This window comes from Dysosmobacter sp. HCP28S3_G4 (genome assembly GCF_052065175.1).
In the GTDB taxonomy this organism is placed as follows: Bacteria; Bacillota; Clostridia; order Oscillospirales; family Oscillospiraceae; genus Oscillibacter.
The window spans coordinates 1-55055 of sequence record NZ_JBQHUP010000006.1; the positions used below are offsets into that span (position 1 = coordinate 1).

56 protein-coding genes and 1 riboswitch are annotated in these 55055 nt (G+C 64.1%); of the genes, 36 read left to right on the plus strand and 20 right to left on the minus strand.

All coding sequences use genetic code 11. The features are described from left to right. Positions 1-135 precede the first annotated feature (135 nt). Positions 136-261: a hypothetical protein gene (locus tag ACTNBU_RS02620; RefSeq protein WP_441030434.1), complete on the minus strand. Its 126-nt coding sequence runs from the start codon at positions 259-261 to the stop codon at positions 136-138. Positions 262-394: 133 nt separating this feature from the next. Here ACTNBU_RS02620 and ACTNBU_RS02625 point away from each other — a divergent pair, with 133 nt between their 5' ends. Next, positions 395-2065, plus strand: a complete 1671-nt coding sequence (locus ACTNBU_RS02625) for a recombinase family protein (RefSeq protein WP_441030436.1) — start codon at positions 395-397, stop codon at positions 2063-2065. Positions 2066-2181: 116 nt separating this feature from the next. On the opposite strand, the gene thiM is transcribed toward ACTNBU_RS02625, so the two are convergent. Together thiM and thiW are read right to left on the minus strand one after the other, a co-directional pair. Beyond that, positions 2182-2994, minus strand: coding sequence for a hydroxyethylthiazole kinase (gene thiM, locus ACTNBU_RS02630; protein ID WP_441030437.1), 813 nt, complete (start codon positions 2992-2994; stop codon positions 2182-2184). 33 nt (positions 2995-3027) lie between these two features. Beyond that, the gene (thiW, locus tag ACTNBU_RS02635) at positions 3028-3528 is read right to left on the minus strand and encodes an energy coupling factor transporter S component ThiW (protein ID WP_441030439.1); all 501 of its coding nucleotides are present in this window, start codon (positions 3526-3528) and stop codon (positions 3028-3030) included. Between the two features lie 307 nt (positions 3529-3835). Then, a riboswitch (TPP riboswitch) is annotated at positions 3836-3941 on the minus strand. Positions 3942-4243: 302 nt separating this feature from the next. On the opposite strand from thiW, the gene thiE reads away from it, so the two are divergent. From thiE to cytX, 3 genes are all read left to right on the plus strand, one after another. Beyond that, positions 4244-4885: a thiamine phosphate synthase gene (thiE, locus tag ACTNBU_RS02640; RefSeq protein ID WP_441030441.1), complete on the plus strand. Its 642-nt coding sequence runs from the start codon at positions 4244-4246 to the stop codon at positions 4883-4885. Positions 4886-5013: 128 nt separating this feature from the next. After that, positions 5014-5820, plus strand: a complete 807-nt coding sequence (thiD, locus tag ACTNBU_RS02645) for a bifunctional hydroxymethylpyrimidine kinase/phosphomethylpyrimidine kinase (RefSeq protein WP_441030443.1) — start codon at positions 5014-5016, stop codon at positions 5818-5820. Further along, positions 5820-6995, plus strand: coding sequence for a putative hydroxymethylpyrimidine transporter CytX (cytX, locus tag ACTNBU_RS02650; protein ID WP_441030445.1), 1176 nt, complete (start codon positions 5820-5822; stop codon positions 6993-6995). Before thiD ends, cytX begins: the two co-directional genes overlap by 1 nt. A gap of 334 nt (positions 6996-7329) precedes the next feature. On the opposite strand, the gene ACTNBU_RS02655 is transcribed toward cytX, so the two are convergent. The 4 genes from ACTNBU_RS02655 to ACTNBU_RS02670 all read right to left on the minus strand — a co-directional run bounded on the left by ACTNBU_RS02655 (position 7330) and on the right by ACTNBU_RS02670 (position 11137). After that, positions 7330-8247 carry a GerMN domain-containing protein gene (locus ACTNBU_RS02655; protein ID WP_441030447.1) on the minus strand — a complete coding sequence of 306 codons (918 nt, stop codon included), beginning with the start codon at positions 8245-8247 and terminating at the stop codon, positions 7330-7332. Then, positions 8244-9626, minus strand: coding sequence for a sensor histidine kinase (locus tag ACTNBU_RS02660; RefSeq protein ID WP_441030449.1), 1383 nt, complete (start codon positions 9624-9626; stop codon positions 8244-8246). The genes ACTNBU_RS02655 and ACTNBU_RS02660 overlap by 4 nt, the downstream gene beginning before the upstream one ends. Before the next feature lie 31 nt (positions 9627-9657). Next, complete coding sequence (locus ACTNBU_RS02665; protein ID WP_441030451.1) at positions 9658-10338, minus strand: response regulator transcription factor; 681 nt, start codon at positions 10336-10338, stop codon at positions 9658-9660. Between the two features lie 82 nt (positions 10339-10420). Further along, positions 10421-11137, minus strand: a complete 717-nt coding sequence (locus tag ACTNBU_RS02670; protein WP_441030453.1) for a ComEA family DNA-binding protein — start codon at positions 11135-11137, stop codon at positions 10421-10423. Positions 11138-11219: 82 nt separating this feature from the next. Between ACTNBU_RS02670 and ACTNBU_RS02675 the strand changes: the two genes are divergently transcribed. Beyond that, entirely contained in the window at positions 11220-12599 is a 1380-nt protein-coding gene (locus ACTNBU_RS02675; protein WP_441030455.1) for a D-alanyl-D-alanine carboxypeptidase family protein, read from the plus strand. A 314-nt stretch (positions 12600-12913) separates the two neighbouring features. On the opposite strand, the gene ACTNBU_RS02680 is transcribed toward ACTNBU_RS02675, so the two are convergent. From ACTNBU_RS02680 to ACTNBU_RS02690, 3 genes are all read right to left on the minus strand, one after another. After that, positions 12914-13477: a hypothetical protein gene (locus tag ACTNBU_RS02680; RefSeq protein WP_441030457.1), complete on the minus strand. Its 564-nt coding sequence runs from the start codon at positions 13475-13477 to the stop codon at positions 12914-12916. An 11-nt stretch (positions 13478-13488) separates the two neighbouring features. Further along, positions 13489-13929: a cell wall hydrolase gene (locus ACTNBU_RS02685; RefSeq protein WP_441030458.1), complete on the minus strand. Its 441-nt coding sequence runs from the start codon at positions 13927-13929 to the stop codon at positions 13489-13491. A 279-nt stretch (positions 13930-14208) separates the two neighbouring features. Further along, positions 14209-14466 carry a TIGR03905 family TSCPD domain-containing protein gene (locus ACTNBU_RS02690; protein WP_441030460.1) on the minus strand — a complete coding sequence of 86 codons (258 nt, stop codon included), beginning with the start codon at positions 14464-14466 and terminating at the stop codon, positions 14209-14211. Between the two features lie 166 nt (positions 14467-14632). Between ACTNBU_RS02690 and ACTNBU_RS02695 the strand changes: the two genes are divergently transcribed. Further along, the gene (locus ACTNBU_RS02695; RefSeq protein WP_441030462.1) at positions 14633-14956 is read left to right on the plus strand and encodes a PadR family transcriptional regulator; all 324 of its coding nucleotides are present in this window, start codon (positions 14633-14635) and stop codon (positions 14954-14956) included. Continuing rightward, positions 14953-16350 (plus strand): DUF2812 domain-containing protein, encoded by a 1398-nt coding sequence (locus tag ACTNBU_RS02700; protein WP_441030464.1) that lies wholly within the window; start codon positions 14953-14955, stop codon positions 16348-16350. The genes ACTNBU_RS02695 and ACTNBU_RS02700 overlap by 4 nt, the downstream gene beginning before the upstream one ends. Before the next feature lie 60 nt (positions 16351-16410). Here ACTNBU_RS02700 and spo0A read toward each other — a convergent pair whose 3' ends face one another. Continuing rightward, entirely contained in the window at positions 16411-17172 is a 762-nt protein-coding gene (gene spo0A, locus ACTNBU_RS02705; RefSeq protein WP_441030466.1) for a sporulation transcription factor Spo0A, read from the minus strand. Between the two features lie 260 nt (positions 17173-17432). On the opposite strand from spo0A, the gene ACTNBU_RS02710 reads away from it, so the two are divergent. Beyond that, positions 17433-18002: an NUDIX hydrolase gene (locus ACTNBU_RS02710; protein WP_441030468.1), complete on the plus strand. Its 570-nt coding sequence runs from the start codon at positions 17433-17435 to the stop codon at positions 18000-18002. Between the two features lie 446 nt (positions 18003-18448). Here the strand turns inward: ACTNBU_RS02710 and ACTNBU_RS02715 are convergent, their stop codons facing one another. Further along, a complete protein-coding gene (locus ACTNBU_RS02715; protein ID WP_441030470.1) occupies positions 18449-19372 on the minus strand; it encodes a SufB/SufD family protein in 924 nt (307 codons plus the stop codon). Next, complete coding sequence (locus ACTNBU_RS02720; RefSeq protein WP_441030472.1) at positions 19369-20109, minus strand: ABC transporter ATP-binding protein; 741 nt, start codon at positions 20107-20109, stop codon at positions 19369-19371. The genes ACTNBU_RS02715 and ACTNBU_RS02720 overlap by 4 nt, the downstream gene beginning before the upstream one ends. A gap of 231 nt (positions 20110-20340) precedes the next feature. Here ACTNBU_RS02720 and ACTNBU_RS02725 point away from each other — a divergent pair, with 231 nt between their 5' ends. Further along, positions 20341-21012 carry a ferritin-like domain-containing protein gene (locus ACTNBU_RS02725; RefSeq protein WP_441030474.1) on the plus strand — a complete coding sequence of 224 codons (672 nt, stop codon included), beginning with the start codon at positions 20341-20343 and terminating at the stop codon, positions 21010-21012. Between the two features lie 54 nt (positions 21013-21066). Further along, a complete protein-coding gene (locus ACTNBU_RS02730; RefSeq protein WP_441030475.1) occupies positions 21067-21657 on the plus strand; it encodes a hydrolase in 591 nt (196 codons plus the stop codon). 330 nt (positions 21658-21987) lie between these two features. On the opposite strand, the gene ACTNBU_RS02735 is transcribed toward ACTNBU_RS02730, so the two are convergent. Together ACTNBU_RS02735 and ACTNBU_RS02740 are read right to left on the minus strand one after the other, a co-directional pair. Continuing rightward, positions 21988-23691, minus strand: coding sequence for a DAK2 domain-containing protein (locus ACTNBU_RS02735; protein WP_441030477.1), 1704 nt, complete (start codon positions 23689-23691; stop codon positions 21988-21990). 15 nt (positions 23692-23706) lie between these two features. After that, on the minus strand, positions 23707-24057 hold the full coding sequence (locus tag ACTNBU_RS02740) for an Asp23/Gls24 family envelope stress response protein (RefSeq protein WP_441030479.1): 351 nt from the start codon (positions 24055-24057) through the stop codon (positions 23707-23709). On the opposite strand from ACTNBU_RS02740, the gene ACTNBU_RS02745 reads away from it, so the two are divergent. The 4 genes from ACTNBU_RS02745 to ACTNBU_RS02760 all read left to right on the plus strand — a co-directional run bounded on the left by ACTNBU_RS02745 (position 24044) and on the right by ACTNBU_RS02760 (position 25957). After that, positions 24044-24286: a hypothetical protein gene (locus ACTNBU_RS02745; RefSeq protein WP_441030481.1), complete on the plus strand. Its 243-nt coding sequence runs from the start codon at positions 24044-24046 to the stop codon at positions 24284-24286. The two genes, ACTNBU_RS02740 and ACTNBU_RS02745, sit on opposite strands and share 14 nt — an antisense overlap. Positions 24287-24355: 69 nt before the next feature. Next, a complete protein-coding gene (rsmD, locus tag ACTNBU_RS02750; protein WP_441030483.1) occupies positions 24356-24928 on the plus strand; it encodes a 16S rRNA (guanine(966)-N(2))-methyltransferase RsmD in 573 nt (190 codons plus the stop codon). After that, entirely contained in the window at positions 24925-25428 is a 504-nt protein-coding gene (coaD, locus tag ACTNBU_RS02755) for a pantetheine-phosphate adenylyltransferase (protein ID WP_441030485.1), read from the plus strand. Before rsmD ends, coaD begins: the two co-directional genes overlap by 4 nt. Then, positions 25415-25957 (plus strand): hypothetical protein, encoded by a 543-nt coding sequence (locus ACTNBU_RS02760; protein ID WP_441030487.1) that lies wholly within the window; start codon positions 25415-25417, stop codon positions 25955-25957. Before coaD ends, ACTNBU_RS02760 begins: the two co-directional genes overlap by 14 nt. A 48-nt stretch (positions 25958-26005) precedes the next feature. Here ACTNBU_RS02760 and ACTNBU_RS02765 read toward each other — a convergent pair whose 3' ends face one another. Then, positions 26006-26314 carry a hypothetical protein gene (locus ACTNBU_RS02765; RefSeq protein ID WP_441030489.1) on the minus strand — a complete coding sequence of 103 codons (309 nt, stop codon included), beginning with the start codon at positions 26312-26314 and terminating at the stop codon, positions 26006-26008. Between ACTNBU_RS02765 and mraZ the strand changes: the two genes are divergently transcribed. From mraZ to ACTNBU_RS02845, 16 genes are all read left to right on the plus strand, one after another. Beyond that, positions 26313-26756 (plus strand): division/cell wall cluster transcriptional repressor MraZ, encoded by a 444-nt coding sequence (mraZ, locus tag ACTNBU_RS02770; protein ID WP_441030491.1) that lies wholly within the window; start codon positions 26313-26315, stop codon positions 26754-26756. The two genes, ACTNBU_RS02765 and mraZ, sit on opposite strands and share 2 nt — an antisense overlap. A gap of 16 nt (positions 26757-26772) precedes the next feature. Further along, positions 26773-27720, plus strand: a complete 948-nt coding sequence (gene rsmH, locus ACTNBU_RS02775) for a 16S rRNA (cytosine(1402)-N(4))-methyltransferase RsmH (RefSeq protein ID WP_441030564.1) — start codon at positions 26773-26775, stop codon at positions 27718-27720. Between the two features lie 93 nt (positions 27721-27813). After that, positions 27814-28371, plus strand: coding sequence for a hypothetical protein (locus ACTNBU_RS02780; RefSeq protein WP_441030493.1), 558 nt, complete (start codon positions 27814-27816; stop codon positions 28369-28371). Between the two features lie 258 nt (positions 28372-28629). Continuing rightward, entirely contained in the window at positions 28630-31119 is a 2490-nt protein-coding gene (locus tag ACTNBU_RS02785; RefSeq protein WP_441030495.1) for a penicillin-binding transpeptidase domain-containing protein, read from the plus strand. Between the two features lie 144 nt (positions 31120-31263). Beyond that, positions 31264-32706: a UDP-N-acetylmuramoyl-L-alanyl-D-glutamate--2,6-diaminopimelate ligase gene (locus ACTNBU_RS02790; protein WP_441030497.1), complete on the plus strand. Its 1443-nt coding sequence runs from the start codon at positions 31264-31266 to the stop codon at positions 32704-32706. A gap of 70 nt (positions 32707-32776) precedes the next feature. Continuing rightward, positions 32777-33784: a phospho-N-acetylmuramoyl-pentapeptide-transferase gene (gene mraY / locus ACTNBU_RS02795; protein WP_441030498.1), complete on the plus strand. Its 1008-nt coding sequence runs from the start codon at positions 32777-32779 to the stop codon at positions 33782-33784. A 273-nt stretch (positions 33785-34057) separates the two neighbouring features. After that, the gene (gene ftsW, locus ACTNBU_RS02800) at positions 34058-35152 is read left to right on the plus strand and encodes a putative lipid II flippase FtsW (protein ID WP_441030565.1); all 1095 of its coding nucleotides are present in this window, start codon (positions 34058-34060) and stop codon (positions 35150-35152) included. A 117-nt stretch (positions 35153-35269) separates the two neighbouring features. Further along, positions 35270-36427, plus strand: a complete 1158-nt coding sequence (gene murG / locus ACTNBU_RS02805; protein WP_441030500.1) for an undecaprenyldiphospho-muramoylpentapeptide beta-N-acetylglucosaminyltransferase — start codon at positions 35270-35272, stop codon at positions 36425-36427. A 62-nt stretch (positions 36428-36489) separates the two neighbouring features. Beyond that, on the plus strand, positions 36490-37746 hold the full coding sequence (gene murA / locus ACTNBU_RS02810; RefSeq protein WP_441030502.1) for a UDP-N-acetylglucosamine 1-carboxyvinyltransferase: 1257 nt from the start codon (positions 36490-36492) through the stop codon (positions 37744-37746). Between the two features lie 52 nt (positions 37747-37798). Next, positions 37799-38545 (plus strand): cell division protein FtsQ/DivIB, encoded by a 747-nt coding sequence (locus ACTNBU_RS02815; protein WP_441030504.1) that lies wholly within the window; start codon positions 37799-37801, stop codon positions 38543-38545. 180 nt (positions 38546-38725) lie between these two features. After that, complete coding sequence (gene ftsZ, locus ACTNBU_RS02820; RefSeq protein WP_441030506.1) at positions 38726-39853, plus strand: cell division protein FtsZ; 1128 nt, start codon at positions 38726-38728, stop codon at positions 39851-39853. A gap of 220 nt (positions 39854-40073) precedes the next feature. Beyond that, on the plus strand, positions 40074-41123 hold the full coding sequence (spoIVB, locus tag ACTNBU_RS02825; RefSeq protein ID WP_441030508.1) for a SpoIVB peptidase: 1050 nt from the start codon (positions 40074-40076) through the stop codon (positions 41121-41123). Between the two features lie 159 nt (positions 41124-41282). Further along, entirely contained in the window at positions 41283-41618 is a 336-nt protein-coding gene (locus ACTNBU_RS02830) for a hypothetical protein (protein WP_441030510.1), read from the plus strand. A gap of 221 nt (positions 41619-41839) precedes the next feature. Beyond that, positions 41840-42559 carry an aspartate/glutamate racemase family protein gene (locus tag ACTNBU_RS02835; protein WP_441030512.1) on the plus strand — a complete coding sequence of 240 codons (720 nt, stop codon included), beginning with the start codon at positions 41840-41842 and terminating at the stop codon, positions 42557-42559. A gap of 225 nt (positions 42560-42784) precedes the next feature. Beyond that, positions 42785-44029 (plus strand): dicarboxylate/amino acid:cation symporter, encoded by a 1245-nt coding sequence (locus ACTNBU_RS02840; protein ID WP_441030514.1) that lies wholly within the window; start codon positions 42785-42787, stop codon positions 44027-44029. A gap of 314 nt (positions 44030-44343) precedes the next feature. Next, positions 44344-45579: a dicarboxylate/amino acid:cation symporter gene (locus ACTNBU_RS02845; RefSeq protein WP_441030516.1), complete on the plus strand. Its 1236-nt coding sequence runs from the start codon at positions 44344-44346 to the stop codon at positions 45577-45579. Between the two features lie 65 nt (positions 45580-45644). Here ACTNBU_RS02845 and ACTNBU_RS02850 read toward each other — a convergent pair whose 3' ends face one another. Further along, positions 45645-46583: an AEC family transporter gene (locus ACTNBU_RS02850; protein ID WP_441030518.1), complete on the minus strand. Its 939-nt coding sequence runs from the start codon at positions 46581-46583 to the stop codon at positions 45645-45647. Positions 46584-46752: 169 nt separating this feature from the next. Between ACTNBU_RS02850 and ACTNBU_RS02855 the strand changes: the two genes are divergently transcribed. The 4 genes from ACTNBU_RS02855 to ACTNBU_RS02870 all read left to right on the plus strand — a co-directional run bounded on the left by ACTNBU_RS02855 (position 46753) and on the right by ACTNBU_RS02870 (position 50588). Then, positions 46753-48171: a spore germination protein gene (locus ACTNBU_RS02855; protein WP_441030520.1), complete on the plus strand. Its 1419-nt coding sequence runs from the start codon at positions 46753-46755 to the stop codon at positions 48169-48171. Positions 48172-48561: 390 nt separating this feature from the next. Further along, a complete protein-coding gene (locus tag ACTNBU_RS02860; RefSeq protein ID WP_441030521.1) occupies positions 48562-48783 on the plus strand; it encodes a helix-turn-helix transcriptional regulator in 222 nt (73 codons plus the stop codon). Beyond that, a complete protein-coding gene (locus ACTNBU_RS02865; protein WP_441030522.1) occupies positions 48770-49549 on the plus strand; it encodes a DUF3169 family protein in 780 nt (259 codons plus the stop codon). Before ACTNBU_RS02860 ends, ACTNBU_RS02865 begins: the two co-directional genes overlap by 14 nt. 124 nt (positions 49550-49673) lie before the next feature. Then, positions 49674-50588 (plus strand): hypothetical protein, encoded by a 915-nt coding sequence (locus ACTNBU_RS02870; RefSeq protein WP_441030524.1) that lies wholly within the window; start codon positions 49674-49676, stop codon positions 50586-50588. A 101-nt stretch (positions 50589-50689) separates the two neighbouring features. Here ACTNBU_RS02870 and ACTNBU_RS02875 read toward each other — a convergent pair whose 3' ends face one another. Together ACTNBU_RS02875 and glpK are read right to left on the minus strand one after the other, a co-directional pair. Beyond that, complete coding sequence (locus tag ACTNBU_RS02875; protein WP_441030526.1) at positions 50690-51073, minus strand: zinc ribbon domain-containing protein; 384 nt, start codon at positions 51071-51073, stop codon at positions 50690-50692. 132 nt (positions 51074-51205) lie between these two features. Next, positions 51206-52711: a glycerol kinase GlpK gene (gene glpK / locus ACTNBU_RS02880; RefSeq protein WP_441030528.1), complete on the minus strand. Its 1506-nt coding sequence runs from the start codon at positions 52709-52711 to the stop codon at positions 51206-51208. A 77-nt stretch (positions 52712-52788) separates the two neighbouring features. Between glpK and ACTNBU_RS02885 the strand changes: the two genes are divergently transcribed. Both ACTNBU_RS02885 and ACTNBU_RS02890 read left to right on the plus strand, forming a co-directional pair. Then, positions 52789-53739: a lysophospholipase gene (locus ACTNBU_RS02885; protein WP_441030530.1), complete on the plus strand. Its 951-nt coding sequence runs from the start codon at positions 52789-52791 to the stop codon at positions 53737-53739. After that, entirely contained in the window at positions 53736-54464 is a 729-nt protein-coding gene (locus tag ACTNBU_RS02890; protein ID WP_441030532.1) for a hypothetical protein, read from the plus strand. The genes ACTNBU_RS02885 and ACTNBU_RS02890 overlap by 4 nt, the downstream gene beginning before the upstream one ends. Positions 54465-54468: 4 nt before the next feature. On the opposite strand, the gene ACTNBU_RS02895 is transcribed toward ACTNBU_RS02890, so the two are convergent. Then, positions 54469-55002 (minus strand): putative ABC transporter permease, encoded by a 534-nt coding sequence (locus tag ACTNBU_RS02895; protein WP_441030534.1) that lies wholly within the window; start codon positions 55000-55002, stop codon positions 54469-54471. Between the last annotated feature and the right edge of the window lie 53 nt (positions 55003-55055).

A 55055-nucleotide genomic window follows, 5' to 3' on the forward strand; every position in this document is an offset into this window, starting at 1 on the left:
CCCCCCCCCCCCCCCCCCCCCCCCCCCCCCCCCCCCCCCCCCCCCCCCCCCCCCCCCCCCCCCCCCCCCCCCCCCCCCCCCCCCCCCCCCCCCCCCCCCCCCCCCCCCCGCCGCACCCCCGCCAAGGGCCCCCATTCACCCCTCACGGGCAATGACCCCCTCCATCCGCAGATACTCCTCCCGGGTGATGATCCCCTTCTCCAGCAGGTACCGGTTGAAGTACCGCAGCCACGCGGTCCGGATGTCGCTCTGTGACGGCATCGTCCTTCCCCCCTTCTCCGGTCAGTATGCCCGGTTTTCCCCTGGGGAATCCCCCCTGCCCTTCCAGCCATTGCTTTTGCCTTTCCGGCAAAAAGGATATACTATGGGGAGAGCAATTCTTCAGGAGGTTTCCATGGACATTCACGCCGCGCGGCAGGAGCTGAAAAAGCGCTCCATCTACGACATCCCCCTGCGGGCCACCTTCTACGCCCGGGTGTCCAGCGAGTCCGACGAGCAGCTGAACTCCCTGGGGAACCAGGTGGACTACTACCGGGACCTGATCCGGAAAAATCCCGCCTGGACCTACGTGGAGGGCTATATCGACGAGGGCCTGTCCGCCGCCACCACCAAAAACCGGGAGAACTTCCACCGCATGGTGGCCGACGGCCGGGCGGGCCGGTTCGACCTGATCCTCACCAAGGAGATCACCCGCTTCGCCCGCAACACCCTGGACTCCATCCGGTACACACGGGAGCTGCTGTCCGCCGGGGTGGGGGTCTTCTTCCAGAACGACGGCATCAACACCCTGGACGAGGACTCGGAGCTGCGGCTGACCATCATGTCCGGCATCGCCCAGGACGAGCTGCGGAAGCTGTCCTCCCGGGTGAAGTTCGGCCACCAGCAGGCCATCAAAAACAGCGTGGTACTGGGCAACAGCCGCATCTTCGGCTACCGGAAGGACGCCGGGCGGCTGGTCATTGACCGGACGGAGGCCCCGCTGGTGCGGGAGCTGTTTGAGCTGTACGCCACCGGGGAGTACTCCCTGAAGCGGCTGGAGACGCTGTTCTGGGAGCAGGGCTGGCGCAATCACAACGGCGGCAGGATCGCCCACACCACCCTGTCTGGCATCCTGTCCAACCCCAAGTACAAGGGCTATTACGTGGGCAACAAGGTGAAGGTGCTGGACCTGTTCACCAAAAAGCAGAAATTCCTCCCGCCGGAGGAGTGGGTCATGTTCCGGGACGACACGGGGCAGATCGTTCCGGCCATCGTCAGCGAGGAGGTGTGGGAGCGGGCCAATGAGGTCCTGCGCCGCCGCAGCGACGACGTAAAGCGCCGCCGGGGGGTGTGCAACCACGACAACCTCCTCACCGGGAAGCTGTACTGCGGCCACTGCGGCGCGCCCTACTACCGCCGGGACTCCGTGGACCGCAGCGGCCATCGGAACAGCCGGTGGATCTGCTCCGGAAAGCTGAAAAACGGCGCCGGGGCCTGTCCCTCCATTCCCCTCTACGAGGCGGAGCTGCGGCCGGTGCTGGCGGACCTGTTCCGGACGGCGGACGCCGGGGCGCTCATGGACGAATATCTGGCCCTGTACCGGTCCCTGGGCCGGGACGAGGGGCTGGAGCGGCAGGCCGCCGCGCTGCGGCGGACGGTGGAGACGGCGGAGCGGAAGCGGCAGAAGCTGCTGACCTACAACGCCCTGGGCCAGCTGTCCGACGGGGATTTTCTGGCCATGTGCGCCCAGTGCGGCCGGGAGCTGGAGGACGCCCGCCGCAGGCTGGAGGACCTCACCGCCCGGATGGCGGACGGTGCCGCCTTCCCAGGCCGTCTGGATGCCATCCGCCGGGCGCTGGAGGACGCCCGCCGGGACGCCGCCCAGGGGCTGCCGGACCGGGACTTCGTGGAGCGGTATATCCGCCGCATCGACGTCTTTCCGGAGGCGGGCCGGGGCGTCCGGCTGGAGATCCGGCTCCGGTCCGGGGAGGCGGCGGAGACGCAGCTCCAGGCCATCCGGGATCACGCCGGCCGTACGGGTCACACGTTCAAGAAGATGATCGAGTCCTACGAGAAGTCTCTGTAAGGCTCCCTCTGGACCAAACACTCCCTGAAAATCCTCCCTTCGCAGAAAAGGCCCCGCCGTTCGAATGGACGGCGGGGTCTCTTGTGTCTTCATTCCATTTGTCCGGATCAGGCGTCTCAGTCAACGGCCCGGATCAGGGGGGCGGCCTCCGCGGCGAAGTCCTCCGGTGTCAGAAGGGACGCGGCGTCCAGCAGAGCCGTCCGGAAGGACGCGGTGCCCATACCGGCGGCGCTTTGCTCCGCCCTGTGGGAGCAGACCTTCCAGAAGGCCGACGCCAGCACGGCGGCAGACAGGGCGTCCGGCTCCACGGCGGCGAAGGCCCCGCAGAGGACGGACAGCATGCACCCCGCCCCCGTGACCTGGGCCATGCGGCCGCTGCCGCCGGTGACGCGGAAGGCGGCGGTGCCGTCGCTGGCGATGTCCTCCGGACCGGACAGCAGGACGGCGGTGCGGTACCGCCGTGCCAGCGCCCGGGCCAGTGCCAGCCGCTCCGACGCATCGGCGGCGGCCAGACTGTCCACGCCGTGTTCCCGGCTCCCCAGCCGCAGCAGTGCCTGGGCCTCCCCCAGATTCACCCGCAGGATGGCGGGCGCGGACGCGGCCAGCAGCTCTCCGGCCCAGCGTAGACGCCAGGCGCTGGCTCCCACGCCCACCGGGTCCAGCACCACGGGGGTCCCCCGCTTCTCCGCCTCGATGCAGCAGATCAGGCAGGACTGGAATTTCTCCGCCGAGGGCGTGCCGGTATTCAGCACCGAGGCGGCGCTGACGGCGGTGATCCCCGCCATCTCCTCCGGGGCCTGGGCCATCATGGGGCTGGCCCCCACGGCCAGGGCCAGATTGGCGCAGTCGTTGGCGGTGACGATGTTGCTGACGCAGTGGATCAGGGGACGGGCGCGGCCGATGGCCGCAAGACGGGCAAAATCAGGCATGTCGCAACCTCACAGACAGAATGGGCAGCGGGATCAGGCCTTCAGGGCCCCGGTCTTCTTCAGCGCCGCCACCAGGATACCGGCCAGGATGGAGCCCACCACCGTGGACACCAGGAAGGGCACGATGTAGACGGTGTAGCCCGCGGGGGTCAGGCCCATGAGGCCCTTGGCCACGGGATAGGCGGCCAGGCCCCCGATGATGCCGGTGCCCACCACCTCGGCAATGAGGGTGACCGGCAGGTTCTTCGTCTTCCAGTAGACAAGGCCGCACAGCAGCGCGCCGCACATGCTGCCGGGGAAGGCCATCAGGCTGCCCACGCACAGCAGGTTCCGGACGAGGCTGGCAACGAAGGCCACGGCCACGCCGTACCACGGGCCCAGCAGCACGGCGCACAGGATGTTCACCATGTGCTGGACGGGGGCGCACTTACTGCCCAGGACGGGGAACACGATGAACATGCTGCCCACCACGGCGACGGCGCAGAACATACCGGCCAGAGCCAGCTTGGTAACAGGTTTCAGATTGCTTTTCATATACTTCAAACTCCTTCAGATCTCGGATTTTGCAGGGAGAAAACGGCAGAATATGGCAGCGCCTTCCCCTTGCGTCGCAAGGCGGCGGACAGACTCGTCCGCCCGGGAATGTCGGTCGAGGCTCACTGGCCTCCTCTCACGCCGGAACACGGCTTCCCATCGCTGCTTTTCCGGCCCGGACACAGGGCGCTCCCCCTCTGTCCGCTCCCGGTCTCCCCGGGACGCCGGTATCTCCGCCGCGTCTCACTTCCTCTCTGAAGAAATCTTCGTACAAACGCAAAAGACAGGAGACCCTGATGCCTCCTGCCCGTAAAACCACATGACTTCCTACGGCGGCATTGCCCGCATCAGGTAAAGGGTCGGAGCCTCCGCTCCCTCTCAGCCCGTTGCTCCGGACTCCCCTGTTTTTACATTTTACAGAAGGATTATACACCCGGCGGCGGATTTGTCAAGGGGGACGCCGGACCTCCCGGATTTTCCGGTTTTTCTGAAAGTTTTGGTTGCATTTTTCCCCGGTGCGGTATATGATATTATCCACAATAAAAAGGGGAGTCCGCGCCGACGGGCTGAGAGGAGACTGTCTGGTCTCGACCCACGACCTGATTTGGATCATGCCAACGTAGGGAAATACGCGCTGCAATGCCGCAAACAGGCCGTATCAGGTGTGTGTGCGGCATTTTCATTTTGAATTTCACTTCCGACAGGAGGACTATCCATGAGAGTACAACCTCAGCAGCTGCGGCTGTACGCCGTCACCGACCGGGCCTGGGCGGCGGACACCGACGCCTTTTTCGCCCAGATTGAAGCCGCCATCGACGGCGGCGCCGCCTTTGTCCAGCTCCGGGAGAAGCATCTGGGGCAGGACGATTTTCTGGTCGAGGCCCGGCGGTTCGTGGCCCTGTGCCGGGAAAAGGGCGCGGTGAGCATCATCAACGACAACGTGGAGATCGCCGCCGAGGTGGGCGCCGACGGCGTCCACGTGGGTCAGGAGGACCTGGCCTGCGGCCGTGCCCGGGCCATCCTGGGGCCGGATAAGATCATCGGCGTCTCCGCCCACAACGTGGACGAGGCGCTGGCGGCCCAGGCCGCCGGGGCGGACTATCTGGGGGTGGGGGCGGCCTTCGTCTCCCACACCAAGGGCGACGCCAAGCCCATCGCGGCAGAGGCCATGGCCGCCATCACCGCCGCCGTGGACATCCCGGTGGTGGCCATCGGCGGCATCACCCGGGAGAACCTGCCCACTCTGGCGGGCCGTGGACTGGACGGCGTGGCGGTGGTATCCGCCCTGTTCGCCCAGAAGGACGTGAAGGCCGCCGCCGCAGAGCTGCGGCAACTGGCGGAGGCTATCGCCCGCTGACCGGCGAAACCCCGCTGTTTGAAAAGCAACGGATCACCGGCCTTTGCCGGAGGACCCGCGGTGCATTGGGGGCACCACCTTGCGCCGCGTTAGAAAACCTTGCTGTGATTTGGAAAGGAGTTTTTGATATGAGAACAGCATTGACCATTGCTGGAAGCGATTCCAGCGGAGGCGCCGGTATCCAGGCGGACATCAAGACCATGACGGCCAACGGCGTATTCGCCATGAGCGCCGTCACGGCGCTGACCGCCCAGAACACCACCGGCGTCACAGACATTCTGGAGTCCACCCCCCTGTTTCTGGAGGAGCAGCTGGACGCCGTTTTCACCGACATCTTCCCCGACGCGGTGAAGATCGGCATGGTCTCCTCGGCGGAGCTCATCGCCGCCATCGCCCGGAAGCTGAAGCAGTACGGCGCGAAGCGCATCGTGGTGGACCCGGTCATGGTGGCCACCTCCGGCGCCAAGCTGCTGCGGGACGACGCCATCGAGACCCTGAAACGGGAGCTGCTGCCCCTGGCCGCCGTCCTGACGCCCAACATTCCCGAGGCGGAGATCCTCTCCGGCAGGACCATCACCGACGCCGCCGGCATGGAGGCCGCCGCCAGGGCCATCAGCGAAACCTACGGCTGCGCCGTCCTGTGCAAGGGCGGACATCAGATCAACGACGCCGACGACCTGCTGTGGCGGGACGGCGCGGGCAAGTGGTTCCGGGGCAAGCGCATCCACAATCCCAACACCCACGGCACCGGCTGCACCCTGTCCAGCGCCATCGCCTCCAATCTGGCCAAGGGCTATGATCTGGACACCGCCGTGGAGCGGGCCAAGGACTACATCTCCGGCGCCCTGGGGGCCATGCTGGACCTGGGACATGGCTCCGGCCCCATGGACCACACCTTCGATCTGAAGAGCCGGTTCATTGAGGAGGGCGTGTGATGAAAAAGACCTCCACCTTCCAAAACGGCCTCATCTGGTTCGGCGCCGGCGTCTCCCTGGCGGAGATTTTGACCGGCACCGCCTTCGCCCCCCTGGGCTTCGGACGTGGCCTGGCGGCCATCCTGCTGGGCCACCTCATCGGCTGCGTCATGCTGTTCCTGGCGGGCTACATCGGCGCCGTGACGGAGCGCAGCGCCATGGAGACCGTGAAAATGTCGTTTGGTCAGAAGGGCGGACTGCTGTTCGCCTTCCTGAACGTCCTCCAGCTGGTGGGCTGGACCGCCATCATGATCTACGACGGCGCCCTGGCCGCCGGGGGCATCTTCAGCTCCGGCAGCTGGATCTGGTGCCTGGTCATCGGCGGGCTGATCATCGTGTGGATCCTGGTGGGCATCACCGATCTGGGCTGGATCAACAAGATCGCCATGACCGCCCTGTTCCTGCTGACGCTGGTGCTGTGCAAGGTCATCTTCTTCGACGGCGCTCCCGTGGGCGGCGACCTGGGCGAGGCCATGAGCTTCGGCGCCGCCGTGGAACTGGCGGTGGCCATGCCCCTGAGCTGGCTGCCCCTCATCAGCGACTACACCCGGGAGGCGGAGCGTCCCTTCGCCGCCACCATGGCCAGCACCGTCACCTACGGTCTGGTGTCCTGCTGGATGTACGTCATCGGCATGGGCGCCGCCATCTACACCGGGGAGTACGACATCGCCGTCATCATGGTGAAGGCGGGACTGGGCATCGCCGCCCTGGTGATCCTGGTGCTGTCCACCGTCACCACCACCTTCCTGGACGCCTGGTCCGCCGGCATCTCCGCCGAGTCCCTGTCCAAAAAGATCAACGGCAAGTGGACGGCGGTGGCCGTCACGGTGATCGGCATCGCCGGGGCGCTGCTGTTCCCCATGGACGACATCACGGGCTTTTTGTACCTCATCGGCTCCGTGTTCGCCCCCATGATCGCCATTCAGATCGCCGACTGCTTCTTCCTGCGGCGGGACCGGTTCGGTGTGGACTTCGACGTCCGGAATCTGGTGATCTGGGTCGTCGGCTTCATCCTCTACCGCCTGCTGATGGGCGTGGACATTGTGGTGGGCTGCACCCTGCCGGACATGGCCGCCACCATTGTGCTGTGCGTCCTGGCGGACAAGCTGTCCGGAAAGAAGACCGCCGCCGAGTGAGCGCGCCGGTTTTTCCGTATCGAGAAAAAAGAGCCGCGGAACTTCCGTTCCGCGGCTCAGGCTGTCGAAAAAGTCCATAGACTTTTCCGACAGCCTTCACAATGCCTCGCTTTTCTGCCCGCGCAGCGGGCCGAAAAGCTGCCGCTGCGCGGCGCAAACGCCTGCTGACACAGGCTTTTTGCAGGCATTCAATCCATCACGAGGGGGCTCCCGCCCCCTCGTACTCCCCCTGCAAAAAAGGACTCTTTTCCTTCAGACAGGGTTTTTCGACAAGCTGAGCCGCGGAACTTCCGTTCCGCGGCTCTCATTTTGTCTGTTTGTTCTTTCCGGCCCGTCAGTTCTCCACCAGATGGCTGACGTCCATGCCGCCGATGGTATCCGCCGGCAGGCTGTCCCGGAGGAAGCGGACGGCCTCCACCGTCTTCAGGGACAGCAGGGACTTGGCCAGAGCCCGCAGGGCGGGCCGCAGGTTCGTGTTCTGGGGCAGGCCGTCCAGCATGGTGGAGGACAGGTTCACGCAGCACACGTCCTCCTCCATCCACACCGCCTGGACGGAGAAGCCCTCCGGCAGCACCTGGTACAGGCCGTCCTTGGCGGGACCCTCCAGCAGTGCCCGCACCAGGGTCTCCGCCTGGGTGTCGCCCTCGTACAGGTCCAGGGTCCGGGGCTCGGCGGCAAGACCGCCGCTCTCGTTCAGGAAGTACAGCGTCACGTCCACGGTGCCCACGATGTCCTCCGTGCTGGCGAACAGCACGTCCTTGGCCTGGAAGCTCTGAGCGCCCCGGTAGGCCAGCTCCTGCCCGCCCACGGTGACGGACACCGTCCGCACGCCGGACAGCTGGGTCAATGTCATGGTGATGCAGTAGTCCGCCATGGTCAGCCCCACGCCGGACAGGGTGCTGTAGGCCATGGACAGGTCCACCACCGCCCGTCCGCCGGACACCTCCACGCCCAAAAGGCCGGTGCCCGCCGGGAAGGGACTTTTCAGCGTCTCGTCGGCAGGTCCGTCCAGAAGCAGCTCCACCATGGCCGCCGCCAGCTCCGCCGTGGGACGTCCGTCCCGCCGCCGGATGGCGCAGTGCTCCGCTGCGATGGCGTCGCCGCCTCCGGCGGCGTCCAGGTCCCGGACCTGGAAATACAGCTCGTAGGTATCCTCCTCCGCTATCGCCTGCTGCGCCGCCGCCATGGCGCAGCCGCAGGCGTTGAGGACGGTCAGGGCGCACAGCAGCGCCGCCAGGGCCCGCTTTCTCATGTCCGTTCTCCTCCCTCCGGCGCCAGGGGCAGACGGACGGTGAACACCGCGCCGCCCACCGGCCGGTTGGCCGCCGTGATGGTGCCGTTCCGTTTCTTCACCGTGTCGGACACGATGGACAGTCCCAGGCCCGTACCGCCGGCGGCCCGTGACCGGGCCTTGTCCACCCGGTAGAACCGCTCGAAGATCCGGGGGATGTCCTCCTCCGGGATGCCCACGCCGTCGTCCGCCACGGTCAGCTCCGCGAAGCCGTCCCGCTTCGTCAGGCGGACCTCCACCCGGCCGCCGTCCCGGTCGTACTTCACCGCGTTGTCCGTCAGGTTGTAGATGATCTGCTGGAGCTCGTCCCGGGTGGACAGAACCCGGCAGCCCTCCTCCGCCTGATAGGTGATGGAGATGTTCCGGTCCTCGGCGATGAGCTCCATCATCCGCAGCACCTGCTGCAAGACCGGCAGCACGTCCACCGCTCCCGCCGGCTCCAGCACGTCGCTGTCCAGCCGGGTCAGGCGCAGCAGGTCCTCGGTGATGCGGCTGAGCCGCTCCGCCTCCTGCCCGATGTCGGAGACGAACTCCCGGGTGGTGGCGGGGTCAATGTTGTTGGTCTGCAAAATGGAGTCCGTCAGCAGCCGGATGGCCGCCAGGGGCGTCTTCAGCTCATGGGACGCGTCGGACACGAACCGGCGGCGGGACTCCTCCGTCTTCTGGAGGCGGTCCGCCAGACTGTTGAACTCCTCGCCGATCTGGGAGATCTCGTCGTGGCCCCGGACGGCGGCCCGGTGGCTGTAGGCGCCCTCCCGCACCCGGCGGATGGCCTCCAGCAACTCGCTGATCTGCCCCGTCAGCGCCCGGCTCATCAGCACGGAGAACACCAGCACCACGCCGCCGATGACGCAGGAGATGCGGAAGATGTTGTTCTGGAAGCCCACCAGCAGAGCGGCCTCCTCCGTGTCGTACTCGTAGGCGTAGACGGCGCCGATGATCTGGTTCTGATACAGCACCGGCGACGACGCCCGGCTGCGGAAGGCGTTGTTCTCGTACCGGCAGGTGAACACGTCCTTCCCCGTCAGGGCCTGGACCACCTCCGTATAGAAGGTGTACTGCCCCACGGCGCTGCCGGTCTCACGGGTGTCGAACAGGATCTTTCCGGCGGCGTCCGTCACCAGCATCCGGGACAATCCCGCCTCCTGGGCCAATGTCATGGCGTCGGCCACGTTCTCCTCCGTCAGCCGCTCCAGCCCCGACAGGGAGGACACGATGACCAACACGCTGCTTTGCAGCGTGTTGGCCTTGGAGCGGAACACCAGATCCTCCGACACCAGGGGCGGGTAAATGTTCAGCAGCACCAGCACCGCCGCGATGACCAGAATGTAGCTCAGCACGAATTTCAGCCGCAGGCTGACCCGGAGCTTCTTACGCTTTGAAATAGTACCCCACTCCCCACTTGGTCAGGATATGGTCCGGCTCCGCCGGGTTCCGCTCCAGCTTCTCCCGCAGACGGCGGATGTGGACGTCCACCGTCCGGTAGTCCCCGCTGTAGGCGTAGCCCCAGACCACGTTCATCAGGTTCTCCCGGCTGTACACCCGCCGGGGATTCCGCATCAGCAGCTCAATGAGATCGTACTCCTTGGCGGTGAGTTCCACCATCTCCCCGTCCCGCTCGGCGGTGCGCTCCTCGGTGTGGAGGGTGATGTTCCCCGCCCGGAGGGTGGTCCCCATGGACCGCTGGGTGCCCGCCGCCCGGCGCAGCAGCGCCCGGACCCGGGCCTTCAGCTCCAGAATGTTGAAGGGCTTCGTCACGTAGTCGTCCGCCCCGCACTCGAAGCCCATGAGCTTGTCCGCATCCTCGCTCTTGGCGGTGAGCATGATCACCGGGACGTTGGAGAACTCCCGGATGCGCATACACGCCTCGATGCCGTCCAGCTCCGGCATCATCACGTCCAGGATGATCAGGTCGAACCGCTCCGACCGGGCCAGCTCCACGGCGGCGGCGCCGTCGTAGGCGCACTCCACCTGATAGCCCTCGTTCTCCAGGTTGAATTTCATGCCCTTTACCAGAAGTTTCTCGTCGTCCACTACTAAAATCTTTGCCATGTTGTCTCCTTCAAAACCAATTTTCCGATCCATCTTCCGCGCCGTCCCCGGCGCAATGTTCTTCCAAACTTTTCGCGGCCCGTCAGTCCCCGGGGATCTCCCCCACGGTGATGCGGTCTGCCATGGCCGCCAGCTTTCCCTCGCCGATGCCCTGAACGTTCCGGATGTCCTCCACGGCGGCGAAGGGTCCGTGCTCCGCTCGGTACGCCACGATCCGCTCCGCCAGCACCTCTCCGATGCCCGGCAGCGCCGTCAACTCCTCCGCTCCGGCGGTGTTGATGTTCAGCTTCTCCGTCTCCGGGGACGGTTCCTCCGGTGCTTCCTCCGCCGGGACGGCCGTTCCGGACGGCTCGTCCGTTCCCACGGTGACGCGGTCCGCCGCGGCCGCCAGCTTTCCCTCGCCGATGCCCGGGACGTTCTGAATGTCCTCCACGGCGGCGAAGGGGCCGTGCTCCTCACGGTACGCCACGATCCGCTCCGCCAGCACCTCTCCGATGCCCGGCAGCGCCGTCAGCTCCGCCGCTCCGGCGGTGTTGATGTTCAGCTTTCCGGCCGGCTCCGCCGGGGCCGCTTCTTCCGTCAGGACGGCGCTGTCCGTCTCCCGGCCCGTCTCCGCGGATACCGGGGCCTCCCGGTCCGTCCGGATGGTGACGCCCTCCGGCGTCTTCCAGGCCGCGGTCAGTCCCTCCAGCAGAAACAGGAAGATCGCCGCGGCGGACAGGAGAAGGATCTCTGTTCTGAAAACAATTCCCTTCACGTCCGCTTGCACTCCCCGGCTGAATTTGTTATACTGAGTCATATGACCGAAATCGACCACTTTCCGCCCGTCTGAACAGGCCGGGAAGTTTACATGATTATAGCACAGATGGAGAGAGATGAACATGAGGACTCGCCGTTTTTTATCTGTTTTTTTTGTTCTGGTCCTGGTTTTGCAGCTTCTGGCCGTTTCCGCCCTGGCGGATGACAGCGGGCTCAAGGAAGTCGAGGACCCGGATATCCAGGCCAGGGCCGCCCTGCTGGTGGACGTGAACACGGACACCGTGCTCTACGACAAGAACATGGAGGAGGAGATGTATCCCGCCAGCCTCACCAAGATCATGACCGCCCTGCTGGTGCTGGAGGCGGTGGACCGGGGAGAGCTGTCCATGGACACGGAGATCACCGCCCCGGAGTCCGCCTTTGACGGACTGGACTCCGCCGGCTCCACCGCCAACATCAAGGCCGGTGAGATCCTGACGGTGGAGGAGCTGCTGACCTGCATGCTGGTGGTGTCCGCCAACGAGACCTGCAACATCCTGGCGGAGACGCTCTGCGGCTCCGTGGACGCCTTCGTGGACCGGATGAACCAGCGTGCCCAGGAGCTGGGCTGCCAGAACACCCATTTCGTCAACGCCACCGGCCTCCACGACCCCCAGCACTACACCTCCGCCTGGGATCTGTACCTCATCACCAAGGAGGCCCTGACCCATGAGGACTTCCTGACCATCTGCGACATGCGCCAGCCCGTCATCCCCGCCACCAACCTGTCGGCGGAGCGGACGCTCCACACCACCAACTCCCTGCTGGACGGCTGGCGGGCCCTGGGCTACCGCTACAAGTACGCCCACGGCGTCAAGACCGGCTCCACCTCCGATGCCGGACACTGTCTGGTGTCCACCGCCGAGAAGGGCGAGCTGCATCTGGTCAGCGTGGTGCTGGGGGCGGAGAAGGTCTCCCTTCCCACCGGCGGCAGCGACATCAAGAGCTTCTCCGAGACCAGACGCCTGTTTGAGTGGGGCTTCGACAACTTCTCCTATCAGACTATCCTGACCGCTGAGGAGATGCTGGCCTCCATGCCGGTGACCCTGTCGGAGATCGAATCCGTGGCCCTCCACTCCGTGGAGGACATCGTGGTGCTGATGCCCGACATCCTCTCCGCGGAGGATCTGACCCGCACCATCCGCTTCCGCTCCAAGAGCGTGGAGGCCCCCGTGTCCGCGGGGGACCAGCTGGCGGAGGTGGAGCTGTCCTACAACGGCACCGTCTACGCCACCGTGCCCCTGGCGGCCCTGGCGGACGTGGAGGCGTCCCGGTCCCTGGTGCTGAAGGCCCAGATCCGCGCCTTCTTCGACCGCACCGCCGTCAAGGTCATCTGCGTCATCGTCCTGGCGCTGATCGTCTTCCTGGTGGGCTGGAAGCTGACCATCGGCCGCCAGCGGTACCGCTACGGCAAGAACGTCCGCCGTCAGAAGAACTACCGGGGCCGCCGCAGAGGGCTGTGACTGTTCCCCCGTCCGGCGTACATACACAGAAAACGGAGGCCTTCCGGCCTCCGTTCAGCTTGTCGAAAAACCCTGCCTGAAGGAAAAGAGTCCTTTTTTGCAGGGGGAGTACGAGGGGGCGGGAGCCCCCTCGTATTGGATCGAATGCCTGCAAAAAGCCTGTGTCAGCAGGCGTTTGCGCCGCGCAGCGGCAGCTTTTCGGCCCGATGCGCGGGCAGAAAAGCGAGGCATTGTGAAGGCTGTTGAAAAAGTCCAATGGACTTTTTCGACAGCCTGAACGGAGGCCTTCCGACCTCCGTTTTTTTACGCCCGGCTCAGCGCCCGGAATTCATGCCGTAGCCCTGTTCCGCCAGCAGGCGGTTGCACTCCTGCCGGCGCTGGACGTCGTAGAACTCCACGAACTTCAGGGAGTAGTAGTCCGTGACGATATACCGGTCCCGGGCCTCCTGGTAGATGGTGATATAGTCGTTGCCCACGTCGAACAGGATGCCTTCCCAGGCCACCGTGTTCTGGGTGCCCACCAAAAACGTAGCCACTACGTAGCTCCCCACGTACCGGGACAGCATGGCCTTCCAGGACCCCAGATAGGCCTCCTCCCGGGAGGAGGGCGCATTGATGGCCTCCATGGACATGTTGTTCTTCATATCCGCCAGCTCCGGCGGCGTGACCACCGTGGGGCCGCTGATGGCGGTGTTCCGGTTCTGTCCGGCCATTCCGGTCATGCCGGTCATGCCCGCCGGACCGGTCATCTCCCCCACCTTCCTGCCCGGCTCCGTCCCCACCATGGCGGGATGGCGGCGCTCCGGCGGGGTGATCTCCGTGCTCCAGTCCTGCATCCGGGACATTCCCGGCGTATACGTATCCTGATACTGCACCATATTGACACCTCTCAAGTCTTGTAATAAGCATCTGTCGGGTTATAGAAACAATGATCGCCGATGCGGGTCTGCCAGTAGCCCACGTTGGACGGGAACTGGGACCGGCACGTGGGACCGAAGGGATTGTAGAACCAGAGGGATTCCGCCACGTCCGGCAGACGGTTCCCCGCGATGGCCCAGTCGGCGATGTCGTAGTGGATCTGTTCGGGACGCATATTGTAGATGTTCTGCGGGTTGTAGGCGCCGCGCTCTGTCTCGCTGGCGCAGACGAACTGGCCGGGCTGCATGATGATGTTCCGGATGCTGCCCTGGCCCACCCGGGCATACTCGCCGCCTCTGGCGTGGACCCGGTTCATCACCACGCCCGCCACCGCCTTCATGCCGTTTTCTCCCTCTCCGCCCGCCTCGCATTGGATCAGACGCGCCAGCAGCTCCCGGTCAGAATAAGCCATATCCATCACACTCCTGTCGCTGTTTCAGTGTATGCGCCGTCCCGGCGCCGCGTCACCACGGAAAAGCCCTGGCGCGAAATCGCGCCAGGGCTTTTCCATACTGAATGTCTCGATTTTGGACCGCTGTGCGGCGCAAACGCCTGCTGTTGCAGGCTTTTTGCAGACATTTGATCCCATTCGAGGCGGGCTTTGCCCCTTCGAACTCCCCCTGCTTTCCGGAGGTACCTTCCGTGAACGGTAAGTCTCCCGCGAGCCGGCTCCCTGCCGTACGGGAGCCGCTTACTGCGCCTGCTTCAGGATGTTCTCCAGACCCTGGGCCAGCTGGTCCGGGCAGGAGGTGGACTTGAAGCCGCACCGGATGCCCCGCAGACGCTGGATGGCGTCCTCGGCCTTCATCCCCTGCACCAGAGCGGAGATGCCCTGGAGATTGCCGCTGCATCCCCCCAGGACCTCCAATCTCTGAATGATATGCTGGTCGTCCAGCTCCACCCGCATCTGCTGGGAGCAGACGCCTCTGGGACGGAATTCGTATACCATGTCTCTGTCTCTCCTCTTTTGTATCGGTCTTCACCCGATGGAATTTTCATCGAGCATACCACATTTTTGTCCAAATGACAACCCCGGCCCTTGACAATATCGATATTCGATGATAAGCTGTAGCCAAAGCAATAACGATATTCGATATTCAGAGGGGAGGACGGCCATGGCCCGGGAGAAATTTCAGACCCTGACGGAGCAGATGTTCTACATTCTGCTGTGTCTCCAGTGGGAGTGCTGCGGCGCGGACATCATGGCCCGGGTGCGGGAGATGACGGCGGGCCGGGTGTCCGTGGGGCCGGGGACGCTGTACAATCTGCTGGAGAGCTTCCTGTCCGCCGGGATGATCCTGGAGACGAAGGTGGAGGGACGGAAGCGGAGCTATCTCATCACGGAGGCGGGCCAGGCGGCCCTGGAGGAGGAATACCGCCGTCTCCAGACCCTGGCGGCGGATTACCGGCGGTTCACGCCGGGAGGAGGTGCGGAATGAACAACCGGAAATATCAGTTCTCGCGGTTCTCGTTTTACGACTACGACGGCATCCGGGCCCATCTGGAGTCCCTGTCGGAGCAGGGCTGGGTAGTGGATAAGATCACCAACTTCCGCTGGCGCTATCGCCGGGTGGAGCCGAAGCGGCGGCATGTGGCCGTCACCTACTTTCCGGAGGCGTCGGACTTCAATCCCCGCCCCACGGAGGGACAGGAGACGTTCCTGGACCTGTGCGAAAACGCCGGGTGGCGTCTGGCGGCCCAGCGGGCCCAGATGCAGATCTTCTATTCCGAGGACCCGGAGCCGGTGCCCATGGACACGGACCCGGCGGCCCAGGTGGAGACCATCCACCGCTCCATGAAGAAGAACTTCCTCCCCGGCTCCGTGTTTGTGCTGATCCTGGCGGTGCTGGAATGCGGCTTCTGTCTCTGGCGGCTGTGGGACGATCCCGTGCGTCAGCTCTCCAGCGGTCCGGCGCTGTTTTCCCTTCTGTGCTGGCCGCTGCTGGCGGTGGGCCAGGGCGCGGAGCTGTGGGCCTATCTCCGCTGGCACCGCCGGGCGAAAGCGGCAGCGGAACAGGGGCTGTGGACGTCCAGTCCCGGCAGCCGCTCCCGGCTGTGGGCGTGGATGACGCTGGTCATAGTCTTTCTGCTGCTGGCGGTCTACGCCTCTGCCTCCCGGCAGACACTGGTCATCGGACTGACCGCCCTGGTGATGGTGACCCTCATTATTCTGCTGGTCAGCGGTCTCCGGGACGCTTTGCGGGGGCTGGGCACCCCCGCCGGGTTCAATCGGGCGGCGTCGGCGGTTCTGGCGGTGGTGCTGTCCTTCGCCGTCACCGCCGGTGGGGCGCTGCTGATCCTGAAGGGCGTCCGCAACGGCTGGCTGGAAGACCATGCCCCGGCGGAGACGTATCAGTACCACGGCATAACCTGGGAGGTGTACCACGACGATCTGCCCCTGACGGTGGAGGATCTGACGGACGTGGACTACGGCGGCTACTCCACGGAGCTGGACACGGCGTCCACGTTCCTGGTGACTCGCCGGACGGCCCGGCAGGAGGGCCGTCTGGACGGCCCCAACGTGCCGGAGCTGTGGTACACCGTCACGGACGTCCATTGGAAGCCGGTCTACGGGCTGTGCAGGCGCGGTCTGCTGCGGGAGTACGCCCAGTACAACGACCCGGACGTGCCGGAGTTCTGGAACGAATACCGGCCAACGGACGCCGCCCTCTGGGGCGCGCCGGAGGCCTACCGGCAGTACACCGGCGGCGAAGCCGAAAACCAGTTCCTGCTGTGTTACCCGGACCGGCTGGTGTCCATCCGGTTTCTGGGAAACTGGGAGCCCACGGCGGAACAGATGGCAGCGGTGGGGGAAAAGCTGAGCGGCGCGTAACGGCGCCCGCACATAAAAAAGGCGGTGAGAGGCTCTTTGTCCTCTCACCGTTTTCATACATCACGCGCTGGGATTTCTCCGATCTTCCAGCAGGAGCTTGTCGGCGATCATTGCGATAAATTCAGAATTGGTGGGTTTGCCCTTGGTGTTGGATACGGTGTACCCGAAGAACCGCTGCAGCGTCTCCAGGTCGCCCCGGTCCCACGCCACCTCAATGGCGTGGCGGATGGCCCGTTCCACACGGGATGCGGTGGTGCCGAACCGCTTTGCCACTTCCGGATACAGCACCTTGGTAACAGCGTTGATCACATCCATATCTTCCACGGTGATGATGATGGCCTCCCGCAGATACTGATAGCCTTTGATGTGGGCGGGGACGCCGATCTCATGAATAATATTGGTAACGCGGTTTTTCAGCTCCGCCGAGTGATCCATCGGCGCAGCAGCGGCAGCAGGCGCAACAGCCAGCCGCATCCGGTCCAGCAGGGCGTTGACCTCACAGGGCTTTGATACAAAGTAATAAGCCCCCGCCCTCATGGCCTCCGATACGGTCTTGTCGCTGTAGAGCGCCGAGAGGAAAATGACCTTTGGGCGGTCCTTCTCCGGCAGACGCCGCAGAAGCGTCATACCGTCCAGACCCGGCAGCACGATGTCCATCAGGATCAAATCCGGCGACTGCTCCTCCGCAAGGCGCAGTGCCTCCGCCCCGTCTCCCACGGAGCCAATGACCGCAAACTCGTCTGTTCTCTCTATGGCCTCCTGAAGAAGTCTCCGGAATTCCTCGCTGGCATCCGCCAGCAGGACCTTACTCCTTTTCTCCATAGTTTCCCTGGCTTTCCTAATAAAATTTGCAAGAGTTAATTTTGACGGATTAATGAAGCTTCACATCACGTTATCTATAAAATATCATAATCGGACACGATTTTCAACCTTTATTTGTTATTTTTTTCCATAAAATTTCTGCTAAAATTTCTACTTTTTGTGCTTTTTCCCCCTATTTTTGCTGAAGACTTGCTTTTTTTATTGAAATCGCTAAACTAAAGTACAGAAATCAATGGAAGGGAGTGCGCATTTTGTGCTGTGTGGAGCTGACGGAAGCCGTCCGGGCCTTCCGTCCATGGAATGAACAGGAGGCGCGGGACCGTGAGGAGCTGCTGCGCCGTCTGGAGAGCGGCGAGGCGCTGCTGACCCGTGAGAACGCCGCCGCCCATCTGACGGCGTCGGCCTGGGTGGTGAATCCCCGGCGTGACCGGGTGCTGATGGCCTGGCACAATCTCTACGGCTCCTGGGCCTGGCTGGGCGGTCACGCCGACGGCGATCCGGATCTGGCGGCGGTGGCCCTGCGGGAGGTCCGGGAGGAGAGCGGCGCGGAGCGGGTGCGGCTGCTGTCGCCGGATATCTTCTCCCTGGAGATCCTGACGGTGGACGGCCACGAGAAGCGGGGCGTCTACGTCTCGTCCCATCTGCATCTGAACGTCACCTATCTGGTGGAGGCGGACGACGATCAGCCCCTGCGGTGCAAGCCCGACGAGAACAGCCGGGTGGGCTGGTTTCCGCCGGAGGACGCCGTGGCGGCGTCCACGGAGCCCTGGTTCCGGGAGCGGATCTACAAAAAGCTCAACGCCAAACTGGCTGCCCTGTCCGGACGGTGAGCGGAAAAACCGGCTTCCGCGGGTATGCGGCAGCCGGTTTGCTCTCTTTCGTGAATTCCGCGAAAGCGGAGCAAATCGAAGGAAAAGCGATTATTGGGGAATGAGAGCGGGAAACGTGCGATGATGATTTTCGAGCGGCACGCAAATTTGAAGCATTAATTTGACAGCAGGCGTTTCTGGGCAACAGGGTACTATGTCAGCACAGCAGGCATCCAGGAGAAAGCTCTGAGGAAACACATACAAGGACAAGAGAAACAGGATCAGATGATGGATAAGATCAGCACCGAGGAATACAAAAACCTTTTAAGTATCAAGCGAGGTAATCCATCCACAATGGCTTGAACGCAGTGAAAGCCAGCGCCGTTCAGGCGCTGGCTTCACTATGCCCTTTTAGGGCTTTTTCAAGACACTCGTTTCACCCGTGGTCTTGACAGATGAAAGGGAACTCAGGCCAGGAAGCCCTTCAGGATGCAGTCCTCGGCCTCCTCCTCCGTCAGACCCAGGGTCTCCAGCTTCAGCAGCTGGTCGCCGGCGATCTTGCCGATGGCGGCCTCGTGGATCAGCTGGGCCTCGGTGCAGTTGGCGGCGATCTCCGGCACGGACTGGATGCGGGCATTGCCCATGATGATGGAATCGCACTGGACGTGGCCGAAGCACTTGGCGTTGCCCACCACGCAGGGCTTGAACACCTGGGAGGAGTCATCCTGGGCCACGGAGCGGGAGATGACCCGGCCCTTGGCGTCCTCGCCGTTCAGCTCGATGACCATGTCGCTCTCTGCGATCTGGTCTCCGTGGGTCAGCAGACGCTCCGTCACCACGGCCTCCGCGCCCTTGCCGCAGACCAGCTTCGTGTATCGCTTGGTGGAGTCGATGCCCCGCAGCTGGACGGTGTCCATCTGCATGGACGCGCCCTCCTCCAGATAGACGATGGTCTGGGGGTTCATGATCTTGCCGCCTTTGCCGTCGCCCTCGCCGTAGTGCTTCTCGGAGTAGTGGACGTGGGAGTTCTTGCCGATATAGAAGGTGTGGACGCCGTCATGGCGGGAGTCCTCGCCGCCGCAGTTGTGGATGCCGCAGCCCGCCACGATGTCCACGTCGCAGTTCTCGCCGATATAGAAGTCGTTGTACACCATCTCCGAGATGCCGGGCTTGGTGATGATGACGGGGATGTGGCAGGTCTCGCCCTTCGTCCCGTCCTTGACGCGGATGTCGATGCCCTGCTTGTCGGTCTTGCCGGTGATCTCAATGTGCTCCGTGGACTGGCGGCCGTCGCAGCCGCAGTCCTTGCGGATGTTGAACGCCCCCACGGGCTTGCCCACCAGATCCGCGATCTTTTCCAGTAGATCCCGGTCCACCTGTGTGTCCATCATACGCGGTCACCTCCTCTGGTCAGCACCGGGCAGGCCCCGGTGGTATCGGACAGGATTTTCGGCAGGATCTCGTCCGCCGCGCCCCGGTGCTGGATGGCCCCGGCGCCGATGACCACCACCTCGTCCGCCAGGGAGATGATGCGCTCCTGGTGGGAAATGATGATCATGGTGGCCTTGCCCTGGCGGTGGATCTGCTCAAAGGTCTCCGTCAGCCGGGCGAAGCTCCACAGGTCGATGCCCGCCTCTGGCTCGTCAAAGATCATTAAATCGGCATTTCTGGCCAGGATACTGGCAATCTCAATGCGCTTCACCTCGCCGCCGGACAGGGAGACGTCCACCTCCCGGTCCAGATAGTCGTTGGCGCACAGGCCCACCTTGGTCAGGTACTGGCAGCACCGGTCCTTGGACAGCTTGCCGTCCCCGGAGGCGATGGTCAGCAGCTTGCGGACCGTGATGCCCTTGAACCGGGGGGGCTGCTGGAAGCCGTAGCTGATGCCGCGCCTAGCCCGTTCGGTGATGGTGAGGCCGGTGATGTCCTCGCCGTTCCACAGGATCTGTCCGCCGGTGGGCTGCACCAGACCCATGATGATCTTGGCCAGGGTGGTCTTGCCGCCGCCGTTGGGGCCGGTGAAGACCATGAGCTTGCGGTCGGGGATGGTCAGGGAAATATCATTCAGGATACCCAGCGTGCCGCCCTCCTCCTGGACGGTGTAGCTGATATGCTTCAATTCCAGCATAAACTTCAGGTTCCTCCTTTGTCGAAATATGCTGCAACTTATTCAATATAGCAGAGCGCCGGGGAAAAAGCAAGATACGGAAGGGCCTCCCGGCGGAGAAAAATCCTATTCTCCGGCGGAGAATCGGGTTTTTCTCAATTTTACCAGAAAGCCGGATTTTATGCTGTGACATTTGCACCAGTCACCAGCGGAACGGGGCGGGCATACCCTGTCGTAAAGGAGGCTGTTGTTATGGAGCAAGACATGAAGAGCACGGCGGCCGCTGTGCCGTACGACTACCGGCAGTACGACCAGATATGGCAGCGGGTGTCGCCCAGCCTGAACCCCTATCCCGGCATGGAGGCCCCGGCGGAGGGGACCGGCGGCGCCGCACCGTCCGTATCCCGGACCGCGCCGTCCGTCCCCCAGACCCCGGCGGCGGTGCGGGCGGAGGAGAATCTGCCCGGCGCGGCGGCCAATCCCTGCTGCATGGGCTCCGCGGCCATGGACGATCTGGCGGTGGTGGAGGGCTTCATCGAGGGCGAGCTGGCGGATCAGCGGTACTATCTGGCCTTCTCCCGGCAGGCCCCCGTCTCCGCCCGGCAGCTGCTGCGGAGCATCGCCCAGGACGAGGGAGGCCACGCCCGGCGGCTGATGGCGGTGTACTATCTCATCACGGGCCGGTGCTACCGTCCCAGCGTCAGCTGCGACCGGGTGTATATCGGGGCCTGGTGTCCGGCCCTGCGGGAGCGGTACCATGAGGAGGCCTGCGGCTGGATGAACTACATCCGGGCGGCGGAGGGCACCACGGACCCGTGTTTGCAGAAGACCTTCACGGAGCTGGCGGCGGATGAGCTGCGCCACGCCGACGCCATGCGGGAGCTGCTGGAGCGGTCCATTGCCGGGACTTGCGGGAGCCGGTGAATGGGTGTATAATCCTGGCTGAGCGAACAATTTTTTTACAAAGGAGACGTTTCCATGAAAGAGTGCATCACAAGAGACGCGGCCCTGGCGCTGCTGCGGAAGTACAACGCGGAACCCTTCCACATCCTCCACGGCCTGACGGTGGAGGGCGCCATGCGCTGGTACGCCAACGAACTGGGCTACGGCGAGGACGCGGACTTCTGGGCCACCGTGGGCCTGCTCCACGACATCGACTTTGAACAGTGGCCGGACCAGCACTGTCAGAAGGCCCCGGAGCTGCTGCGGGAGGGCGGCTGCTCCGAGGAGTTCATCCACGCCGTCTGCTCCCACGGCTACGGCCTGTGCTGCGACATCGAACCCACCCATGAGATGGAGAAGGTGCTGTTCGCCGCCGACGAGCTGACGGGTCTCATCGGCGCCGCCGCCAAGATGCGGCCCAGCAAGTCCGTCTCCGACATGGAGGTCAGCTCCCTGAAGAAGAAGTTCAAGGACAAGAAGTTCGCCGCCGGCTGCTCCCGGGATGTCATCAAGGAGGGCGCCGAGCGCCTGGGCTGGCCCCTGGAGGAGCTGATGGAGAAGACCATTCTGGCCATGCGCTCCTGCGAGGAGGGCGTCAACGCCGAGCTGGCGGCCATGGGGCTGTAAGGCGGGATACCGCATAGAGCGAAACGAAAAAACGAGGGCCGGACGGATGTCCGGCCCTCGTTCCAGGCTGTCGAAAAAGTCCATAGACTTTTCCGACAGCCTGCCTAATGTCTCGATTTTCGGACCGCGCAGCGGACCGAAAATCTGCCGCTGCGCGGCGCAAACGCCTGCTAACGCAGGCTTTTTGCAGACATTCGATTCCATACGAAGGGGCTCCCGCCCCCTCGTACTCCCCCTGCAAAAAAGAACCTCTTTCCTTCAAACAGGGGATTTTCGACAGGCTGAAACGAGGGCCGGACGGATGTCCGGCCCTCGTTCTGCAATTTAAGCTCACTCCATGGAGATAATATAGTAGTACACGGGCTGTCCGCCGGAGAGAACGGAGATCTCCGCGTCGGGGCAGGCGCTCTCGAACCGCTTGCCCGCGGCCTGGGCATCCTCCTCGCTGACGTCCTCGCCGAAGTACAGGGAGATGAAGGACGCGGAGCGCTCCACGGCGTCCGCCGCCAGCTTGTCCAGCAGCACGTCCAGACTGCCGTCGGTGCCGAACAGCTTGCCCTCCTCCAGGGCCAGATAGTCCCCGGCCTTGATGTCGAAGCCGTCGAAGTCGGAATCCCGGGCGGCGTAGGTGATCTGGGCGGTGGTGACGCTGGACAGGCTCTCCGTCATGGCGGCGGTGATGCTCTCGGCGTCCGGGGCGTCGAAGTCGGCGTTCATCATGGCGGTGATGCCCTGGGGCACGGTCTTGGTGGGGATGACCACCACGTGCTTCTCCGTCAGGGCGTCGGCCTGCTGGGCGGCCATGATGATGTTGCCGTTGTTGGGCAGGACGAACACCGTCTCGGCGGGGATGGCCTCCACCCCCTGGAGAATGCTCTCCGTGGAGGGGTTCATGGTCTGTCCGCCGGACACCACGCCGTCACAGCCCAGATCACGGAACAGGGCGGCCAGACCCTCGCCGGCGCAGACGGCCAGGAAGCCATAGGGCTTCTCCGGCGCGGCGGGCACGGGGGCCGCTTCCTCCGCGGCCTCGCTCTCCTCCAACTGAGACTCGATTTCGTCCAGATCGTCGGTGCTCTGGGCCTTCCGGCCCGCCGCCAGATCCTCTGCCTGGGTGCGCATGTTCTCGATCTTGGCCAGCTCCAGAGTGCCGTATTTCTGGGATTCCGTCAGGGCGCTGCCGGGGATGTTGGTGTGGACGTGGACCTTGAAGGCCTCGTCGTCCTCGCCGATGACCAGGCTGTCGCCGATGCTGTTCAGGTATGTCCGCAGGGGTTCCAGGGAGACGTCCGGCGCGGACTTCCGCACGATAAACACGGTGTCAAAGGCGAAGGTGATCTCCTCGGCGGACAGGGCGCCGAAGTCGGCCTTCTCCTTCTGGGGGGCGGCTTCCGCCTCGTCTCCGGCGGGCATGGGCTCGCCACACAGCTCCGCCAGCATGCCCTCCAGGATCACCAGGAAGCCCTTGCCGCCGGCGTCCACCACGCCGGCCTTCTTCAGCACGGGATTCATCTCAATGGTCTGATCCAGGGCAATGCGGCCCTCCTCGATGGCGGCGGCGAGGACCTGCTCCACATCTGTCTCACCGGCGGCCACGGTGTCCACGGCCCGCTTGGCGGCCAGACGGGACACCGTCAGCACGGTGCCCTCGGCGGGCTTCATGACGGCCTTGTAGGCGGAGGAGACGCCCTCCTGCATGGCGGCGGCGAACTCGGCGGCGGTGGCCTCGGTCCGGCCCTTCAGCCCCTTGGAGATGCCCCGGAACAGCAGGGACAGGATGACGCCGGAGTTGCCCCGGGCGCCCCGCAGCAGGGCGCTGGCGGTGATGGACGCCGCCTGGTCGATGGTGGTGGGCTGGGACTTCCGCAGTTCCGTCACGGCGGTGCCGATGGTCATGGACATGTTGGTGCCGGTGTCGCCGTCGGGGACGGGGAACACGTTGAGGTCATTGATGGCCTGCTTCTGAGCCGTGATGCAGGCGGCGCCGTGCAGCACCATCTGCTTGAACTGGGCGCCGGTAATCTGTTCGTTCATTGGTTGACAGCCTCCTTACAGGGTCATGGAATCCACGTAGACGTCTACGTTCTTCACTTCGACGCCGGTGTTTTTGGTGACCACGTACCGCACCTCGTTCATGATGGACGAGCAGACAGCGGGGAGGTTGACACCGTTCTCCACAATGATGTGGAGCTCAATGGAAATGGTATTGTCTTCGTGATAGGTGATGCTGACGCCCTTGCTCATGGCCTCGCGGCGCAGCAGATGGACCAGTCCGTCGGTCATGGAGCGGTAGGCCATGCCCTTGACGCCGAAGCAGTTGGTGGCGGCCATGCCCGTGATGTTGGAAAACACGGCGCTGCTGACGGAGATATCGCCCTGATCGGACTTGAATTGGATCATAGAGAACATCCTCTCTTTTCTCAGTGATGGGATGGAACGGGAAAATGTCTCCCTGCGGGAGCAGTTCATACTTAATCGTTATTATATACGATTTTCCCCAAAAGCACAAGCCCAAAACGGCACGTTTCCGGCGCTTTCCGGTCCGGCGGCTTCCGGCGGAGGGGGTGTCGCTGCCGGAAATTCTGAAATTCTGCATCTTTCTATTGAAAAAACGGGGCGGGTGCCGTAAAATAAACTGACGATTCCATGCGTCGGGACGGGACAGGCGTTCCCCCGGCGGCAAAAAAGGAGAACAACCATGAGAGTGATCACCGGAAGCGCACGGGGCCGCCGGCTGAAAGAGCTGGAGGGTCTGGAGACCCGTCCCACCACCGACCGGGTGAAGGAGGGCCTGTTCAGCGCCCTCCAGTTTGATATCGAGGGGCGGCGGGTGCTGGACCTGTTCGCCGGAACGGGACAGTTGGGCATCGAGGCCCTGTCCCGGGGCGCGGCCCGGTGCGTGTTCGTGGACCAGCGGACCGACGCGGTGAACTGCATCCGGGAGAACCTGCGGCTGACGGGACTGGCCGACCGGGCCCAGGTGGTGTCCGGGGAGTCCATGGCCTACCTCGGCGCCCTGCGGGAGAAATTCGACATCATCTTTCTGGACCCGCCCTACGCGGCGGGACTGCTGGAGCCGGCCCTGGCCCATATCGCCCGCCACGATCTGCTGAATCCCCACGGCATCCTGGCGGCGGAGTGTCCGGCGGACAGGGCGCTGCCCGCCCTGGCGCCGCCCTACGGCATCTACCGGACTTACCGGTACGGAAAGATCGGCCTGACCATCTACCACCGGTCGGGCGAGGAGAGAAGCGAGGAGACCGGCCAATGAGAACTGCGATCTGCTCAGGGTCCTTTGACCCCATCACCCTGGGCCATTTGGATATCATCCGCCGGGCCGCCGGCTGCTTTGACAAGGTCTTCGTCTGCGTCAGCCCCAACGCGGAGAAGCGGGACCAGATGTTCACCCCGGAACAGAAGCTGGCGCTGGTGCGGGCCGCCGTGGCGGAGCTGCCCAACGTGGAGGCGGAGCTGTTCAACGGCCTGCTGGCGGATTTCGCCGCCCAGCACGGGGCCGGGGTCATCGTCCGGGGCGTCCGGAACACCAGCGACTTTGACCTGGAGTACCAGATGGCCCTCATCAACAAAGGCATCCGGGGAGACCTGGAGACGGTGTTCTTCCCCGCCGCCGCGGAGTATCAGCACTTCAGCTCCTCCATGGCCCGGGAGATGATCCGCTACCATCAGCCCCTGGAAAAATATCTGCCCGGGGAGATCCTCCCCCTGGTGCGGGAAATGAGAAAGGAAGGGAACACCCATGAGCAGCGCTGATGTGAACAGCCTGATCGATATGCTGTACGAGAAGATCGAGGACGCCCGCTCGCCAGCCCTGAAGCCCAATATGAGCATGGTGGACCGGGACGAGATGCTGGAGCTGCTGGACGAGCTGCGCAGCCAGCTGCCCGTGGAGATCAAGCGGGCCCAGGAGCTGCTGGCCGCCCGGGAGAAATTCGTGGAGGACGCCAAGCGGGACGTGGACCGCATGATGCGTCAGGCGGAGCTGGAGGCCAAGTCCAAGGTCTCTGAGAGCGAGGTCATGGCCGCCGCCAAGGAGCGCAGCCGTCAGATCATCGCCCACGCCGAGGACCGCACCCGCCAGATGTATCAGGTGTGCAACGAGTACACCGAGGACGCCCTGGCCCGGACGGAGGAGGCCATCCAGATGGCCCTGGACGAGGTGAAGCAGTCCCGCATCCGGTTCCGCTCCACCTCCGCCGCCAAGCTCCAGGAGCAGCGGGCCAAACTCCAGGAGGAACAGGCCGCCAAGGCCAGTGGGAAATCTGACGAGGGACAGGCCTGAAATTTCGTAAAAAACGACGAATACCATCTGACAGTTTTTTACAAGAAACTACATATAGCGACAAAAACGAAAAAATTGCCGTCCGGCACAATATCTTGTGCCGGACGGCTTTTTGTTTTTATGGAAACCAGCAAAAACCGACTCGAACATTTGTTTTAAAATGTGGAAAATCAGGAAAAACTGTGGAAAACCAGCTGTTTTGCCTGAGTTCCTGTCGCAAAAAAAGCCTTGCAATCCACGGGATTTTTGCTTATACTTTGAAAGTGAGGTGGGGGAAAGTGGTGATTTGTGCCATGAAAGGGATGAATAATCCCATCCCCGCCCTGAAACGCCGAAAAAGTGGGAGGGGATGGCCATGGCGCGGCTGCTGGGAAAGTCCAACAACAGCATCGACACCAAGGGCCGCATCGTCATCCCCGCCGCCATGCGGGAGGCGCTGGGCGCCACGTTTTACATCACCATCGGCGCCCTGAACTGCCTGACCATCTACCCCGAGGCCAAGTGGGAGCAGATCTCCCAGGCCATGGACGAGCTGCCCTACACCGAGGCGGAGCCGCTGAGCCTGCTGTACGCCAACGCGGTGCAGTGCGAGCCGGACGCCCAGGGGCGCATCCTGATCCCCGCCACCCTCCGCTCCTACGCGGGGCTGAAGAAGAACGCCACCATCGTGGGAAAGAACACCTTCGCCGAGATCTGGGACGAGAAGACCTGGGCGGACCGGGAGGCCCAGCTGCTGTCCCAGGGCAACATGGCGGCCGCCATGGACGCGCTGGCCCGGTGCCGCCGGGAACGGAGCTGAGCCGATGGACAAGCCGATGGAGTACGGGCACAAGCCCGTTTTGCTGGAGGAGTGCCTCCGGGGACTGAACATCCGGCCGGAGGGCGTCTACGTGGACGGCACTCTGGGCCGGGCGGGCCACTCCCGGGAGATCGTGAAGCGGCTCACCACCGGGCGGCTCATCGCCATTGACCGGGATCAGGCGGCCATCGACGCCGCCGGGGAGCTGCTGGCCCCCTGGAAGGACCGGGTGACCCTGGTCCACAGCAATTTCGACCGCCTGGGGGGCATTTTGGACGAGCTGGGCGTGTCCGGCGCCGACGGGATGCTGTTCGACCTGGGCGTCTCCTCGCCCCAGCTGGACGATCCGTCCAGAGGGTTTTCCTACATGCACGACGCGCCCCTGGACATGCGGATGGACGACACCGCTCCGCTGACCGCCAGAGACGTGGTGAATACCTGGAGCTATGAGGAGCTGCGCCGCATCCTGTTCGACTACGGCGAGGAGCGGTACGCCCCCGCCATCGCCAAGGCCATCGTGAAGTGCCGGGAGACGGCGCCCATCGAGACGACGTTCGAACTGGTGGACGTCATCCGCAGCGCCATGCCGGCGGCGGCCCTGCGGGAGAAGCAGCACCCCGCCAAGCGCAGCTTTCAGGCCGTCCGCATCGCCGTCAACGGGGAGCTGGACGCCCTGGCCGCCATGCTGGAGACGGCGGCGGACAAGCTGAATCCCGGCGGCCGTCTGGCGGTGATCACCTTCCACTCCCTGGAGGACCGGATGGTGAAGAAAGCCTTCCAGAAACTGGCCTCCGGCTGCACCTGCCCGCCGGAATTCCCGGTGTGCGTCTGTGGAAAGAAGCCCAAGGTCCGTCTGGTGAACCGGAAGCCCATCGTCTCCGGACCGGCGGAGCTGGAGGAAAATCCCCGGGCCAGAAGCGCCAAGCTGCGGGTGGCGGAGAAGTGCGACCCGTTTGATCTATAAGTATCTATAAGTTTTACGGAAGAAGTTTTGAGTTTTTCGGCGCCTGCCCCGAGGGGACAGGCCCTGTACGGAAGATGGAAGGGGAAGGAAGATATGGCATCGGCAGCACAGGATATGCGCCATTATTCCGGCGGCGTATACGGCAACCTGGCCTATGGCCTGGAGCGGGAGCTTCGGGAGAAAGAATTGCAGCACGCCGGGGAAGTCCGCCGGGAACGGACCGTCCCCAAGACGGAGACCAAGGTACGCAGCCTTCCCCGGGTCCGGGTGCGGGAACGGGAGCGGGTGTCCCTGCTCTCCGTGGCGGGGTGCTTCGCCGTGGCAGTGATGGCGGTGATGGTGCTGTTCAGCTATGTGCAGCTCACCGCCCTGTCCTCCGATGTAGTGGACCTGCGGAGCCAGCTGTCCACCCTGGAGTCGGACCATGTGCAGCTCACCGCCAAGTACCAGCAGATGTACGACCTGAGCACCGTCAAGGAGGTGGCTGTGCAGGCGGGCATGTCCAAGCCCGGCAGCAGCCAGATCTACTACGTGGATCTCTCCGACGGCGACAGCGCCGTGGTCTATCAGAAAGAGGACCCGGGCATCCTGACGAAGATCGCCGCCGCCGTCCGGCATAGCGCCGCGTCGGTGAAGGAATATTTTGGCTGAGTGCCGTCATAAGGATTGAAGCGGGAGAGAAAGCCCGGCGTCCCGTCCGCCACACGGTAAAAAGCCTGCTGCGGCAGGCTTTTCCCAACTCCTGGAGCCGCGGGGAGCGGCCCTGACGGGAGCTTCGCGGACAGCGGGAGCGCCGGGGAAGCAGGAGGGAGTAAGGAGATAGCTGTCTTCTTACTCCCGTTTGATGTTTCAGCACGCCTGTCCGCAGGCGCACATGGCCGCGGCAGGCGGCGGAAAAGGAGCGTATCCATGGCAGAGCGGCAGAGACGAAAGAGCGACGCGGCCCGGCGGGCCAATCAGGTCATCCGGAGCAGGACGCTGCTGCTGATGCTGATCTTCGGCGTGGGGACCTTCGCGGCCCTGTTCATCCGGCTGTACATTTTGCAGATCCGGGATCATGAGGACTTGCAGGAGCAGGCCGTGCTCCAGCAGACCCGCACCTCCGTGGTGACGGCCTCCCGGGGCACCATTTATGACCGCAACGGCAACGCCCTGGCCCTGTCCGCCTCGGCGGAGACGGTGGAGATCAACCCCCGGGACATCGCCAACTTCGTGAAGGAGCAGGAGAAGTCCCAGGAGGAGGCGGCGGCAGCCGCCGCCGAGAAGGGGGATGTCTATACGCCGGAGCCCATTCTGGATCAGGCATACATTGCCCGGGGCCTCAGCCGCATCCTGGACGTGGAGGAGGAGACCATCCTGAAGCTGATGGCCAAGACCAACACGGGCTATCAGTACATCAAGAAAAAGGTGGAGCAGGACACGGCGGATGAGGTCCGCCGCTTTATCAACGGGGAGATCGACGATGCGGGCAACGAGTTGACCATGGTCAACGACGCGGGCAAGACCGTTCTGAAGTCCAATCCGAGGAAGAGCCCCAAAAAGATCCACGGCGTCTATCTGGACCCGGACTCCAAACGGTACTATCCCTATCACTCCCTGGCGGCCAACGTCATCGGCTTTGTCAACGCCGACAACCAGGGCGCCTATGGCCTGGAGGCCAAGTACGACGACGTGCTCCAGGGCACCTCCGGCCTGACGGTCACCGCCAAGACCAACACCGGCAAGGATATGCTCTACCAGTATGAGCAGTACTACGACGCCGAAAACGGCAGCAGCCTGGTGCTGACCCTGGACAGCAACGTCCAGTACTATCTGGAAAAGGGCATCGAGACCCTGGTGGAGAAGTTCAACGCCAAGAACGGCGCCGCCGGCATCGTCATGGACCCCAAGTCCGGCGCCATCCTGGCCATGGCCGGCAGCCCCACCTTTGATCTGGAGGACCCCAGCACCATCTACGATTCCAAGCTCCAGGCCAAACTGGACGCGGAGTTGGCGGACATTGAGAGCAAAAAGAGCACCTATGAGAGCGAGGAGGCCTACGAGGCGGCGGTGGCCGCGGCCTACAGCAGCGCCCGGGGCACCCAGTGGCGCAACCGCTGCATCTCCGACACCTACGAGCCCGGCTCCACCTTCAAGCCCGTCACTCTGGCCACGGCGCTGGAGGAGGGGCTGGTGACCATGAACAGCACCTTCAGCTGCGGCGGCTCCATCATGGTCCCCGGCTGGCCCAAGCCCATCCGCTGCTCCCGGGCCGCCGGACACGGCACCCAGGACCTGAAGACCGCCACCGCCAACTCCTGCAACCCGGCCTTCATCACCATCGGTCTGAAGATCGGCACCAAGACCTATTATCAGTACCTCAAGTCCTTCGGCTTCATGGAGAAGACCGGCGTGGACCTGCCCGCCGAGTCCCCCAAGGGCATCTTCGCCGACGAGAAGACCTTCAACTCCAACGTGGTCTCTCTGGCGTCCTACGCCTTTGGCCAGACCTTCAACATCACGCCGCTCCAGCTGATCCGGGCCCAGGCGGCCTGCATCAACGGCGGCTATCTGTACACCCCCTATCTGGTGGAGCAGATCGTGGACGACGACGGCAACGTGCTCCAGGAACACGACAGCGCCCCCGTCCGGCAGGTCATCAGCCAGGAGACCTCTGAAAAGGTCCGGGAGTGCCTGGAGTACGTGGTCCACGTGGGCTCCGGCAAGAACGGCCAGGTGGTGGGCTACACCGTGGGCGGCAAGACCGGCACCGCCGACAAGACCGGCTCCGCCACGGAGAGCAATCCCAAGGGCGACCTGGTGGTGTCCTTCATGTGCTTTGCCCCGGTGGAGGATCCCCAGGTCATCATGCTGATCACTCTGGACACCCCCGACCGCTACACCGGCACCTATCCCTCCGGCGGCCAGATGGTGGCCCCCGTGGCCAGCTCCATCATGAGCGAGATCCTGCCCTATCTGGGCGTCCAGCCGGACTACTCCAGCGACAGCGCCGTGAACGACGCCACCGTGCCCAACTGCGTGGACCTGACGCTGGAGGAGGCCAAGACCAAGCTCACCAACGCCGGCTTCTCCTGGTGCACTGTGGGCAGCGGCGACACCGTCACCGACCAGACCCCCGTGGGCGGCAACATCGTCCCCAACGACGCCAGCATCATCCTCTATCTGGGCGAACAGAAGCCCGACACCCCCAGCGTGGTCCCCAATGTGGTGGGCAAGACCGCGGCGGAGGCCAACAAGGCCCTCACCGACGCGGGACTCATCATGAAGGTGGCGGGCAACACCGCCACCTCCTCCGGCAACGTCTACGCCATCACCCAGGATAAGGCCCCTGACTCGGAGCTGGAGCCCGGCAGCGTGGTGAAGGTCCAGTTCGGCGCCCAGGCCTCGGAGGCGGACTGACGCGGCAGCACTTTCTGCATGGTTTCCGGCACAAAACGCTGTATACTTCCCGGCGGCGTCTGACTATAATACCACCGGCGAAAATATCACCGGCGAAGCCTGCCGGGACCATGCACAAAATCAGAGAAAAAGGGGCGTTTACCCATGAAATTACAGGAACTCCTCCGCGATATTCCCACCCTGACCGTCCATGCCGCCGGGGATCTGGACATCACCGATATCAGCTATGACTCCCGGAAGACCGTCCCGGGAGGACTGTTCGTGGCCATCAGCGGCTACACCGTGGACGGCCACGCCTATATCTCCAAGGCCGTTGAAAACGGCGCGGCCTGCGTGGTGTGCGAGCGGCCTCCGGAGATCGACGTGCCCTACGTCCTGGTGGAGCACTCCCGGCGGGCGCTGGCTCTGCTGGGGGCCAACTGGTACGGCCGTCCGGCGGAGAAAATGGTCATGACCGCCGTCACCGGCACCAACGGCAAGACCTCCACCACGTATCTGCTGAAGGCGGTACTGGAGCAGGCCGCCGGGGCCAAGGTGGGCCTCATCGGCACCAATCAGAACATGATCGGCGACGAGGTGCTGCCCACGGAGCGCACCACGCCAGAGGGCTTCGAGCTCCACAAGCTGTTCCGGCAGATGCTGGACGCCGGCTGCACCCATGTGGTGATGGAGACCTCCTCCCACGCCCTGTTCGAGGGCCGGGTCCACGGCATCACCTTTGCAGTGGGCATCTTCACCAATCTGACCCAGGACCACCTGGACTTCCACGTCACCATGGAGAACTACTGCGACGCCAAGGCCGTCCTGTTCCAAAACTGCAAGGCGGGCGTGGTCAACGCCGACGATCCCTGGACGGAGCGACTGATGAAAGACGCCACCTGCCGCCGGTACACCTACGCGGAGCACGCGGCGGCGGACCTGCGGGCGGAGAACATCTCTCTGGGGGCGGACCACATCGCCTTCGACGCCGTGACATCATCGGAGCGGGTGCCCGTCCGGGTGAACATCCCCGGCGGCTTCATGGTCTACAACACCCTGGACGTTCTGGGGGCGGCCCTGCAGCTGGGCGTCTCCCTGGAGAAGAGCGCCGAGGTGCTGGCCCGGGTACCCCATGTGAAGGGCCGGGTGGAGGTGGTCCCCACCCCGGGGAAGGACTACACCATCCTCATCGACTACGCCCACAGCCCCGACAGTCTGGAGAACGTGCTGAAGTCCGTCAAGGGCTTCGCCAAGGGCCGGACGGTGGCGGTATTCGGCGCCGGCGGCGACCGGGATAAGACCAAGCGCCCCAAGATGGGAAAGATCGCCGCGGACATCGCGGACTTCGCCATTGTCACCTCCGACAATCCCCGGACGGAGGATCCGGACCAGATCATCCGGGAGATCGCGGCGGGCATGGAGGGCACGGCGACGCCCTACGTCACCATCACCGACCGGGTCCAGGCCATCCACTACGCCATGGACCACGCGGAGCGCGATGACGTCATCGTCCTCTGCGGCAAGGGCCACGAGACCTACCAGGAGGTGGGCCATGAGAAGCGCCACATGGATGAGCGGGAGATCGTGGCGGACTATCTGAACAAGTGACGCCCGGCGCGTCTGATACCGATACCAAAGGGCCGGAGAGTCCTCCGGCGAGAGAGAGGGAGAGAAACACATGCTGAATTTATCCGGCGGGATCACCGCGCTGCTGTTGGTGATGCTGGCCAGCTTCCTGCTGACGCTGGTCATTGGAAAATTCCTGATCCCGGAGCTGCGGAAGCTGAAGGCCGGTCAGGAGATCCGGGAGGACGGTCCCACCTGGCACAAGTCCAAGGCGGGAACGCCCACCATGGGCGGCATCATGTTCATTCTGGGCAGCGGCGCCGTCATGTTCGCGGCGGGCTGGGACGATATGCTGGAGGGCCGGTTCTCCCACCTGTATATCTATCTGTTCGCCCTGGTGTTCGGGGCCATCGGCTTCGTGGATGACTACCGCAAGGTGCGTCAGCACCAGAACGAGGGCCTCACCGCCAAACAGAAGTTCATTCTCCAGCTGGCGGCGGCGGTGGTGTTCCTGAGCCTCATGCGGTACGAGGGCTTTCTGACCAATGACCTCTACATTCCCTTCGCCAACGTGACCGTCGCGGTGAACTGGATCGTCTATCTGGTGTTCGCCGCCTTCGTCATCGTGGGCTGCGTCAACGCCGTGAACCTGACGGACGGCATCGACGGTCTGGCCTGCGGCGTCACCTTCGTGGTGATGGTGTTCTTCACCGCCGCCGGAGCCCTGTGGGATTCCGCGGGCTCCCTGGCATTGTTCCCGGCGGCGCTGGCCGGCGGTCTGGCCGCCTTCTTCGTCTACAACCACCATCCGGCAAAGGTCTTCATGGGCGACACCGGCAGTCTGTTCCTGGGCGGCGCGGTGGCGGCCCTGGCCTTCGCCATGGATATGCCGCTGGTGCTGATCCCCGTGGGCATCATATACATTGCGGAGACAATGTCCGATATTATACAGGTCGGATACTTTAAGGCCACCCACGGCAAGCGGTTTTTCAAGATGGCGCCGCTGCATCATCATCTGGAGCTGTCCGGCTGGAGCGAGGCGAAGCTGGTGACGGTGTTCTCCGGCATCACGCTGGTGTGCTGCGTGCTGGCGTGGCTGGGCATCCAGGGCAGAGCGTGAATAATTAGGAATGAGGAGTTAGGAATTAGGAATTAGTCCCGACTCCTGAATTCCTAATTGCAGAGGTGGGCGCCGGGAAGCCGGAGCATGTCCGCCCCCTGAATTCCTAATTCCTCATTCCTAATTCCTAATTCTCCGAAGGGGGGGCGAGCGAACGTGAAGCAGAAGCAGGCAAAGCGCCCGCTGACACGGGAGGAGGCGCTGGCCCGGCAGAAGCGCCGGCAGTATCAGGCCCAGCGGGAGGCCGAGAGCCGGGAACTGGCCAGAGGCCCCATCGACCTGCCCTTCCTCCTGCTGGTGGTGATCCTGGTGGGCATCGGACTGGTGATGCTGTTCTCTGCCAGCTTCCCCCGGGCGTACTACAAGGAGAACGACCCGGCCAAGTATCTGATCCGGCAGGGCGTGTTCGCCATCATGGGCTTCGCCGCCATGGGCATCATCGGAAAGATCAACTACCAGCGCTACCGGGCGCTGGCAAAGCCCCTGATGATCCTGTCCGTGGTGCTGCTGGTGCTGGTGCTGATCCCCGGTATCGGCCAGGTGCGGAACAACGCCCGGCGGTGGATCGGCATCGGCGACATCCTGACCTTCCAGCCCTCGGAGATCGCCAAGTTCGCCGTGGTGCTGTACTTTGCCGACACCATATCGAAGAAAAAGGACAAAATGCGGACCCTCCGCTACGGCGTGGCGCCGTATGTGATACGCCTGGGCATCATCGCCGTCCTGATGATGATGGAGCCCCACCTCTCCGGCACGCTGCTGATTCTGGGCGTGGGCGCCATCCTGATGCTGGCGGGGGGCATCCGGTGGATCTGGGTGGCGCTGGCGGGAGGCGTCGGCGCGGTGCTGGGCTATCTGGTGGTGTTCGTGGGCGGCTACGGCCGTTCCCGCATCGACATGTGGCTGGACCCCTGGCTGGACCGCCAGGGCGACGGCTACCAGATGGTGCAGTCCCTGCTGTCCATCGGCTCCGGCGGCCTGCTGGGCGTGGGCCTGGGCAAGAGCCGCAATAAGTTCATGTATCTGCCGGAGGAGCACAACGACTTCATCTTCTCCATCGTCTGCGAGGAGCTGGGGCTCATCGGCGCGGGCATCATCATGCTGCTGTTCGCCGCCCTGATCCTCCGGGGCTACTGGATCGCCCTCCACGCCCGGGACCGGTTCGGCAGCCTGCTGGTCATCGGCGTCACGTCGCTGCTGGCCATGCAGACCTTCCTGAACATCGGCGTGGTGACGGGACTGCTGCCCGCCACGGGCATCTCCCTCCCCTTCTTCTCCTACGGCGGCACGGCACTGATGATCCAGCTGGCGGAGATGGGCGTGGTATTGTCGGTGTCCCGGCAGATGAAGCCCACAAGGGCGGGATAGCGGATCAATTAGGAATGAGGAATGAGGAATGAGGAATTTCCCGTTTCCCTGAATTCCTAACTCCTAATTCCTAACTCCTAATCCCTAATTCCTCATTCAAAGAAAGGCGGTGGGCATATGGAACAGAAACTGAACCGTGTCATCTTCACCTGCGGCGGCACGGCGGGCCATGTGAATCCCGCCATCGCCCTGGCACAGCTGATGCATGAAAAGGATCCGGACACCCGATTCCTCTTTGTGGGAGCGGAGCGGGGTCTGGAGAAGGACCTGATCCCCAAGGCGGGCTATGACTTCCGGACGGTCCACATCTCCAGCTTCCACCGGTCCATGCGGCCGTCGGAGATCAAACACAACATCATTTCCGTGGGAAATCTGCTGCGGGCCCCCCATGAGGCCCGGGCCATCCTGCGGGAATTCCGGCCCGACGTGGTCATCGGCACCGGCGGCTACGCCAGCTACCCCATGGTGAAGGCGGCGGCAAAGGCCGGCATCCCCACGGCGGTCCACGAGTCCAACATGGTGCCCGGTCTCACCACCGAGATGCTGGAGCCCTTCGCGGACCGGATCATGGTGGGCTTCGAGTCCTGCCGGGCCCACTACAAGCACCCGGAGAAGATTTGCGTCACCGGCACGCCGGTGCGGACGGACTTCTTTGACCTGACCAAGGAACAGGCCAAGGAGAAGCTGGGCGTGGATGACGGACGGCCTCTGGTGGTGTCCTTCTGGGGGTCCCTGGGGGCCTCCGGCATGAACGCCGAGATGGCGGACTGTCTGGCCCTGGAGGCCAAGAACGAGTCCTTCCACCACATCCACGGCGCCGGGAGCGGCGGCTATCCCAAGCTGCTGGCGGCGCTGGAGGAGCGGGACGTGGATCTCGCCGCCCATCCGGCCATTCAGGTGCGGGAGTATATCTACGACATGGGCACCGTCATGCGGGCGGCGGATCTGGTCCTCTGCCGGGCGGGCGCCTCCACCATCAGCGAGCTGACGGCCCTGGGGGTCCCGGCCCTCATCGTGCCGTCCCCCTACGTCACCAACAACCATCAGGAGAAGAACGCCCGGGTGCTGGAGGAGGCCGGCGGCGCCTGCGTCCTGCTGGAGAAGGACTCCAGCGGGCAGGAGCTGTACCGCCTGATCTGTTCCATCCTCCGGGACCCGGAGCGCCGGACCGCCATGGCGGCGGCCATGGCGAAGCTGGGCATCCGGGACGCTACAGAGCGGATCTACGAGACGGTGCTGGAGGTCTGTGACCGGCGCCCCGGGGAGAAGCGGTAACCAACCCGCCTCCCCGCCGCATACCATGGAACGATGAAAACATGGAGTGCGGAGGGGAGAATATGAGTCGTTTTCTGGTGGAGGGCGGGCATCCGCTGTCCGGCGAGGTGCCGGTGCAGGGAGCGAAGAACAGCGTGCTGCCCATCCTGGCGGCCACGCTGCTGAACGGCGGCGTCACGGAGCTGCGGGGCTGTCCCCGGCTGCGGGATGTGGACGCGTCGGTGGAGATCCTGCGGTATCTGGGCTGTGACGCCGTGTGGCAGGAGGACGTCCTGACGGTGGACACCTCCGGATTGTGCCGGTGGGACATCGCCGACACGCTGATGCGGGAGATGCGCTCGTCCGCCATTTTCCTGGGGGCCATCCTGGCCCGGTGCGGCCAGGCGGAGCTGACCTATCCCGGCGGCTGCGAACTGGGCCCCCGGCCCATCGACCTCCATATCAGCGGCCTGCGGCAGCTGGGGGCGGAGATCGAGGAGGAGGGCGGCGCCCTCCACTGCCGGGCTCCGGCGCTGCGGGGACGGGACATCGTGCTGAGCCTGCCCTCCGTGGGGGCTACGGAGAATCTGATGCTGGCGGCCTGCGGGGCGGAGGGCGTCACCCGCATCGTCAACGCCGCCAGAGAGCCGGAAATCGTGGACTTGCAGAACTATCTCCGCGCCTGCGGAGCGGAGGTCTCCGGTGCCGGGACGGACCAGGTGTCCGTCACCGGGAAGCGGCCCCTTCACGACTGTACCTATACCGTCATGCCGGACCGCATCGCGGCGGCCACCTATCTCTGCGCGGCGGCCTCCGCCGGCGGAGAGGTGCGGCTGCTGGGGGCGCGGGAGCGGCACCTTTCCACCGTAACGGCAGCGCTGCGGGAGGCGGGCTGCACCGTCACCGGCGACAGCGGCGGCATCACCTGCCGTGCCCCGGAGCGGCTGCGGAGCGTCTCTCCGGTGCGGACGGCGCCCTATCCCGGCTTCCCTACCGACGCCCAGTCGGTGCTGATGGCAGCCCTGCTGCGGAGCCGGGGCACCACGGTGTTCGAGGAGAACATCTTCACCAGCCGCTACCGCCACGTGGATGAGCTGATCCGCATGGGCGGCAGCATCCAGGTCTCCGGACGGGTGGCGGTGGTCACCGGCGTGGAGCGGCTCCACGGCGCCTGCGTCCGGTCCACGGACCTGCGGGGCGGCGCGGCGCTGTGCGTGGCGGCGCTGGCCGCCGAGGGCGTCAGCCATGTGGAGAACATCAGCCACATCGACCGTGGTTACGAGGATCTGGCCCGGGATCTGGAGTCCCTGGGCGCGAAAATTCTCCGGGAGGAGACGTGATCCCGTCCGGCGGGCCGGACGGGAAGACTGCACAGCGAAAGAGGGTGGGCGGATGGCCAGAAAACGCAGACCGCGCCGGCGCCGGCGCGGCTCCGGATTTCTCTACAGACTTCTGACGGTGCTGACCATCAGCGCCGTCATCGTGGTGGCTCTGACTCTGTTTTTCAAGGTGGAGACCATTGTGGTGGAGGGCAACGTCCGCTACACCGAAGACGAGATCCGGGAGGCCTCCGGCGTGTCCCCAGGCGACAATCTGTTCCTGCTGAACCGGTCCGCCATCTCCCAGCGGATGACGGAGCAGCTGCCCTATCTGGAGACCGTCCGGCCGGTGCCGAAGCTGCCGGACACCCTGCTCATCGAGGTGACGGAGTGCGCCTCCACCTACGCCATCCCACAGGAGGGCGTGGTCTGGGTGATCAGCGGCGCGGGAAAGCTGGTGGGCACCGCCCAGGAGACGGGGGACCTGCCGGTCATCGACGGCTGTGAGCTGCTGGCCCCGTCGGTGGGTTCCCACATGGCCCTGGCCACGGAGTTCCACACCCGGCAGGAGAGCCTGCTGAGCCTACTGTCGGCCCTGGATGAGGCGGAGGCGGTGGAGCAGGTGGACGCCATCCACCTGGACAACCCCGCCACCCTGGTGATGGACTACGCCGGCCGCTTCTCCGTGGTGATGCCCTACGGGGCGGACTACGGCAAGCTGCTCCGGTTCGTGGACGAGGCCATGGCCCGGCTGGAGAGCAACGAGACGGGCATCATCGACCTGACCATTGAGGGAGAGGCCCACATCCGGCAGAAGTGAGGAAGGAGCTTCCAGGGCGTATCAGGGAATTTTCAGCTTTCCCGGGGAAAAGCGGCAAAGGACACTTGACCTCGAGGGAAAAGTGGCTTACAATAACAACATATTGGGATATTATCGGAAGCGGCGTCTCCGGCTGGCCGGAGCGTTCTCCGTGGACAAACTATTGTAGGAGGAACCACTATGGCATTCGGTATGGAGACGACTCCCGACACCGTAGTCAACATCAAGGTCATCGGCGTGGGCGGCGGCGGCAACAACGTGGTGAACCGCATGGTGCGGTCCGGCGCCAAGGGCGTGGAATTTGTAGCCGTCAACACGGACAAGCAGGCGCTGAACGTGTCCAGCGCCACCTATAAGATCCAGATCGGTGAGAAGCTGACCCACGGTCAGGGCGCCGGTGCGGACCCGGAGGTGGGCCGCAAGGCCGCCGAGGAGAGCCGCAGCCAGATCAGCAAGGCCCTGGAGAACACGGACATGGTATTCATCACCGCGGGCATGGGCGGCGGCACCGGCACCGGCGCAGCCCCCATCGTGGCGGAGATCGCCAAGGAGATGGACATCCTCACCGTGGCTGTGGTGACCAAGCCCTTCGGCTTCGAGGGTCCCCGCCGGATGCGGGCCGCCGTGGCCGGCATCAACGAGCTGAAGGAGCGGGTGGACTCCCTGGTCATCATCCCCAACGAGCGGCTGAAGTTCGCCACGGACCAGAAGATCACCTTCGTCAACGCCTTCGAAATCGCCGACGACGTGCTGCGTCAGGCGGTGCAGTCCATCTCCGACCTGATCAAGGATACCGGCTTCATCAACCTGGACTTCGCCGACGTCACTGCCGTCATGAAGAACGCCGGCATGGCCCACATGGGCGTGGGCCGGGCCGCCGGAAAGGGCAAGGCCGAGGAGGCCGCCCGCATGGCCATTTCTAGCCCCCTGCTGGAGACCTCCATCGAGGGCGCCCGGGGCGTGCTGATCAACGTCACCGGCTCCATGGACATCGGCCTGGAGGAAGTGGAGCAGGCCGCCACCCTGGTGCAGCAGGCCGTCCATCCCGACGCCCTCACCATCTTCGGCGCCACCTTCGACGAGACCCTGGACGATGAGATCCGGGTCACCGTCATCGCCACCGGCTTCGACGAGGCCCCCGACGAGAAGAAGGCCGCGGACAAGCCCGCCGCCAAGACCGAGGCCCAGCCCGCGGCTCCCTCCGGCGTCCAGGAGCCCACGCCGCTGGACGTAGCGGACGACCCCAAGCCTGTCCAGGAGGACGATCCCTTCGCCGATATTTTCAAGATCTTCCAGAAGCGGGACTGACCTCCCCTGTCCGGAAGTCCCTTCCCTGTGTACAAATTGAAAGATTTTTCCAATCTCCGCAGACTTTGTCTGCGGAGATCTTTTTCTCTCCGCCGCCGCTGCGAAAGGCATGTCTTCCATGGGTGTTCTGCATGGATTTGCCCGTCGTATTCCGCCGGAAACTGCAAAGAGTAAGCATGCCGGCGGAAATGCCGGCGCGGTTCAGAAAGGAGGGATTTCTTTGCATGAACGCGTTGAAAAATCAAAAGGACGACTGCGGCGGGGCGCCGCCGTCTGCTTTGCGGCGCTGCTGGCGCTGCCGGTGTGCGCGGGACAGGCGGCCGCGGCGGAGGATATGACGCCGCCGGAGACGGAGACGGTGCGGGAGCTGGTGCCGGTGGGCCACACCGTGGGCATCAAGCTGTTCGCCCGGGGCGTCCTGGTGGTGGGCCTGACGTCCGGCAAATGTCCCGCCAGAAGCGGCGGACTGGAAAAGGGCGACGTCATCATCCAGTGCAACGGCACCGCCGTCACCTCCTCGGAGCAGTTCCAGTCCATGCTCCAGTCCGCCGGAGGAACGGCGGTGGAGCTGCAGGTGAACCGGGAGGACAGCCGGAAGACCATGACCGTCCAGCCCCAGAAAAACGACAGCGGCGACTGGGCCATCGGCGCCTGGATCCGGGACAGCATGGCGGGCATCGGCACCATGACCTATTACGATCCCGCCACCAACACCTTCGGCGCCCTGGGCCACGGCATCACCGACACGGATACCGCCCAGCTGATGCCCTTCTCCTCCGGCTCCATCCTGCCCTCCACCGTGAAGGCGGTGAAAAAGGGCCAGGCCGGTGCGGCGGGAGAGCTGCGGGGCGACTTTGATCTGGAGACCTGTCTGGGCCAGCTCACCGCCAACACGGACCAGGGCGTCTTCGGCAAACTGGAGAGCGGAGACGCCGCGGAAGCCGTGGGCGAGGCCATGCCGGTGGCCATGGCGTCGGAGGTGGAGAACGGCCCCGCCGTCATCCGGTCCAACGTGGAGGGCGACACCGTTCGGGACTACACCGTGGAGCTGACGAAGCTGACGCCCACGGCTGGGGATTCCCGGCAGCTGCTGATCACCGTCACGGACCCGGACCTGCTGTCCGCCACCGGCGGCATCGTGCAGGGGATGAGCGGCTCGCCGGTTATTCAGAACGGAAAATTTGTAGGCGCAGTGACCCACGTGCTGCTGAACGATCCAACCAGAGGATATGGCATTTTGATCGAAAATATGTTGGAAGCCGCAGGATAAGCCCCGGAAGCGCACACGAAAGTGTGCGCTTCCCCTTTGTGCCGGGTTTGCATCCGCATCATATGTGTGCTATAATCAGATAACACCCCATACGCAGAGCGCAAAATCATGCAAAACAAAAGACCGGCTGCCCTGTCCGGGCCGCGGAGAGGAGCAGCTATGGGCTTGGATGACGTGAGAGGACTTGTGACCATGCTGCTGGCTTACGTTCACCGATATGGGTATCCGCTGATGGTGATTCTGCTGCCTGCCCGGAGCGGCGGCGGGTACTGCTTCTGGATGGGCGTCGGACTGCTGTGTCTGGCGCTGTATGATCTCATCGGGTATCTCTGCCGCTGGAAGCATTTGTTCTGCTCCTATCAGAATCTTTACCACCAGCCCATGACGCCCTTTGACATCGACTGGGACGAGGTGAGAAAGCGGGACGCATATGGCGTGCCCGCCATTCTGAGCGTCATCGGGATCAGGGCGATCCTGTGTGAATACCTGCTGTGAAGCGTCCCGAGAGAGAACTTTGCCGCCGCGCCGCGTATGCGCCGCGGCTGAACAGCATATAAAAGGCATACAAAGGGCGGCGCATCCGCCATGGAGAAGATCGGGAAGCTCGGGACGGCGGGAAGTTCCTCAACGCCCTGAACGGCGTCTGTGCGCGGAGCCGTCAGGCGGACTTCACCGGAGCCGTCAGGTCTGAACAGAAAAGGAAGGGGAGACTGCAAATGGAGCGCAGCAAAAAGAGCGTGGGCATCCTGGGCGGCATGGGCGCCCTGGCCACGGTGGACCTGTTTGAAAAGATCGTCCTGCTGACGGACGCTGCCAGCGACGCGGAGCACATCCGGGTCTATATCGACAACAACACCGCTGTCCCGGACCGGACGGCGGCCATCCTCCACGGCGGCGCGGACCCCATGCCCGCCATGACGGATTCCCTGCGGAAGCTGGAGGCCTGCGGGGCGGACTGTCTCATCATCGGCTGCAACACCGCCCACTACTACCTGCCCCAATTGCAGGCGCTGACGGAGGTACCCTTCCTGAACATGCTGGACATCAGCGCCAAAGCCTGCCGGGAGCGGTTCCCCGGCGGCACGGCGGCAGTGCTGGCCACCACTGGCACTCTGTCCACGGGGCTGTATCAGGCGGTGCTGGCCGCCGCGGAGGTGCCCTGTCTCGTCCCCGATGAGGCAGAGCAGGCGGCGCTGATGCGGGTCATCTACGACGGCGTCAAGGCCGGCGCGGCGCCGGAGACCTACCGGCAGGAGCTGGAGGACGTTCTGACGGCCCTGACGGCCCGGGGCGCGGACTGCTTCATCCTGGGCTGCACGGAGCTGCCCCCGGCCTTCCGGCTGCTGGGATTGGACGCCCCGGTCATCGATCCCACGGAGGAGCTGGCCAAGGCGGCCATCCGCTTCTGCGGCTATCACGTCAAGGGCGAACCATAAACGAAAGACCTCCCCGGACCGGCCTCCAGCCGGTCCGGGATTTTTTGCGCCGCATGCCGGAGAATTACTCCGGCATCTTTACAAATTTGTAAGAATATTCCAGGATTCCCCGGATAGCGACAAACTCCTCTGCTATAATGAAACTACTCAGAAAAGACTGCTTTCAAAAGGAACGGCGAAAACGGTCCCCGGAAGTTCTGAGAAATCATTGAATGAGGTGGTCGTATGAACAAGAGGAGAATCAGCCTTCCCGTACAGATCCTGATGGCGCTGATCCTCGGTATCGCGGTGGGCCTGGTCTGCTTCTTCACCGGCATGGCGGACTTCACCACCAGCTATCTGAAGCCCTTCGGCACCATCTTCGTGAACCTGCTGAAATTCATCGTGGTGCCTGTGGTGCTGCTGTCCATGATCGACGGCATCGTCTCCATGGACGACATGAAGAAGGTGGGCTCCGTGGGCGTAAAGACCATGGCCTACTTCCTGGTGACCACTGCCGTGGCCTGCGTCATCGGCCTGATCTTCGCCAACATCTTCAACAGCGCCGGGCTGTTCCCCACCCTCTCTCTGGAGGAGGGCGCCGTCTGGGATAAACCCACCACCGCTAACTTCATGGACACCCTGATCGGCATCTTCCCCTCCAACATGTGGGACGCCTTCGTGCGGGCCGATATGCTCCAGGTCATCGTCATCGCTCTGTTCCTGGGCGGCGCCATTTTGGCGGCAGGAGAGAAAGGCCATCTCTGCCGGGACATGGTGTCCTCCGCCAACGAGGTCATCAACCGGCTGATGGAATTCATCATCAGCCTGTCCCCCATCGGCGTGTTCACCATGATGGCGTGGGTGGTGGCCACCCAGGGCGCCGAGATCCTGGGGCATCTGGCGCTGGTACTGCTGTGCGCCTATCTGGGCTACGCCGTCCACGCCCTGCTGGTGTACTCCCTGTCCGCCCGGGCCTTTGCGGGCATGAACCCCATCCGCTTCTTCCAGGGGGCCTCTGCGGCCATGATTTTCGCCTTTACATCCACCTCCTCCGCCGCCACGCTGCCGGTGTCCAAGGAGTGCGCCGCCGAGCTGGGCGCGGATGACGACATTGCCTCCTTCGTCCTGCCCCTGGGCGCCACCGTCAACATGGACGGCACCGCCATCTACCAGTGCGTGGCCACTGTGTTCCTGGCCACCTGCGCCGGCGTCCACCTGTCCATGGGCCAGATGGCCACCATCGTGGTGACGGCCACCCTGGCCTCCATCGGCACCGCCGGCGTCTCCGGTGCGGGCATGATCATGCTGGCCATGGTGCTCACCGCCATGGGCATCGATGTGAACCTCATCATGATCATCTACGGCGTGGACCGCCTGTTCGACATGGGCCGCACCTGCCTGAACGTCACCGGCGACATCGCCTGCTCCGTCTGCGTCACCAAATGGGAGCGGGACAAGGCGGAGAAGTCCGCCGGAGCCGCCAAGTAAACCCGTCCATACAGCGACCCGGCTGCCGCATACCCGCGGCAGCCGGTTTTTTGCGCAGAAGACCGCGGGACAGTCCTGCGGGCGGCGGAGCGATCGGGGCCGTGTCCGGAAAGAAGGCCCTCCGGCTTTGCCAGGGCCTGACGGCACGCGGGAAAATTCACATTTTTTTTACAAAATCGAGAGTTTTCTGAAGACTGCTCTTTACAGATACAGTCGATTTTGCTATAATGTGAGCACTCAGTAAAACAATTTCGTGTAAAACAACGAAATTACTTCCAGGCAGAACTGAGAAAAAAACAAAATGAGGTGGGCGTATGAACAAGAGGAAAATCAGTCTTCCCATGCAGATCCTGATCGCACTGATCCTCGGCGTCGCGGTGGGTCTGCTCTGCTTCTTCACCGGCACGGCGGATTTCACCACCAACTATCTGAAGCCCTTCGGCACCATTTTCGTGAACCTGCTGAAGTTCATCGTGGTGCCCGTGGTGCTGCTGTCCATGATCGACGGCATCATCTCCATGGATGACATGAAGAAGGTCGGCTCTGTGGGCGTGAAAACGGTGGCCTACTTCCTGGTGACCACCGCCATTGCCTGCGTCATCGGTCTGGTCTTCGCCAACATCTTCAACAGCGCCGGGCTGTTCCCCACCCTCTCTCTGGAGGAGGGCGCCGTCTGGGAGAAGGCCACCTCCGCCAACTTCATGGATACCCTGGTGGGCATCTTCCCCTCCAACATGTGGGACGCCTTCGTGAAGGCCAACATGCTCCAGGTCATCGTCATCGCCCTGTTCTTCGGCGGCGCCATTCTGGCGGCCGGGGAGAAGGGCCGTCTCTGCCGGGATATCGTCTCCTCCTTCAATGAGGTCATCAGCCGCCTCATGGAGTTCATCATCAGCCTGTCCCCCATCGGCGTGTTCACCATGATGGCGTGGGTGGTGGCCACTCAGGGTGCTGAGATCCTGGGCCATCTGGCGCTGGTGCTGCTGTGCGCGTACCTTGGCTACATCGTCCACGCGGTGCTGGTGTACTCCCTGTCCGCGCAGGTCTTTGCCGGCATGAATCCCATCCGGTTCTTCAAGGGCGCCGCCGCGGCCATGATCTTTGCCTTCACTTCCACGTCCTCCGCCGCCACGCTGCCGGTGTCCAAGGAGTGCGCCGCCGAGCTGGGCGCGGATGACGATATCTCCGCCTTCGTTCTGCCCCTGGGCTCCACCATCAACATGGACGGCACCGCCATCTACCAGTGCGTGGCCACCGTGTTCCTGGCCACCTGCGCCGGCGTCCACCTGACCATGGGCCAGATGGTCACCATCGTGGTGACAGCCACCCTGGCCTCCATCGGCACCGCCGGTGTCTCCGGCGCCGGCATGATCATGCTGGCCATGGTTCTCACCGCCATGGGCATCGATGTGAACCTCATCATGATCATCTACGGTGTGGACCGCCTGTTCGACATGGGCCGTACCTGCCTGAACGTCACCGGCGACATCTCCTGCGCCCTCTGCGTCTCCAAGTGGGAGCAGGACAAGGCGAAGAAGAACGCCAAGTAAGTCCTTCCATACAAGACGAAGCGCCCCCGCTGTTTCAAACAGCGGGGGCGCTTTTTCGGTTTGTCTCAGATCAGGCACAGGTTCTTCAGCAGCAATATCCACAGAAACAGGGTGAAGCAGGACAGTCCCGTAGTCAGCAGCACGATCTCGGCGGCCAGATCGGCGTCGCCCCCCAGCTCCACCGCCATGGTGAAGGAGGCCACCGCCACCGGGCAGGCAAACACCAGCATCACGCCCGCCAGCGGCACGCCCCGGAAGCCCAGCAGCACCGCGATGCTGATGAAGATGGCCGGGCTGATCGCCAGCCGCTCCACCAGACAGATGAGGGCACTGCGGAGGGAGTTCCCGAACTTGCTGAAATCCAGGGACGCGCCCAGCAGCACCAGTGCCATGGGCGTGGCGGCGGTGCCGATGCTGCGAACGGCGCTCTCCACGATCCCGGGCAGCCGGAGGCCCGTCAGGGACGCGCAGATGCCCAGCAGGGCGCCGATGACCAGGGGGTTGGTGGCCACGCCCTTTGCCATGTGCCGGACGTCGGGCCTGCCGCCCCGGTACATCTCCAGGGCGATGACCGACAGAATGTTGATCAGCGGCACGATGACGGAGGACAGGATATTGATGGGGCCCACCTCGTCCGCGCCGAACAGGGAGATGGTCATGGGGAGGCCCAGCAGCACCACGTTGGTGCGGAAGAAGGCCTGGAGCATGACACCCCGGGCGGGGAGCGACTGTTCGAGGCGGGGGATCAGCAGCACGCCGATGCAGAACTCCGCCAGAACGCCGGCGCAGCAGAAGATGATCAGCGGCCAGTTCAGGGCGGTCCGCAGATCGGAGCTGTACACGTTGTGGAACAGCATGATGGACATGAATACCCGGAAGCACAGGGAGTTGGCCTGCCGCACCGCGGAGTCGGAGATCATCTTCCGCATACGGGCCAGACAGCCCACGCCGATCATCAGGAACATGGGCAGCACCGCGTTCAGGGCGACGATGAGATTTTCCATGGTGATTTTCCTCAATTTTCCTCTGGCTTGAATTTTGTATCCGTACTATCTTAACACCGCCGCCCTCCTCCGTCTATAGAATTTTGCAATTTTTGCCTCCGCTGTCCGGCGGAACAGGGATATTCTGCCCGAAAACGCCCATACTATGGGGCGTTGCCGGAGGTGGGCTATGGAACGACTGTCAAACAGCTATCAGGAAAACGTGGTATGGATGGACCGGACGCTGGGCGTGGGCCGCAGCTGCGACATCGTCAGCCGGGACTTTCTCATCGGCGGACGGCGGGGCCGCATCTGGGTTGTGGACGGCTACGGCAAGGACGGCACCCTGGAGCGCATGGGGGCCTTCTGGCTGTCCCTGACCCCGGCGGACGTGGAGGGCCTGACGGACATGCAGGCCTTTGCGGACCGTCACATCACCTTCTCCGAGACCAACGTGACGGAGAACACGGAGGACATCGTCACCTCCGTGCTGCTGGGCAAGACCCTGCTGCTGATGGAGGGCCTCCGGGGCGGCGCCCTGATGGACTGCAAGGAGTACCCCGCCCGCAGCGTGGGGGAGCCCCTGGACGGCAAGGTCCTCCGGGGCTCCCACGACGGCTTCGTGGAGGCGGTGGTGCCCAATATGGCCCTGCTGCGCCGCCGCATCCGGGACCCCCATCTCACCATGGAGAGCCACAAAGTGGGCGACCGGTCCCGGACGGACGTGGTGCTGTGCTATCTGGACGACCGGGTTGACCAGTCCCTGCTGGGGGAGCTGCGGGAGAAGCTGGCGGGCGTCCAGGCCCGGTCCCTGACCATGGCCCAGGAGAGTCTGGCGGAGGCCATCCGGCCCAGACAGTGGTACAACCCCTTCCCCAAGGTCCGCTACACCGAGCGGCCGGACAGCGCCGCCGCCAGCGTGCTGGAGGGGAACATTGTGGTGCTGGTGGACAACTCCCCCTCGGTGATGATCCTGCCCACCACTTTCTTCGACTTCGCCCAGGAGGCCAACGAGTTCTACTTCCCGCCCCTCATCGGCACCTATCTGCGGCTGCTGCGGGCCATCGTGTTCCTCATCTCCCTGCTGATCACCCCCGCCTGGTATCTGATGGTCAGCGAGCCCAACCGCCTGCCGGGCTGGCTGGAATTCCTGTCCTCTCCCGAGCCGGCGTCCCTGCCGCTGCTGTGGCAGCTGCTGGTGGTGGAATTTCTCATCGACGTGCTGAAGCTGGCGTCCCTGAACACGCCGGACTCCCTGTCCAACTCCTTCTCCATGCTGGGGGCGCTGATTTTGGGCGACTTCGCCGTCCAGGCGGGCTGGCTGGGGCCGGAGGTGCTGGTGTATATGGCCTTCGTGTCCGTGGCGGGCTTCGCCCAGCCCAGCTATGAGATGGGCTACGCCTTCAAGCTGCTGCGGGTGGCGCTTCTGCTGGTGACGGCGGCCTTCGACGTGTGGGGCTTCGTCCTGGGGGTGCTGGGCATTCTGCTCCTGCTGGCCACCACCAAGCCCATGGTGGGCCGGGGCTACCTCTATCCCCTGGTGCCTTTCAACGGCAAGGCCCTGAAGCGGCTCCTCATCCGGGAGCCCATCAGCCGGGACAACACGTGACGTTCTTCGCCCAAAAAGCCGCCGGAAAATTTCCGGCGGCGCAGGCGGTTGAAAAAGTCCGGAGACTTTTTTAACCGCCTGACTAATGTCTCGATTTTTGGACCGCTGCGCGGTCCGAAGATCTGCCGCTGCGCGGCGCAAACGCCTGCTGACGCAGGCTTTTTGCAGACATTCGATTTCGTTCGAGGCGGGCTCCGCCCCCTCGAGCTCCCCCACTTTTCAGAGAGCTTTCTATATGAAAGGAAGTCTCTCGCCCAAAAAGCCGCCGGAAAATTTCCGGCGGCTTTTTTGCAATTCCCTATTGACAAGTTTCCTTGTCAGTGCTATCCTACGTTTGACAATGATACTTGTCAATTTGACAGGGATTCCTGTCAGGCAGGAGGAATGCGCATGCCGCTGTATAACCGGCTGAAGGAACACCGGGCCCGGCTGGGGGTCAACCAGCAGGAGATGGGCCGTCTGGCGGGGGTGTCCCGGCAGACCATCAGCCAGATCGAACGGGGAGACTACTCCCCTTCCGTGACGCTGGCGCTGAAGCTGGCGAAGATCTGTCAGGTGTCCGTGGAGGACATCTTCATGTATGAGGAGGAAGAAAACGATGGAACAGAATGAGATCAAACGGGACAACCGGAAGGCCCTGCCCAAATATCTGCTGATCCTGCTGGTGTCGGGCGTCATCGGCGGCGTGCTGGGCTTTGCCAGCGGCTGGATGGGCCACGACAGCCTGTCGGAGACGGTGATCGCCGCCGTCAACGCCGGACTGACCGCTATCGCGCCCTGGACCATCCCCGTCACCAGCGTGGTGTCGCTGGCGGTGATCCTGGGGCTGTACCACGCCGCCAAGGGCCTGTTCGAGGGCTGGAACGGCGAGGACGAGGACGTGATGGATCAGGCGGACGAAAAGCTGAACTGGGCGCTGATGGTCACCACCGCCCAGCTGATCCTGGACATGTTCTTCTTCGCCATGGTGGTGCTGTACGGCACGGGCTGGGCCACCCTCATCGGCGTTGGGGCGTTTCTGGTCTTCGTGTTTCTGCTGGTCTTCGCCCAGCAGAAGGTGGTGGACCTGACCCGGCGGATGAATCCGGAGAAGCGGGGCAGCGTATACGACGTCAACTTCAAGAAGAAGTGGTTCGAGAGCTGCGACGAGGCGGAGCGGAATCAGATCGGCCGGGCGGCCTACAAGGCCTTCAATGTGGTGAATGTGGCCAGTCCGTTGATGTGGGTGGTGTTCGTGCTGCTGTCCTTCGCCTTCAACGTCAACACGCTGCTTCCGGCGCTGGCGGTGTGCCTGCTGTGGGGGCTGCTGAACGTGAGCTACTGTCTGGAGTGCATCCGGCTGGGACGGCGGAAGCATCCGGGCGGAGACACCGTCTGACACTGGGAATGCTTGGCTGCAAGGCCGCTCCGCTTGCACGCGGGGCGGCTTTGTGATATCATAGATGAAAATATCGCTGTTTTCCACCGTCAAGGCGAAAAACAAAGTATCAACGGAGGGGACTATGAAGCAGTCGAAAAAAGCGCGGCAGCAGGAAAAGCAGTGGCTGAAGAAGACCTTCAAGGAGGCCATGGGCAAAGAACTGCGGGAGCACAGAAGCTCCTTCGTGGTGTTCTATCTGCTGCGGCTGCTGGTGTTCGTGGTGCTGGTGCGCCAGTTCTTCCTCCGCAACTATGAGGGCATGTTCTTCTGCATCCTGACGGTGATCCTGCTGTATATCCCAAGCTGGATCCAGGTGCGGCTGCGGATCGAACTGCCCCCGGCGCTGGAGATCACCATATTGTGCTTCATCTTCGCGGCGGAGATTCTGGGCGAGGTCAACGCCTTCTACGTCAACGTCCCCAACTGGGACACCATGCTCCACACCCTCAACGGCTTCCTGGCCGCCGCCGTGGGCTTCTCCCTGGTCTTGCTGCTGAACGACGACGAGCGGCTGACCTTCGACCTGTCCCCCTTCTTTCTGGCGCTGGTGGCCTTCTGCTTCTCCATGACCATCGGCGTGCTGTGGGAGTTCTTCGAGTTCTCCATGGACTGGTTCTTCCACACCGATATGCAGAAGGACACGGTGATCCACTCCCTCTACACCGTGGCCCTGGACGCCACCCGCTCCAACAAGGTGGTGGGCATCACCGGCATCACCGACACGGCAGTCAACGGCCAGAGCCTGGGCCTGGGCGGCTATCTGGACATCGGCCTTATCGACACCATGAAGGATCTGTTCGTGAATTTCATCGGCGCGGTGGTGTTCTCCGTGACAGGCTTCTTCTACGCCAAGAGCAAGGGCCAGCGCCGCACGGCGGCCCAGAGCTTCGTCCCCAGCCCCAAGGCCGCGGACCGGGACTATCTGACCCAGGCCCGGGAAAAGACCCCCGCGCCGGAGACGGAGGACGGGACGGACGGCACCGGCCCGGCGGAATAAAACGCGGTTTCACGCAGAAGGACCAGTCCCTCCCGGGACTGGTCCTCTTCGCGTTTCCGGCGTGAAAAGAGCTCCCTGACGGGAGCTCTTCAGACAGACTATCAGGTATCCATGGGGGCGCCGCACTGGGGGCAGAACTTGCTGTCGGACTCCGCGCCGCAGATGGGGCAGGCCTTCATGGCGGGCTGGGGCTCGGCAGCGGGGGCGGGCTCTTCTTCCTTCCTGGGCTTGCTGGCCTCCAGATCGGCGATCTTCGCCTTGGAGGCGGCCACGGCCTCTACCAGCTCCTTGACGCCCTCAGGGATCTCGCCTGTGTACTCGGAGACGAACCACTCGCCGATGGCCTTGTAGTTCTTCTCGATCTCCCGCTGTTCACCGGCAATGGCCATGTTGATCTTGGCCAGCTCCACGCCGTCCTTCGTCTTCTCAGTGGCGACGGAGGCCACGTCCTTGACCTTCTTGCTCAAATCATCAAAAAATGCCATGCTGAAAACTCCTTTCCCGTTTGGGTGCTTTGCGCCTCGGTATTTTGTGCAACCAGTATAACCCAGAACCGCAAAAAACGCAACTGCTTTCCGAATCGTTTACAAATCGTTTCCACAGTTTTCGCGCCGCCCTCACTCCTCCGCCCAGGCGGCGGACCGCTCCACGGCTCTCCGCCAGCGGCGGTAGTCACCGGCGCAGGCGGACTCCTCCCGCTCCGGACGGAACACGTGCTGGCTGCGGCGGAGGCCCTCCAGCTCCTCCATGCCGCTCCAGACCCCGGCGGACAGTCCCGCCAGAGCCGCCGCGCCGAAGGCGGTGGTCTCCACCATGGCGGGCCGGTCCACCGGCAGGCGCAGCAGGTCCGCCTGGGTCTGCATCAGGATATCGCTGACGGACGCGCCGCCGTCCACCCGCAATGTGGTGATGGGACAGTCCGCGTCGCCGTTCATGGTCCGCACCAGATCCGTCACCTGGAAGGCGATGGAATCCAGGGTGGCCCGGGCGATGTGGGCCCGGGTTGTGCCCCGGGTGATGCCCACGATGGTGCCCCGGGCGTACATGTCCCAGTAGGGGGCGCCCAGTCCCGTGAAGGCGGGCACCAGCACCACGCCTCCCGCGTCCGGCACGCTCTCCGCCAGCCGGTCGCACTCCGGCGCGGAATCAATGAGCTTCAGCTCGTCCCGCAGCCACTGGATGGCGCTGCCCGCGTTGAACACGCTGCCCTCCAGGGCGTAGGTGGGGGTGCCGCCCACGTCCCAGGCCACGGAGGTCACCAGGCCCGATTTGGACCGCACCGGTGTCCCGCCCACGTTCATCAGGGTGAAGCAGCCGGTGCCGTAGGTATTCTTCGCCTGACCGGGCCGGAAGCAGGCCTGGCCGAACAGGGCCGCGGGCTGGTCGCCCGCGCTGCCGCAGATGGGGACGCCCGCCAGGGCCTCCAGCCCCGGGATGCCCTCCGCCACCCGGCCCCGCTCCCCGCAGGAGAGGACGATGTCCGGCAGCAGGCACATGGGGATGTCCAGCAGGCGGCACAGGTCCTCGTCCCATTGAAGTGTGTGGATGTTGAACAGCATGGTCCGGGAGGCGTTGGAGCAGTCCGTCACATGGGCCCTGCCGCCGGTGAGCTGCCAGGTGAGCCAGGTGTCCACGGTGCCGGCGCACAGCTCCCCCGCCTCCGCCCGCCGCCGGACGCCGGGGACGTTGTCCAGCAGCCAGCGGAGCTTCGTGCCGGAGAAGTAGGCGTCGATGAGGAGGCCCGTCCGGTCCGTCACCAGCCCGCCCGCGCCGTCGGCTTTCAGCTGTCCGCACAGCGCCGCCGTCCGGCGGCACTGCCACACGATGGCGTTGTACACCGGCTCCCCGGTACGGCGGTCCCACAGGATGGTGGTCTCCCGCTGGTTGGTGATGCCGATGGCGGCGACGCTGCGGGGATCGATGTGGGCGCTGTCCACCGCCTCCGCCAGCGCCCGCTTCCCCGTGGCCCAGATCTCCATGGGATCGTGCTCCACCCAGCCCGGCTGGGGATAGATCTGCCGGAAGGGATGCTGCGCCCGGGAGACGATCCTCCCCGCCCGGTCAAACAGAATGGCCCGGGAGCTGGTGGTGCCCTGGTCCAGCGCCGCGATGTAAGTCTCCATGGAATTTCCTCCTGTCTTTTTCCGTCCCGGTGTGGTATGCTTTTAGAAAATGATATCACATCCGGGGAGGTTTTTCCATGGGAAAGCGTGAATTTACCTATCCCTCCGCCGACGGACGCACCCTCATCCACGCCGTGGTCCGGACGCCGGAGGGACCCGTCCGGGGTGTTTTGCAGATTGCCCACGGCGTGGCGGAGTACATCGGCCGCTACGAGCCCTTCGCCCGGTGGCTGACGGACCGGGGCTTCGCCGTGGCGGGAAACGACCACATTGGCCACGGCCAGTCCCTGGCCCCCGGTGCGGCCCGGCTGTACTTCGGCCCCCGGGGCAGCTGGAACTGGGTGGCGGAGGACGTGTACGCCCTGCGGCGGCGGATGGGGGAGGAATTCCCCGGCGCGCCCTATTTCCTGCTGGGCCACTCCATGGGGTCCTTTCTGGCCCGGACGTATCTCATCCGCTGGCCCGGCACCGTGGACGGGGCCATCCTCATGGGCACCGGCGCCATGCCCCCGCCGGTCATCGCCGCGGGACGTGCCATCGCCGCCCGGGAGAGCCGCCGGGTGGGCGAGGAACACATGAGCCCCGTGGTGGACCGGCTGTCCTTCGACACCTACAACCGGGTCTTCGCCCCCAACCGCACCCGCTGCGACTGGCTGTCCGTGGACGAGGCCAACGTGGACGCTTACATCGCCGACCCCCTCTGCGGCGGCAACGCCTCCATCGGCCTGTTCCGGGAGATGCTGGACGGCATCGCCTTCATCCAGCGGCGGGAGAACCTGCGGAAGATGGACCCGGACACGCCGGTGCTGCTGATCTCCGGCGCCATGGACCCGGTGGGGAACTGCGGCAAGGGCGTCCGGCAGGTGTACCGGGCCTTTCAGCGGGCAGGCGTCCGGGACGTGACGCTGCGGCTCTGTGACGGCGCCCGCCATGAAATTCTCAACGACCTCTGGAAGGAGACGGTGTACCGGGACATCGAGTCGTGGATGTCCGCCCGTCTGCCCCGGAAAAAGGAGAACGGCGTATGAAGGACACCGGAAAGACCCGGCGGTACTATCTGGCCGCCCTGGCCGCCCGGACGGCGGCCTTCGCCGCATTGGTACTCTACGCTCTGGCGTCGCCGGAGGGCTTCGCCGCCAGTCTGGCCCTCCCCTGGCAGTGGTCGCCGGCGACCGTGGCCTGGTTGGCGCTGATGGTCTCCATGGTGCTGCGGCTGTTCCCCTCCCGTTGGGAGAGTCTGGGCTGTCAGAAGGCCTTCGCCCACCGGCACCGGCCCACCGGCGTCACACCCTCCCGTCAGGAGCGGCGGCAGGGGGACACGGGCGCAGCGAAGGTGCTGGCGCTGTGGTGCGCCGTCAACGCCCTGTTCCTGTTTGGACAGGCCCGTGGCTGGCTGGATAGCCGGTTCATGGTCTGTCTGGCGGGGTTCTACGGTGTGTGCGACATCGTGTGCATCCTGTTCTACTGTCCCTTCCAGAGTTGGCTGATGCGCAACCGGTGCTGCACCGTCTGCCGCGTCTTCGACTGGGACTATCTGATGCTGTGTACGCCCCTGCTGGGCATCCGGAGCCCTCTGACCGTCTCCGCCTGCGCTCTGGCGGCGGTGATCTTCCTGCGGTGGGAGCTGGGCTGCCGCCGCCATCCGGAGCGGTTTTACGAGAGCGGCAACGACGCCCTCCGCTGCGCCAACTGTCAGGAGCATCTGTGCCGGTACAAGCGGAAGCTGGCCGGGAAGCTCTCCCGCCGGACGTGACGGATCACATCCGTCTCCCGTAGGGCAGAGCCAGGGCCTCCGTGTCCCCGGTGACCCACAGCACCCGGAGGGACACCACCGCGTCCAGGGTGAACAGCAGCAGCGCCCCGTAGGTGATCCAGGCCGGGACGGCGGCCAGTACCGGCGCCAGCGCCGTCTGGACGGCGGGCAGGGCCAGTCCCAGCAGCAGCCCCCAGACAACGGAGAAGGGCAGGCACACCCGGCCCCGGAGATTCCCCGGCAGGCTGCGGTAGTCCCAGAATTGGACGTGGACCAGCCGGTCGTAGGTCAGATGGACGGCGTATTCCACCGCCGTGGCCGTCAATCCGCCCCAGACCGCCCGGCCCCAGAATCCCCCCGTCAGGACCGGCGGCAGGGCCAGCACCGCCAGCACCGCCAGTCCGTACACCGGACACAGGGGCAGCAGGAGAAAGCACTTCCGGGTCCGGTGCTCCGCGTGGGTCACGGCGGCGAAGCCCTTCTCCAGCAGATAGCCCAGAAAGCTGTATGTCCAGAATTCCCACAGCAGCAGCGCCAATTCCGTCCCTCCTCTTCTTCGACCGGATACCAGTTTGTCCGGCGGGACGCCGA

Bases quoted from the DNA above. Each gene is read 5' to 3' on its own strand.
- ACTNBU_RS02890 (WP_441030532.1), top strand. From the start codon at position 53,736: ATGAAGGACACCGGAAAGACCCGGCGGTACTATCTGGCCGCCCTGGCC.
- murA (WP_441030502.1), top strand. From the start codon at position 36,490: ATGAGTCGTTTTCTGGTGGAGGGCGGGCATCCGCTGTCCGGCGAGGTG.
- mraY (WP_441030498.1), top strand. From the start codon at position 32,777: ATGCTGAATTTATCCGGCGGGATCACCGCGCTGCTGTTGGTGATGCTG.
- ACTNBU_RS02855 (WP_441030520.1), top strand. From the start codon at position 46,753: ATGGAACGACTGTCAAACAGCTATCAGGAAAACGTGGTATGGATGGAC.
- ACTNBU_RS02730 (WP_441030475.1), top strand. From the start codon at position 21,067: ATGAAAGAGTGCATCACAAGAGACGCGGCCCTGGCGCTGCTGCGGAAG.
- ACTNBU_RS02680 (WP_441030457.1), bottom strand. From the start codon at position 13,477: ATGGTGCAGTATCAGGATACGTATACGCCGGGAATGTCCCGGATGCAG.
- ACTNBU_RS02670 (WP_441030453.1), bottom strand. From the start codon at position 11,137: ATGACTCAGTATAACAAATTCAGCCGGGGAGTGCAAGCGGACGTGAAG.
- ftsZ (WP_441030506.1), top strand. From the start codon at position 38,726: ATGGCATTCGGTATGGAGACGACTCCCGACACCGTAGTCAACATCAAG.
- thiW (WP_441030439.1), bottom strand. From the start codon at position 3,528: ATGAAAAGCAATCTGAAACCTGTTACCAAGCTGGCTCTGGCCGGTATG.
- ACTNBU_RS02875 (WP_441030526.1), bottom strand. From the start codon at position 51,073: ATGGCATTTTTTGATGATTTGAGCAAGAAGGTCAAGGACGTGGCCTCC.
- thiD (WP_441030443.1), top strand. From the start codon at position 5,014: ATGAGAACAGCATTGACCATTGCTGGAAGCGATTCCAGCGGAGGCGCC.
- ACTNBU_RS02690 (WP_441030460.1), bottom strand. From the start codon at position 14,466: ATGGTATACGAATTCCGTCCCAGAGGCGTCTGCTCCCAGCAGATGCGG.
- rsmH (WP_441030564.1), top strand. From the start codon at position 26,773: ATGGAGTACGGGCACAAGCCCGTTTTGCTGGAGGAGTGCCTCCGGGGA.
- ACTNBU_RS02620 (WP_441030434.1), bottom strand. From the start codon at position 261: ATGCCGTCACAGAGCGACATCCGGACCGCGTGGCTGCGGTACTTCAAC.
- thiE (WP_441030441.1), top strand. From the start codon at position 4,244: ATGAGAGTACAACCTCAGCAGCTGCGGCTGTACGCCGTCACCGACCGG.
- cytX (WP_441030445.1), top strand. From the start codon at position 5,820: ATGAAAAAGACCTCCACCTTCCAAAACGGCCTCATCTGGTTCGGCGCC.
- ACTNBU_RS02835 (WP_441030512.1), top strand. From the start codon at position 41,840: ATGGAGCGCAGCAAAAAGAGCGTGGGCATCCTGGGCGGCATGGGCGCC.
- ACTNBU_RS02840 (WP_441030514.1), top strand. From the start codon at position 42,785: ATGAACAAGAGGAGAATCAGCCTTCCCGTACAGATCCTGATGGCGCTG.
- mraZ (WP_441030491.1), top strand. From the start codon at position 26,313: ATGGCGCGGCTGCTGGGAAAGTCCAACAACAGCATCGACACCAAGGGC.
- ACTNBU_RS02785 (WP_441030495.1), top strand. From the start codon at position 28,630: ATGGCAGAGCGGCAGAGACGAAAGAGCGACGCGGCCCGGCGGGCCAAT.
- ACTNBU_RS02625 (WP_441030436.1), top strand. From the start codon at position 395: ATGGACATTCACGCCGCGCGGCAGGAGCTGAAAAAGCGCTCCATCTAC.
- ACTNBU_RS02870 (WP_441030524.1), top strand. From the start codon at position 49,674: ATGAAGCAGTCGAAAAAAGCGCGGCAGCAGGAAAAGCAGTGGCTGAAG.
- murG (WP_441030500.1), top strand. From the start codon at position 35,270: ATGGAACAGAAACTGAACCGTGTCATCTTCACCTGCGGCGGCACGGCG.
- ACTNBU_RS02720 (WP_441030472.1), bottom strand. From the start codon at position 20,109: ATGCTGGAATTGAAGCATATCAGCTACACCGTCCAGGAGGAGGGCGGC.
- ACTNBU_RS02735 (WP_441030477.1), bottom strand. From the start codon at position 23,691: ATGAACGAACAGATTACCGGCGCCCAGTTCAAGCAGATGGTGCTGCAC.
- coaD (WP_441030485.1), top strand. From the start codon at position 24,925: ATGAGAACTGCGATCTGCTCAGGGTCCTTTGACCCCATCACCCTGGGC.
- ACTNBU_RS02760 (WP_441030487.1), top strand. From the start codon at position 25,415: ATGAGCAGCGCTGATGTGAACAGCCTGATCGATATGCTGTACGAGAAG.
- spo0A (WP_441030466.1), bottom strand. From the start codon at position 17,172: ATGGAGAAAAGGAGTAAGGTCCTGCTGGCGGATGCCAGCGAGGAATTC.
- ACTNBU_RS02830 (WP_441030510.1), top strand. From the start codon at position 41,283: ATGGGCTTGGATGACGTGAGAGGACTTGTGACCATGCTGCTGGCTTAC.
- ACTNBU_RS02700 (WP_441030464.1), top strand. From the start codon at position 14,953: ATGAACAACCGGAAATATCAGTTCTCGCGGTTCTCGTTTTACGACTAC.
- ACTNBU_RS02715 (WP_441030470.1), bottom strand. From the start codon at position 19,372: ATGATGGACACACAGGTGGACCGGGATCTACTGGAAAAGATCGCGGAT.
- ACTNBU_RS02860 (WP_441030521.1), top strand. From the start codon at position 48,562: ATGCCGCTGTATAACCGGCTGAAGGAACACCGGGCCCGGCTGGGGGTC.
- ACTNBU_RS02740 (WP_441030479.1), bottom strand. From the start codon at position 24,057: ATGATCCAATTCAAGTCCGATCAGGGCGATATCTCCGTCAGCAGCGCC.
- ACTNBU_RS02695 (WP_441030462.1), top strand. From the start codon at position 14,633: ATGGCCCGGGAGAAATTTCAGACCCTGACGGAGCAGATGTTCTACATT.
- ACTNBU_RS02685 (WP_441030458.1), bottom strand. From the start codon at position 13,929: ATGGCTTATTCTGACCGGGAGCTGCTGGCGCGTCTGATCCAATGCGAG.
- ACTNBU_RS02845 (WP_441030516.1), top strand. From the start codon at position 44,344: ATGAACAAGAGGAAAATCAGTCTTCCCATGCAGATCCTGATCGCACTG.
- ACTNBU_RS02765 (WP_441030489.1), bottom strand. From the start codon at position 26,314: ATGGCCATCCCCTCCCACTTTTTCGGCGTTTCAGGGCGGGGATGGGAT.
- thiM (WP_441030437.1), bottom strand. From the start codon at position 2,994: ATGCCTGATTTTGCCCGTCTTGCGGCCATCGGCCGCGCCCGTCCCCTG.
- ACTNBU_RS02665 (WP_441030451.1), bottom strand. From the start codon at position 10,338: ATGGCAAAGATTTTAGTAGTGGACGACGAGAAACTTCTGGTAAAGGGC.
- glpK (WP_441030528.1), bottom strand. From the start codon at position 52,711: ATGGAGACTTACATCGCGGCGCTGGACCAGGGCACCACCAGCTCCCGG.
- ACTNBU_RS02725 (WP_441030474.1), top strand. From the start codon at position 20,341: ATGGAGCAAGACATGAAGAGCACGGCGGCCGCTGTGCCGTACGACTAC.
- ACTNBU_RS02865 (WP_441030522.1), top strand. From the start codon at position 48,770: ATGGAACAGAATGAGATCAAACGGGACAACCGGAAGGCCCTGCCCAAA.
- ACTNBU_RS02790 (WP_441030497.1), top strand. From the start codon at position 31,264: ATGAAATTACAGGAACTCCTCCGCGATATTCCCACCCTGACCGTCCAT.
- ACTNBU_RS02655 (WP_441030447.1), bottom strand. From the start codon at position 8,247: ATGAGAAAGCGGGCCCTGGCGGCGCTGCTGTGCGCCCTGACCGTCCTC.
- ACTNBU_RS02885 (WP_441030530.1), top strand. From the start codon at position 52,789: ATGGGAAAGCGTGAATTTACCTATCCCTCCGCCGACGGACGCACCCTC.
- ACTNBU_RS02675 (WP_441030455.1), top strand. From the start codon at position 11,220: ATGAGGACTCGCCGTTTTTTATCTGTTTTTTTTGTTCTGGTCCTGGTT.
- ACTNBU_RS02815 (WP_441030504.1), top strand. From the start codon at position 37,799: ATGGCCAGAAAACGCAGACCGCGCCGGCGCCGGCGCGGCTCCGGATTT.
- ACTNBU_RS02850 (WP_441030518.1), bottom strand. From the start codon at position 46,583: ATGGAAAATCTCATCGTCGCCCTGAACGCGGTGCTGCCCATGTTCCTG.
- rsmD (WP_441030483.1), top strand. From the start codon at position 24,356: ATGAGAGTGATCACCGGAAGCGCACGGGGCCGCCGGCTGAAAGAGCTG.
- ACTNBU_RS02780 (WP_441030493.1), top strand. From the start codon at position 27,814: ATGGCATCGGCAGCACAGGATATGCGCCATTATTCCGGCGGCGTATAC.